Source organism: Mycolicibacterium sp. TUM20985 (assembly GCF_030295745.1).
Taxonomy (GTDB): Bacteria; Actinomycetota; Actinomycetes; order Mycobacteriales; family Mycobacteriaceae; genus Mycobacterium.
The window spans coordinates 3922632-3978628 of the sequence record NZ_AP027291.1; the positions used below are offsets into that span (position 1 = coordinate 3922632).

The following is a 55997-nucleotide window of genomic DNA, read 5'->3' on the forward strand; positions in this document are numbered from 1 at the left end:
CTTCGCGTTCTTCACCGCCGTTCAGGTGCCCGACGCCAACGGCACACCCGTCGACACCCCGGCCCTGGTGCCGTACGTCAACGTCTACGGCCTGCTGGCGCTCATCGGCACCGCGGCGATCCTGCTGGTGCAGGCCATCTGCTCGGCGGCGGTGATCTGGTTCTTCTGGGTCAAGAAGACTCACCGCGGCAACGTGATCACCACGCTGATCTGCCCGCTCATCGGCGGAGTGGCGATGCTGTACGTGGTGTGGCTGCTGTGGGACAACCGCGAGTTCGCGGCTGGTCTGGCGGCGAAGTCCGACGTGTTCAAGGTGGCGCCGTACATGATCCTGGCGGTCTTCCTCATCGGTCTGGCCTACGCGGTGTGGCTGCGCACCACCAAGCCGGAGATGTACGCCGAGATCGGTCGGACGGTCATGGAGGACGCGCACGAGCGCAGCGACGCCTAACCTCCCGTAAGCGATGAAGGTCCCCGCACGTGAGTGCGGGGACCTTCGTGCGTCGAGGCCACTCCCGCAAATATTGACTCGTGCTTTGAACTGATGCATGCACGCACGCCTACTGCTATGGTGACATGAGTCACCACCGGGGGGACTATAGGAAGGCTCCCAACCGCGATCGGCGTTGCGACAACCCATCGGTGTAGACGACATCTCACGTCACAGTTTGCGGTCCCGGCTCCCAGCAGCCGGAAAGCGTGGGTTCGCAAGAGCCACCTAGGGGGTCCCCATGAAGAATTCCATGTATCCATTTGCCACCGGAATAGCAATCGCCGGCGCAGGCGTCGCGCTGGCCTTCGGGCCCGGCACCGCGCAAGCCGCGCCGCTCATCTCGCCCCCGACGGGCCCGCAGTGCCTGATCGTCGCTGCCGGCTGCCCCACCGGCGCCACCACGAGCCTGGTCGGGCCGAGCATGTTCTCGCTCGTTCCGACCCCCAACGCGCTGGCCGCCCAGTTCATCGGACCGGTCGCCTACCAGCCGTTCTATAACGTGATCGGCCTCGTCGGCCTGATCCCGATCGTCAACATCTTCGTGTCCAACGGCGTCGACGGCGCACCGGGCAGCGGTGCCAACGGCGGTAACGCCGGGCTCATCTTCGGCTACGGCGGCGCCGGCGGCTCGGGCGCGGCGGGAGTCGCGGGCGGTAACGGCGGAGCCGGCGCGCTGATCTTCGGCGGAGGCGGTGCCGGTGGAACCGGTGGGGCTGGCGCGATCGGCGGTAACGGCGGTAACGCCGGGCTCCTTGCTCACTTCAGCAATGGTGGAGCCGGTGGCACCGGTGGCACCGGCGCGGCGGGCGGCAACGGCGGCAACGCCGGTTCGCTTGGGTTGTTCAGCAACGGCGGCGCCGGTGGCATGGGTGGCGCAGGCACACCCGGCATCTCGGCGGGTGCGGCGCCGGCAGCGGCCCCCGCTGGCACGACGGGCCCGAACGGCACTCTGATCGGCTCGGCGGGCCTCAACGGTGTCAATCCGCCCGGCAGCGGCATCGCGGGCGTCGACGGCGCGGCCGGTGTTGCCGGTACGGGTCAGAATGGCCTCCCCGGCAGCCCGGGTGACCCGGCGGGCGCTGGCGGTGCCGGCGGCACTGCGGGCGCTTCGGGCGTCGGCGGCAACGGGGCTGCGGGTGGCAGCGGCACCGACAGCGGAAACGGCGGTGCCGGCGGCGCGGGCGGCGCCTCGACACCTGCTACCGGTGTGGCCATCGGCGGCAACGGCGGCAACGGCGGCAACGGGGGGACCGGCGCCACCGACGGCGGTGCGGGCGGCGCAGGCGGCGCGGCGACCGGCGTCGGTGCGGGCGGCGCCGGCGGTAACGGCGGCACCGGCGGCAGCGGCGGGATCGGCGCTCCCGGCGGAACGGGCGGAACCGGCCAGGTCGGCGGTACGGGCGGCACCGGCACCAACGGCACCGTCGTCGGCGTCAACGGCACCAACGGCGGACCGGCAGGCGCTGGCGGCAACGGCGGCACCGGCGGCATCTTCGGCAGCGGCGGTGCAGCCGGTAGCGGCGGCACCGGCGGCACCGGCGGTACCGGCGGCGACGGGCAGGCCGGCGGAGCCGGCGGCACCGGCGGCACGGGAGCGGCAGGTGGCACCGGCGGTAACGGTGCTGCCGGTGGCAACGGTGGCGTAGGCGGCGCGGGTGGCGCTGGCTCGGGTGGCGCTACCGGTGGAACCGGCGGCGCCGGCGGATCCGGCGCAACGGGGGGTGCGGCCGGAACGGGCGGCACCGGCGGCGCGGGCGGCACCGGCGGCACCGGCGGCACCGGCGCGGCGGGCGGCACCGGTGGAACCGGTGGGGCTGGCGGGGCGACGGGCACCGCGGGGAGCGGTGGCCTGTTCGGCGGCACCGGTGGGGCCGGAACGACCGGCAGCACCGGAGCCACCGGCGCGACGGGCGCGACCGGAGCGACCGGGACCACCGGCGCCACCGGTGCGACCGGTGCGACCGGCGGCAGCGGCACCGCGGGGGCCGGCGGCAGCGCCGGCGCGAACGGGGCCAATGGCGCTTCGTCCTAACCAGTAAGACCCAAAGGGCGCCGGGGAAAGTCTCCGGCGCCCTTTGGCGTCTCGATACACCCCGTTGATAGCGCAACTATTCATGGGATGAGGCCGGTGAACCGGTGGACGCCTATCCTTCTCCACCAAGCACATTCAGTGCTGGCCGATCTACTGGTCGCGGTCATCACCGCCTGTGACGGCGTGCTCTCGCGGCTGGCTGCGGCGTTAGAAGTCCCAGTCCTCGTCTTCGGTGTTGATGGCCTTGCCGATCACGTACGACGACCCCGACCCGGAGAAGAAGTCGTGGTTCTCGTCGGCGTTGGGGCTCAGCGCCGACAGGATCGCCGGGTTGACGTCGGTCTCGTCCTTGGGGAACAGCGCCTCGTAGCCGAGGTTCATCAACGCCTTGTTGGCGTTGTAGCGCAGGAACTTCTTGACGTCCTCGGTGAGGCCGACCTCGTCGTAGAGGTCCTGCGTGTACTCGACCTCGTTGTCGTAGAGCTCGAACAGCAACTCGTAGGTGTAGTCCTTCAACTCGGCCTTGCGCGCCTCGTCCGCCTGCGCCAGACCCTTCTGGAACTTGTAGCCGATGTAGTACCCGTGCACGGCCTCGTCGCGGATGATCAGCCGGATCATGTCGGCGGTGTTCGTGAGCTTGGCGCGGCTGCTCCAGTACATCGGAAGGTAGAAGCCCGAGTAGAACAGGAAGCTCTCCAGCAGCGTCGAGGCCACCTTGCGCTTCAGGGGATCGTCACCCTTGTAGAAGTTCATGACGATCTCGGCCTTGCGCTGCAGGTTGGGGTTCTCCTCCGACCAGCGGAACGCCTCGTCGATCTCCACCGTCGAGCACAGGGTGGAGAAGATGTTGCTGTAGCTCTTGGCGTGCACCGACTCCATGAACGCGATGTTGGTGTACACCGCCTCCTCGTGCGGCGTGATCGCGTCGGGGATCAGGCTCACCGCGCCGACCGTGCCCTGGATGGTGTCCAGCAGCGTCAGGCCGGTGAAGACCCGCATGGTCAGCTGCTTCTCGTGAGCGTTCAGCGTGCCCCAGGACGGGATGTCGTTGGACACCGGCACCTTCTCCGGCAACCAGAAGTTACCGGTCAGCCGCTCCCAGACCTCGGCGTCCTTCTCATCGTGAATGCGGTTCCAGTTAATGGCCGAGACCCGGTCGATCAGCTTCATTCCCTCGGACACCTTGGACCCCAATTCGACGCGTGACATGTGACTACCTCGACACTACAACTGGGGTACGACAACGCGCCGGAACACAACAACTTGTGTTGGCGTGTCGGGTCGCCGGCGCCGTCAGCGACCGATGAACTCGTACTCGTCGGCCTCGAATCGGCGGGTCGCCAGCCAGTACTGCCAGGTCATGCCGCCCCACAGCACCCGGTTCACGCCGTGGGAGTCCATGTACCAGCTCCGGCAACCCCCGGTGTTCCACACCGTCTTCGCGAGGTCGTGCTGCAGATCGTCGTTGAAGGCTTCCTGGGCGTCACGGGTCGGCGCCACCGCCTGGGCGCGCGCCTTCCCGACGGCAGCGATGGCCTGCGCCACGTACCGGATCTGCGCCTCGATCATGAACACCACCGAGTTGTGGCCGAGACCGGTGTTCGGGCCGAGCAGGAAGAACAGGTTCGGCATGTTCGCCACGGCGACGCCTCGGTGCGCCTCGACGCCGGTGCGGTTCCAGCGATCGACCAGGTCCTCTCCGCCGGGACCCTTGATGTCGACGTAGGAGTACGAGTCGGTCACGTGGAACCCCGTCGCGAACACCACCACGTCGACCGGATGCTCTACCCCGTCGCCGGTGACGATGCCCCTCTGAGTCATCCTCGTGATGGGCTCGGTGATCACCTGGGTCTTGGGGTTCGCGATACCGCGATAGTAGGTGTCGGAGTTGAGGATTCGCTTGCAACCGGCCCGGTAGTTGGGAGTCAGCTTGCGGCGCAACGCCTTGTCCTTGACGGCGCGCCGGATGTTCCACTTGCCGAGCCACGCGCCGATCCTCAGCAACTCCGGCTGCTTGGTCATACCGAAGCCCACCACCTCGTGCATCCAGTAGATGCCCAGGCGCATCGCGGCCCTGGTGCCGGGCACGTCGGTGAACACCCGCCGGATCCACTGCGGCAGAGCGTTGTTGGGCCGCGGCATCACCCACGGCGGCGTGCGTTGGTACACCTGAAGCTCGGCGACGTCCTTCACGATCTCGGGTACCAGTTGGATGGCACTGGCGCCGGTGCCGATGACGGCGACCCGCTTGCCGGTGATGTCGACGGAGTGATCCCACTGCGCCGAGTGGAAGGCGGCGCCGGCGAAGTCGTCACGGCCCTCGACGTCGGGGATCAACGGAATGTGCAGGGCGCCGGCGCCCGAGATCAGGAACTGGGTGACGTACTCCTCGCCACTACCGGTGAAGACGTGCCACCGCATCTCGGCGTCGTCCCAGTGCGCGCGCTCGACGTGAGCGTTGAAGCGCACGTAGCGACGCAGGCCGTACTTCTCGGTGACACCCTTGAGGTAGTCGAGGATCTCGGGTTGCAGCGACCACATGTGGGTCCAGTCGGGCTTCGGCTCGAAGGAGAACGAATACATGTGCGACGGGATGTCGCAGGCGCAGCCGGGATAGGTGTTGTCCCGCCAGGTGCCGCCGATCTCGGCCGCCTTCTCGAGGATGACGAAGTCGTTGGCGCCAAAGCCCTGCTTCTGCAGTGCGATCGCCATCCCCAGGCCGGAGAATCCGGTGCCGATGATGACGGCGCGGGTGCGGACGGGTTGCTTCTGCGCCGACAGGGCGTCGGCCTCTTCGGCGAGGGTCATGCCGCCCAGGATACCTGGGAACGCGGGTACCGGATATCAGGCGACGGATTCGCGGCGGCGAACGCCTTCGTGCAGGGGAAGCTCGGGGTCGATGTTGATGCCGAGCAGCTCACAGGTGCCGTTGATGGCGCCGAGCATGATCGTCGACATGTGCGCGATGAACTCGTCCGGCGGCATGCGGCGGGGGCTGTCGGTACTGGGGCCGAGCCACCACTCCGTGGCCGCCGCGGCCGAGCCAAAGGTCGTGAAGGCGGCCAGTTCGATCGCCGCACCGTCGAGCTCCATCTCGCGCAGCTCGTCGTTGAACATGGCGGCCATCGCCAGGGTGATGTCACGGCCCTCGTTGAGTGCCCGCATCGTCGACTCGCTCTGCTCGGCGAAGCGGCCTTGAATCAGGAAGCGACACACGTTGGGATGTTGGTCGACCATGTAGACGTATTGCTCGACACTGCGCCGGATCACCTCGCGCGCAGGGTCGGCCGAGATGTTGATGGACGGAATGATGGCCGCCCACAACATGTCTCGCAGCCGCTCACCGATGGCTTGGAAGAGGTCGGCCTTGTCGGTGAAGTGACGGTAGATCTTGGGCTTCGCGGTGCCGGCCTCTTCGGCGATCTCGCGAAGGGAGAGCTCCGGGCCAAGGTTGTCGATGGCGCGGAAGGCGGCGTCGACGATCTCGGCACGGACCTTCTTGCGATGCTCGCGCCAGCGCTCGCTACGCGCATCGACCTTCACGCCGGGTTGGGTCCCCGGATGGGGCCGAGACGGTCTGCGCACGGACTCACTGTACCGGCTGAGCGGCGCTGACCTGCCAAGACCGGGCCGGGAAGCGCGCTCACGGCATGAACGCGCGGGGCCGCGCGGGTACGATCGCTCCCGATATCCCCCCGTTCTACGAGACGAGACACATGACGCAGCGTTACGACCTGGTGATTGCCGGTGGTGGCCCCTCCGGCGCCGCCGCAGCATGGCAGGCCGCGCAGACGGGCGCCAAGGTAGTCGTCCTGGACAAGGCCGAATTCCCCCGCGACAAGCCGTGCGGCGACGGTCTCACCGCCCGCGCGGTCAGCTACCTGCAGAAGATGGGCCTCGCCCACGAGGTCGACAAATTTCACCGGGTCAACCGCGTGACGGTGTACAGCCCCTCGAAGTGGGAGCTGTCCTTCCCCACCCGCCCGGGCATGCCGAACCACGGGTACGTCGCACCCCGGCCGCAGCTCGACACCCTGCTGCTCAAGCACGCCGAGGCCGCAGGCGCCGAGATCCGGCAGTCGTGCGAGGTGACCGGACCCGAACTCGACGCCAGCGGTCGCGTCGTGGGCGTCGTGCTCAAGAGCGGCGAGAAGGTCTACGGCGACGCGGTCATCGCGGCCGACGGTGCCTACTCCCCCATCAAGCGCGCCCTGAAGATCGACTCGGAGTACAACGGCTACTCGGCGATCGCGATCCGCGCGGAGATGCCCGCCAACAAGCCCGACTCCGACTCACTCGACATCTACCTCAACCTGAAGTTCCAGGGCGACCAGCTGCCGGGCTATGCCTGGGTGTTCCCCTTCGGCGGCGGTCGCATCAACATCGGCCTCGGCTATGTCAACAGCTATAAGGACTGGCAGAAGATCAACGCCACCCAGTTCATGGGCGAGTTCATGCAGACGTTGCCCCGCGATTGGGGACTGCCGCCCATCGAGGAATTGAAGAAGGACAAGCTGGTGCGGGCCTGGCGCTTGCCCATGGGCTTCACCGCGTGGCCGCCGTGGCGTCCCGGCGTGCTCTTCACCGGAGATTCACTCGGTGCGGGCAAGCCGGCGTCGGGCGCGGGCATCTCCAAGGCGCTCGAATCGGGCCTCGCCGCCGGTGAGTGCGCGATCGCGGCACTGACCAATGGCGGGCCCGACGACTTCACCAACTACGGGCAGCGCATGGAAGCGGCATGGGGCAAGGAGTACCGGCGCGGCCGCTACTTCCACAAGCTCGCCGGTATCCCCGCGGTGGCGAACAACGGCATCAAGCTCATCGACAACGCGTTCTTCCGCGATCGCATGCTCAAGGCGCTGTACAAGAAGGAACAGGGTCCGCAGCACCAGGTGAAGTAGCCCCACACTCGCCGAACCCGTACTGCACGCACTCTGCGACGGGTCTGAAGCCAAGTCTGCGGTAGATCGCATTCGACACCGGATTGGCCACGTCGGCGAACAACACCACGTCGCGCGCGCCGTGGCGTCGAGCGTGCCGCGCAGCCTCGGCGGTGACCGCTGCGCCGTAGCCACGTCCTCTGTTCGACGGCGGCGTGTAGACGGGGCCGATGCGCGACATCCCCAGCAGACAGCCGTGGATCCGCGCCATCGCGACGGGCGCTCCGTCCACCGTCCACAGCACGACGTGCCCACCGGCGTCGGCGATGTCGCGAAGCAGTGCGCGGCTGGCCGACGGATTCGACTCCGATTCGAAGGCCTCGATGAAGAACGCGTCCAGCCATTCGCCGAGCAACTCGGCATCCTCTGCACCGGCAAGTCGTGGTTCGCCGACGACGCCATCGGGCGCGACCAGATCGCCGAGGCGATACAGCGTCTCCGCGAACGATGCCGAAGCCTCTGCACCGGTGGCCTCGGTCCACGCTTGCCCGAAAGCCTCTGCGGTGGAGAGTGTTCCGCGTGCCGCAGGAAGGTCGGCCCGCGCCGGCGCGAGCGTAGCCGCCGCTTCCTTCGCCAGTGCGGGCGGCAGCCCGTTGACCAGGAGCACGCCGTCGCGCATCTGCAGCGCCGCGCCGAGGACGCCCTCACCGTCGAAGGCCGCCAACAGGAGGTGCTCGGCGGGCCACCGCGAGGTGCGCAAGGTGGTGAGTTCGGTGGTGAACAGCACCGGATCCCGGCGGTAGACCCAGCGTGACACTGGGCCGAAACCATCCGGCGTCGAATACAGCTGCACGTTCACACAGACGAGGGTGAACGACCCCGCTGCCGAATTCCACTGATTTATTGGCCACGCCGAGTGTGTGGGGCGTCGACAACGCCACTCGCACGTTGCATCGAGAAGCCACACACTCGACGAGTCAGTGACGACCGCGCGCATCCCGGCCCGGCTTGCGGGCAGCCTTCCCCGCAGCGGCGCGGGCGGCCTGCTTCGCGAGCGTCTTCTCCCGCGCACTGCGTTTCGGCGGCGGCTCGGCCTGCCCTCGCGACGAACTGGGCTTGCGGCCCCGCACGATTCCGATGAACTCCTCGACCAGTGTGGCCTGCTGCCCCGCGGGGACGGCGAGCGCCACGGGACAGGAGGGCGCTTCCGCGATCGGGCGGTAGGTGAGGTCCCTGCGGTGATGCAGCCGCGCCAGCGACTGCGGAACGATGAGTGCACCGATGCCCGCGGCGACGAGTTCGATTGCATCACTGGTGGTTTCGGGTCGCTGGTCGACCCGCACACCGGGGGTGGCGTCCCATCCGACGACGTCGTCGAGCGGCACCAGGATCGGTTCGCCGTCGAGGTCCGCGACGGTGACCGAGTCGGCGGCGCTCAGCAGGTGATCGGTCGGCACCACGACCACGGTCGTCTCCTCGTACAGGGGGATGACGGCAACTCCCGACGCGTCGCCCGACGGCCGGAGCAGCGCCACGTCGACGGCGCCGGCCCGCAACGCGTCCGCTGCGTCGGCGGCGGCGACGGCCTGCAACCGCAGCGGAACCTCGGGGTGGCGCTGCGCCCAGGTCCGAGCCCACTTCGCGGGCGTCACACCGGGGACGTACCCCACTGTGAGCGAGGGCAGCGAGGATGAAGCCACCGCCTCAGGCTACCGACAGGCTCACGGATAGGCTTTGGGCCATGAGCAGGCCGAATGCACAGTCCATGAAGCCCGCCACGGCGGCGAAGAAGCTAGACGTGTACTTGCCCGCGACGCCTCCGGAATTCCAGGACAACGCGATCACCCGCGCCGAGCTCACCGCCTTGCAGGAGGATCCGCCGCAGTGGCTCCAGGACCTCCGCAAGAACGGGCCGCATCCGAAGAATCTGGTGGCAGCCAAGCTGGGCGTCTCGATCGCCGGTCTCGCACGCGGTGGCATCACCGAGGCGATCACCACTGAGCAGATCAACGAGTTGCTCGAGGAGAAGCCCGAGTGGCTCGTCGCCGAACGCGAGAACTACCAGAGCGTGCTGCGCGAGGAGCGACGCATCAAGGCGTTGCACGCAGACCAGGCCCGCGACAGCTGATCCCCGATCGAACCTGTCGCCGACGCGACCGAAGCGGCGTTCGAGGCGCGACTCAAGGCGAGAGTCTCTTCCGCATTTCTCTCACACGTGGATCAAGCAGGCTTTCGCGACACAATGACGACCTCAGCGGTCGCCCCCGTCGGAAAACACTTGTGCGCCATGTCTCCGACGACTCAACCGGCGTCTTCGATGCAGTACTTGCACGTGTCCTTCTTGATCCCACGATTCGTGTGGTGGCGGGTATGCGCGCTACGTCGACTCGATGGCATTGATCGTCCTTTTCGCACTGCCGACATCTTGGCGCGTGTCTCATCGCTCGCACGACGGCCGTAGTTCGGATTGGCGACACCTCTTCTCTGCTCGGACAATTTCTCGCGAGCTTCTTCCGACATCACGTGGCCGAAACTCGGGTGGTCCCGTCCGAACTTTCCGTAGTTCGGATTGTCGGGTCCCACGTTCTGTCCCATTCGGAGCTCCGACCATTTCGCGCGCTGCTCCGCCGCGTGAGTACGCCCATAGAACGGGTTGGCGTCAGCAAATCGGCTTATGCATTTCCGCCCGGTCGACTTAATCCTGGCGGCTTCCCGCATTTCGGCCGTCCATTCGATGCCCATGGGACCCAAACCGCCCTGAGACAAATTTAGTAGAGGATGCCCATGCCGCCGAAGCGACTCGATCCAGACGATTTCCGCCTGCCCTAGTTCTTGGAGGCCTTCTACACGCTCGAGTTGGTCAGCGACGATGCCAGCGCCATCGTGCTTTCGCAGCCAATCGTAGAACGGAGTCTTTCTCCCCGACCGGGCGAGCGTGACATGTTGCCGGAGGCGGACTTTGACCGATTTGGTCGTGAGACCTACATAACGATAGACGACTTCCGACCGGAGCCTGACCCCGTAGATCACGCCTCCGGTCGGAAGTTCTGCCGCCAACAGAGTTCAGCTGTCAGTGACCAGGTGTCACAACATGCAGCTGACGCAATTTTCAACCTCAGTCCCCGCCAGAGCCATTTGGCGCAGGCGGATGTAGTACAGCGTCTTGATGCCCTTGCGCCAGGCGTAGATCTGCGCCTTGTTGACGTCGCGCGTGCTGGCGGTGTCCTTGAAGAACAGCGTCAGGCTCAAGCCCTGATCCACGTGCTGGGTGGCCGCGGCGTAGGTGTCGATGATCTTCTCGTAGCCGATCTCGTACGCGTCCTCGTAGAACTCGAGGTTGTCGTTGGTCAGATACGGCGCCGGGTAGTACGCGCGACCGATCTTGCCTTCCTTGCGGATCTCGATCCGCGACGCCACCGGGTGGATCGACGACGTCGAGTAGTTGATGTAGGAGATCGACCCCGTCGGCGGGACGGCCTGCAGGTTCTGGTTGTAGATGCCGTGCTGCTGCACCGACTCCTTGAGCCGCTTCCAGTCCTCCTGCGTCGGAATGCGAATGTCCGCTTCGGCGAACAACTCCCGCACGCGTTCGGTGGCCGGCTCCCACACCTGATCGGTGTACTTGTCGAAGAACTCCCCCGACGCGTACTTCGACTTCTCGAAACCGCCGAAGCGCGTGCCGCGTTCGATCGCGATGCGATTGCTTGCCCGCAGCGCGTGGTAGAGCACCGCGTAGAAGTAGATGTTGGTGAAGTCGATGCCCTCTTCGGACCCGTACATGATGCGCTCGCGCGCCAGGTAGCCGTGCAGGTTCATCTGCCCGAGCCCGATCGCGTGAGAGTCGTTGTTGCCCTGCTCGATCGACGGCACCGACCAGATGTGGGTCTGATCGCTGACCGCGGTCAGACCGCGAATCGCGACCTCGATGGTCTGCGCGAAGTCCGGCGAGTCCATCGTCTTGGCGATGTTGAGCGACCCCAGGTTGCACGAGATGTCCTTGCCCACCTCGGCGTAGCTCAGGTCCTCGTTGAACCGCGACGGCGTCGAGACCTGCAGGATCTCCGAGCACAGATTGCTGTGGGTGATCCGGCCCTCGATGGGGTTGGCCCGGTTCACCGTGTCCTCGTACATGATGTACGGGTAGCCGGACTCGAACTGCAATTCGGCGAGCGTCTGGAAGAACTCGCGCGCCTTGATCTTCGTCTTGCGGATGCGCGCGTCGTCGACCATCTCGTAGTACTTCTCGGTGATGGAGATGTCGGCGAACGGCATCCCGTAGACGCGCTCGACGTCGTACGGCGAGAAGAGGTACATGTCCTCGTTCTTCTTCGCCAGCTCGAACGTGATGTCCGGGATGACCACACCGAGGGACAGCGTCTTGATGCGGATCTTCTCATCGGCGTTCTCGCGCTTGGTGTCGAGGAACCGGTAGATGTCGGGGTGATGCGCCTGCAGGTAGACCGCGCCGGCACCTTGGCGGGCACCCAGCTGGTTGGCGTAGGAGAACGAATCCTCAAGCAGCTTCATGATCGGGATGACGCCCGAGCTCTGGTTCTCGATGTTCTTGATCGGTGCGCCGTGCTCGCGAATGTTGCTCAGCAGCAACGCCACTCCGCCACCGCGCTTGGACAGCTGCAGCGCCGAGTTGATGGACCGCCCGATGGACTCCATGTTGTCCTCGATGCGCAGCAGGAAGCAGCTGACCGGCTCGCCGCGCTGCTTCTTGCCCGAGTTGAGGAACGTCGGGGTGGCCGGCTGGAACCGGCCGTCGATGATCTCGTCGACGAGCTTCTCGGCCAGCATCGTGTCACCGGCGGCGAGCGTCAGCGACACCATGACGACGCGGTCCTCGAAGCGTTCGAGGTAGCGCTTCCCGTCGAACGTCTTCAACGTGTAGGACGTGTAGTACTTGAACGCACCCAGGAACGTCGGAAAGCGGAACTTCTTGGCGTATGCGCGATCCAGCAGGGTCTTGACGAAGTTGCGCGAGTACTGGTCGAGCACCTCGCGCTCGTAGTAGTTCTCCTTGACCAGGTAGTCGAGCTTCTCGTCCTGGTTGTGGAAGAACACCGTGTTCTGGTTGACGTGCTGCAGGAAGTACTGGTTGGCGGCTTCCCGGTCCTTGTCGAACTGGATCTTGCCGTCCTTGTCGTACAGGTTGAGCATCGCGTTGAGGGCGTGATAGTCGGTCTCGCCCGGGAGTGCGTGAACTCCGGTGGTTACAGGTTCTGCAGTGACGGTTGGTGACACGTCTGGTCCTTCCAGAAGTCGGCAAGCCCCTCGCGGACGGCGAAGACGTCGTCCGTGGTGCCCATCAGTTCGAAGCGGTAGAGGTAGGGAACGCCGCACTTGCGGGAGACGACGTCGCCGGCGTAGCCGTACTCGGCGCCGAAGTTGGTGTTGCCCGCCGCGATCACGCCGCGGATCAACGCCCGGTTGTGTTCATTGTTGAGGAAGCCGATCACTTGCTTGGGGACGTAGCCCCCACGTTCGATGTCGGGACCGTTGGCGTGCCCGCCGCCGTAGGTCGGAAGCACCAGCACATAGGGCTCGTCCACCTCGATGCGTTCGCGCAGTGGAATCCTGATGGCGGGCATCTCGAGCTTCTCGACGAAGCGGTGGGTGTTCTCCGAGACGCTGGAGAAGTAGACGAGATTGCTCATCACGTTCCCCTCGTACCCGCCCGATACTCCCTAGGCCGTGACGGCTACTGCGCCGGACAGCGACTTGATGCGGTCGGGCCGGAAGCCCGACCAGTGATCGTTACCCGCGACGACGACGGGCGCCTGCAGATAACCCAGCGCCATCACGTAGTCCCGCGCTTCGTCGTCGAGGCTGATGTCGACCTTCTCGTAGGCGATGCCCTGCTTGTCGAGCGCCTTGTACGTGGCGTTGCACTGCACGCACGCGGGCTTGGTGTAGACGGTGATCGAGGCTTGGGTCACTTCGGCTCCTCTGCGAGAACTGGTCTGACTGGCTACTGCTATCCCCTGAAGTTCAGCAGCCCGGAGACCCGTGAAATTCCCGTCGTCCGGAGCTGTCCGACCAGCGTTCGGTTGACCCGACCAGCTGGTTTCGAGAGCTCCGGCCGACCCTTGCTCAGTAAGGAAATCTGGGGCCTGTCGGTCTGCAAGACACTACACCTAGTGTCCGACATTCAGAAGAGATACAAGATGTTCTGAACGACATTGATGGAATTCCCTGGTCGTAAGCCCTCGCCCCCATTTCGGATCGGCGTGTCGCACGTCACAGTGCACCCGTGTCGCACTGTCGGTACCGGTCTACCACCGCCCACCGACACGCCTCTCGGGACGACTCCTAATAGCAAAGCCGCCGACGAACCCGGCCCGGGGCGCGTCGGCGGCTTTGCGATGGGTGAGGTCAGCCAACCTCGGCGACCAGCTTCCCGACCACGTCGCGAACCTGCCGAACCACGTCGGCGTTCTCCCGTGGGTGCTTGCCGTCGAACACCGCGGCGGGCACCGAGAGCTTCAGGTCCTCGACCACCCGCGGGCCGGCGATGCCGAATGACTTGCGCGTCTCGTCGTGCGCCCACACGCCGCCGAACTGGCCGAGTGCCGACCCGATGACCGCCAGCGGCTTGTCCTTGAGCGCCCCGTTGCCGTACGGCCGCGACAGCCAGTCGATCGCGTTCTTCAACACGCCCGGGATGCTGCCGTTGTATTCGGGCGTGACGACCAGCGCCGCATCCGCCTCCGCCGCGGCCAGGCGCAGCGTCTGCACGGACTCGGCCACTCCCTCCCCGTCGATGTCCTCGTTGTAGAACGGCAGTTCACCCAGTCGGTCGAAGAGTTGCAACGACACGTCCGCCGGGGCCGACTCCTCGGCCACCTCGGCCAGCTGTCGGTTCACCGATGCCGCGCGCAGACTGCCCACCAGTACCAATACCTTCACGTCAGCCATGTTCGGTCGACCTTCCCGTCAGTTGATTCCGATCCTCGCACAGGATAACCGGACCATAGTCCGATTCATTCCGGCTGGGCTAAAGTGCAGGCATGACCATTGGTGATGGGCTCACCGGGCTGCCGGTCATCGACTCCGCGCCCATCGAACGGGGTGACGCCGCCCGCAACCGCGCCCTGCTGCTGGCCGCCGCCCGCCGCCTGGTCGACGAACACGGCGCGGACGCCGTGACGATGGACGACGTCGCCGCCGCCGCCGGAGTCGGCAAGGGCACGCTCTTCCGACGCTTCGGTAGCCGGGCCGGTCTCATGATCGTGCTCCTCGACGAAGACGAGAAGACCGAACAGCAGGCGTTCATGTTCGGCCCCCCGCCGTTGGGGCCCGGCGCACCGCCGCTGACGCGACTTCTCGCCTACGGCCGCGGGCGCCTCCGCTTCACCTGGGATCACCGCGTGTTGCTCTCCGACGCCAACAGCGATCCGCAGACGCGGTTCAACGCGCCCGCCACGCTGCATCGCCGCCACGTCCGGGTGCTGCTCGAGGCCGCGGAAACGACGGGTGACCTCGACGCGCAGACCGATGCCCTCCTGGCCCTGCTCGACGCCGACCACGTCGTTCACGAGGTCAACGACATGGGCCGCAGCCTCGAGCAGCAGGGCGATGCCTGGGAAAGCGTGGCGCGCAAGCTGTGTGGGCGGTGAGACCATGTGGGTGTTGCACGTCGACCTGGACCAGTTCCTCGCATCGGTCGAACTCCGGCGGCGCCCCGAACTCGTCGGCCTGCCCCTGATCGTCGGCGGGAACGGCGACCCTGCCGAACCCCGCAAGGTGGTGACGTGCGCGTCATACGAAGCGCGCGAGTACGGCGTCCGTGCGGGCATGCCGCTGCGCGCGGCCGCCCGCAAGTGCCCGGACGCGACGTTCCTGCCGTCCGACCCGGCAGCCTACGACGAGGCATCAGAGCAGGTGATGGCGTTGCTGCGGGATCTCGGCCATCCCCTCGAGGTATGGGGCTGGGACGAGGCGTACCTCGGCGCCGACGTCACCGATCCCTACGCGCTGGCCGAACACGTTCGCCGGGTCGTGGAAGCCGAGACGGGACTGTCGTGTTCGGTGGGCATCAGTGACAACAAGCAGCGGGCGAAGGTGGCGACCGGCTTCGGCAAACCGGCCGGCGTCTTCCGTCTGACCGACGACAACTGGATGACGGTGATGGGCGACCGTGGCGTCGACGCGCTCTGGGGAGTCGGCCCCAAGACCGCCAAAAGACTTGCCGCCCTGGGTATCACGACCGTCGCCAACCTCGCCGCCACCGACTCCGAGGTGCTCGTCTCGGCGTTCGGACCGACGACGGGTTTGTGGCTTCTGTTGCTGGCCAAGGGCGGTGGCGACGACACCGTCAGCGCCGAACCGTGGGTACCCCGATCGCGGAGTCACGTCGTCACCTTCCCCGAGGATCTGACCGAACGAGCCACGATGGACGACGCGATCGCCGACCTGGCGCGCCAGACACTCGACGAGGTCGTCGCGCAGGGCCGCACGGTGACCCGTGTCGCCGTCACGGTTCGCACCAGCACGTTCTTCACCAGGACCAAGATCCGCAAGCTCGGCGAGGCGGGCATCGACGAGTCGGTCATCGTCGACACCGCGCTGTCCGTCTTCCATCGGTTCGAATTGGATCGCCCGGTAAGACTGCTCGGCGTCCGCCTCGAACTGGCCATGCCATCGGCGGCTGCTCCTGCTGTCACCGGGGGGACCTAGCCTCGACTCCATGTTGCACACCGTCGCGATCCGCGGCTACCGATCGATGCGCGACGTCGTCATCCCGCTGACGCGTCTCACCGTGGTCACCGGTGCCAACGGGACGGGCAAGTCGTCGGTGTACCGGGCGCTGCGCCTGCTCGCGGACTGCGGCCGCGGCGAGGTGATCGGTTCGCTGGCGCGTGAGGGCGGCCTGGAGTCGGTGCTGTGGGCAGGACCGGAGAACGTCGGCGGTGCCCGGCGCACCGGACGAAGCGAGGGCACCACGCGCACGCGACCGATCTCGCTCGAACTCGGTTACGCCTCAGATGATTTCGGCTATCTAATCGATCTTGGCCTGCCGCAGGACACCGGGCTCCGCTCGCTGTTCGCCCGTGACCCGGAGATCAAACGGGAGGCGGTGTTCGCAGGTCCCCGATTGCGGCCGAGCTCGACGTTGGTCAGCCGAGTGCGTGACTACGCCGAGGTCGCGTCCGAATCCGGCCGCGGATTCGACGAGCTCACCCGCTCCCTGCCCGCCTACCGCAGCGTGCTGGCCGAATACGCCCATCCCGGCGCGCTGCCCGAAGTGGCCTCCGTTCGGAATCGGTTGCGCGACTGGCGTTTCTACGACGGGTTCCGAGTCGACCCCGACGCACCGGCGCGGCGGCCTCGCATCGGCACCCGCACGCCGGTGCTGTCCGACGACGGCGGCGACCTGGCCGCTGCCGTCCAGACGATCGTCGAGGCCGGGTTCGACGACCTGCCGCGGGCCGTCGCCGACGCCTTCGACGGAGCCGAGGTGTCGGTCGCGGTTCATGACGGCCTCTTCGAGCTGCGACTGCACCAACGCGGCATGTTGCGACCCCTGCGCGCCGCCGAGTTGTCCGACGGCACTTTGCGATTCCTCCTATGGGCCGCCGCGCTGCTCGGGCCGAAACCGCCCTCGCTGATGGTGCTCAACGAACCCGAGACGTCCCTGCACCCCGACCTGGTGGCACCGCTGGCGACGATGATCCGCACGGCGGCGGCCACCACCCAAGTCGTCGTCGTCACCCATTCGCTGGCCATGCGCGAGCATCTGACCACTGAGGACTCCAGCGAGATCGAGCTCCACAAGGAGTGGGGTGAGACCCGCATCGAGGGTCAGACGAGGCTCGACGCGCCCCAGTGGGACTGGGGCAAGCGCTGACCGACGCGTTGGCCTGAACCGGTCCTAGCTCGCCGGTCTCGACTCATCCGGCTTGGAGGGTCGCAGGGCGCGCGTGAAGATCACGTTCACCCGTCGCATCGCGAAGCTGTACGGCAACCACGCGAAGCGCTTGAAGGCGTAGAGCGCGCGGATGTCGTGCGAGGTGTAGATGAGGAACCGATTGCGGGCCATTCCGCGAAGCATCTTGTCCGCCACCAACTCCGGGGTGACGGCGTGGCCACTGAACCGGTCCACCCACTTGCGCACCTGCGGGTGATCCCTGTCCACGCCGGCGATCTCCACCGAGTCGACCAGCGGTGTGCGCACGGCGCCCGGCACGACCACCGAAACTCCGATGCCGTGTCGGGCCAGGTCGAAGCGCAGCACCTCGCTGACGCCCAGCAGGCCGTACTTGCTCGCGCTGTACGCGGCGTGCCACGGCAGCGCCACCAGGCCGGCCGCCGACGCGACGTTGACGAGACTGCCGCCCCGGCCCGCGGCCACCATCGGCGGCACGAACGCCTCGATGACGTGGATGGGACCCATCAGGTTGATGGCGACCATCGATTCCCAGTGTCGGTGGCTCAAGTGGCTCACCGTGCCCCACGCCGACACGCCGGCGATGTTCATCACCACGTCCATGCTCGGGTGTGCGCTGTGGATGTCGGCGGCGAACGCCGCCACCTCGTCGTAGCTGGAGACGTCGAGGGTGCGGTGCGCCGAGACCACCGCGCCGAGCGCCCGGGCATCGGCGACCGTCTGGGCCAAGCCTTCGGCATTGCGGTCGGTGAGGAACAGTTCAGCGCCCTCGGCAGCCAGCTTCAGCGCCGTCGATCGCCCGATTCCGCTGGCGGCCCCCGTGAGGAAGCACCGCTTGCCCGCAAATCCCTGCGCCATGTTCGCGACCTTAGTACCGCTCAACTCGGGGCCAAGCTCCCGCCACCCCACAGCGCGTTCAGCCAGAGCCGCTCGAGCACCTCGAGGGCCCGGCCGGGGTCGGAGCCCCGTCCGACGAAACCGGAGTCGTGCGACAGGGTCATCGCCGACGTCGCCGTCAGCATGCGCACGAGTGCCGTCAGGTCGTCGGTGATGGGTCGCGCCCCCGCGTCCTGCTTGATGAGGCCGACGATCTTCTCGATGACGCCGTCCTCGAAGTCGTTCATGATCTCGCGGATCTGGGCGTCGGTGTTCTGAGCGAGCGTGCAGGCCCGCATGATGGGGTCATTGCTCGCGAAGACCGCCGCCGCGCTGCCCACCATGCGCTTGGCGAACTCCGAGGGCGTCTCGTCCGGCTCACGCGGCGCGAAGTCGTGGGTGAGCTTGTCGAGTTCCTCCATCACGTCCGCGACGATCACTGCGAGCACCGCGTATTTCGAGTCGAAGTAGAAGTAGAAGCCCGAACGCGCGACTCCCGCGCGCTCGCTGATACTGCTGACCGACAGGTCCGAGAAGGCCTTGAACTCGAGCAACTCGCGAACGGCGCCCAGGATCGCCTCACGCTGGAGGTCACCGCGGCTGCGGCGGACCTCGCGGGGAACCGATTCGGCGCTCATGACGGACAACCTTCGCACTGCCGCCATGCCAGAGCAAAACTTGACATGCGTCAAGTGTGACCTACAGGATGGGCGCATCGAGTGAGATCGACCACACCCGTCCTCGGCCCAGGAGCTTGTCATGGCGACCATCAGTACCCCGGACTATTTGCTCGACCAAGCGAAGCGGCGGTTTACGCCGTCCATCAACAACTTCCCTTGCTTGGGCACCCTGGAGCGCAAACTGCTGCGCACCGAGTTCAAGCGGACCCTCCTGGCCGAACCGCCCGCGGGCAGCGGCCTCAAACCGGTGATGGGTGACGCTGGCCTGCCGGTCCTCGGCCACATGGTCGAGATGTTCCGCGGCGGCCCGGATTACCTCATGCACCTGTACCGCACCAAGGGCCAGGTCTACTACGCCGACTCCCCCGTGCTGCCCGCGGTGACGGCACTGGGACCCGATGCCGCACAAGCGATCTACTCCAACCGCAACAAGGACTTCTCGCAGGAGGGGTGGATTCCCGTCATCGGGCCATTCTTCCACCGCGGCCTGATGCTCCTGGACTTCGACGAACACATGTTCCACCGCCGGATCATGCAGGAGGCGTTCGTTCGCACGCGCCTGGTCGGCTATACCGAGCAGGTCGACACGGTGGTCTCGAAGGTGATTGCGAGCGACTGGGTCGCCGACGATCCGCGCTTCCTGCTGTACCCAGCGATGAAGCAGATGACCCTCGACATTGCCTCGATGGTGTTCATGGGCCATGAACCGGGCACCGACCACGAACTGGTGACCAAGGTCAACAACGCCTTCACCACGACGGTCCGCGCCGGGAACGCGATCATTCGCAACGGCGTGCCGCCCTTCACGTGGTGGCGTGGTCTGCAGGCCAGGAAGCTGCTGGAGACCTACTTCGAGGCACGCGTGCAGGAGCGTCGCGGAGCGGAGGGTTCGGACCTGCTGACGGTGCTCTGCCAGACCGAGGACGACGACGGCAACAAGTTCTCCGACGCCGACATCGTGAACCACATGATCTTCCTGATGATGGCGGCGCATGACACGTCCACGTCGACGGCCACCACGATGGCGTACTTCCTGGCCCAGAACCCCGAGTGGCAGGACCGCTGCCGCGATGAATCTGACCGTCTCGGTGACGGGCCCGTCGACATCGAGTCGTTGGAGAAGCTCGAATCCCTCGACCTCGTCATGAACGAGTCGCTCCGACTGGTCACTCCCGTCCAATGGGCGATGCGGCGCGCCGTCCGCGACACCGATCTGTTGGGGTATCACATTCCCAAGGGCACCAACGTGATTGCCTACCCCGGCCTCAATCACCGGTTGCCCGAGTTCTGGACCGATCCGATGAAGTTCGACCCCGACCGGTTCGCCGAACCGCGCAGCGAGCACAAGAAGCACCGCTACGCCTTCACACCCTTCGGCGGCGGTTCGCACAAGTGCATCGGCATGATGTTCGGCCAGCTCGAGGTGAAGGTGATCATGCACCGGCTGCTCCGCAAGTACCGGCTGGAACTCGCCCATCCCGGCCGTGAGCAGAAGTGGGACTACGGCGGCATGCCCGTGCCGATGGACGGAATGCCAATCATCCTGCGCCCGCTGCGCTGATCGCCTGGGTCAGGCGGTTCGCACAGGCCACCACCGCCTGCAACGCAGACTGCACCGGGTCCGTCGAGAGGCCCATCGCCCACTCGTCGTACACACCGTCGGTGCCCCGGATGAACGTCGCCGTGCCGCCGTCGGCGGTGCGCTGGTGGAACGCCCGTATCTCGACGGCGATGCCGAGCTCGTGAAGCATCGAGGTCAGGGCGGCGACCGGTCCGCTCGCCGCGACCCTGGACGTGCCGATGCGGTCACCGACGGCGACCGTGGCCTGGTAGTTCCGCGCCTGGGGTCCCCATCGGGTAGCGGGCCGCTCGGCATCCAAGCATTGCCAGTGCCGAACGCGCAGTGGTCCAGACGTCGGCGCATACCGGTCTATGAAGGCGTCGTCGGACATCGTCGCGGCATCGTCACGAAGAGCGCGCGGGAGAGGCCTATCGAACCGCGCTGCAAAGGACGTGAAGTAGGGGTCCGCGCTGATGGCGGGGGGTGTCGAAGTGGAGGAGAGCACGTGTCGGTCTTCTCGTGTCGAGGGAATCGACCGACGGCGCAACGCCCACAGCGAGGGGTCGGTCTGGGTCAGACCCCGCTGTGGGTCGTTACTACGAGACGCTTCGGCACGACGGTCACAGTAGTCGCTTGTCGAATGCACGTGCAAGAAGGATTCGATCATGAAATCGTCGATCGTGTTAGGGTGAATAGATTGGAATGCAGTTTCGGTCAATCCATCAAGCGAGGTGTCCCATGGCCCACCCCACCCCCTACAAAGCCGGGGAGCCGCTGTATGAGATCAAGGCCAATCTGTTCAAGGCGCTAGCGCATCCGGCGCGGATCAGGACGCTGGAGATCCTGTCTGCCAGTCAGGGCCGTCCGACGCCGGTCAGCGAGATCCTGGTGGCCACGGCCATCGAGCCGACCCTGCTGTCGCAGCATCTGGCCGTGCTCAAACGCCACCACGTGGTGCGCAGTCAGCGGGTGGCCAACGCCGTGTACTACGAGCTCGCCCACCCCAAGATCTCTGAACTGCTGTCGATCGCGCGCACCTTCCTGGCCGACAACCTTCAGGTCAGGAGCGAACAGTACGATGCCCTCAATGCGCTTCCGCCCCTTGGGCGTTCCGATGATGGATAGCTCCTGATGATGTCGGGTGTTCCGTGATCGTTGGCGCCGCCCGCGCGCTGACACGACTTCTTCCACACCGTTCGGACTATGCCGAGCTCCCCCGCTCGTGGCGCCGCGACGTCATCGCAGGCGCCACCGTCGGCGTGGTTGCGCTGCCACTGGCGCTGGCGTTCGGCATCAGCTCGGGGGTAGGTGCCGCCGCCGGCCTCATCACAGCCGTGGTAGCCGGGTTGGTGGCCGCAGTCTTCGGGGGTTCGAACGTCCAGGTGTCGGGTCCGACGGGAGCGATGGCGGTGGTGCTGGCGCCCATCGTCGGCCAGTACGGCCTCGGCAGCATCGCCTTGGTCACCGTGCTGGCCGGGTTGTTGGTCATCGCCGCGGGAATTACCGGACTCGGACGGGCGGTGACCTTCATCCCGTGGCCGGTGATCGAGGGCTTTACTCTCGGCATCGCCGTCATCATCTTCCTGCAGCAGGTGCCGTCGGCGTTGGGAAGCGTTGCGCCGCAAGGGCGCAACGCTCCTTCCGGGGCCTGGTACGTCATCAACCACGTCGACTGGGCCACCGCGGGCACCACCCTGGCGGTGGCAGCAATGGTCGCCGCCCTGATGATCGGCCTGCCCCGGTTGCACCGCGCGATTCCGGAGTCGTTGGCCGGCGTCCTCGCCGCCACCATGCTGGTGGTTCTGGCGCACCTGCCCGTCGCCCGGATCGGCGAGCTGCCGTCCCACTTGCCGACACCGGTGTTGCCTGCTGCCGATCTGGGCGCCTCGAAGGCCCTCCTGGGTGCGGCCCTGGCGATCGCCGCACTTGCGGGCATCGAGTCCTTGCTGTCGGCGCGCGTCGCCGCCACCATGGCGCCCACCGGCCCATACGACCCCAACCGCGAACTCGTCGGTCAGGGCTTGGCCTCTGTGGCGTCGGGGGTGTTCGGCGGCATGCCCGCGACGGGTGCGATCGCCCGTACCGCGGTGAATACCCGGTCCGGGGCGCGCACCAGGGTCTCCGCCATCGTGCACTCGATCCTGCTGCTCGGCATCGTGTACTTCGCGACGGGCCCAGTGTCGGCGATCCCGCTGTGCGCATTGTCGGCCGTACTCATGGTGACGTCGCTGCGGATGATCTCGCCGAAGACGGTGTCGAGGATCTTGCGCTCCACCCGGTCGGACGCCTTGACCTTCGTGCTCACCGCCGTGGTGACGGTGTGCTTCGACCTCATCGATGCGGTCCAGATCGGCATCGTGGTCGCCGCGCTGTTCACGTTGCGTTCGGTGGCTCGCCGCAGCAGCGTCACCCGGGAGGAGCTACCCGGTCCGCGTCAGGACGGCGACGAGCGGATCGCGCTCCTTCGCCTCGACGGAGCGATGTTCTTCGCCGTGGCGGAACGGATCTCGAACACGATCACCGATGCCGACCGGCCCGAGGTGTCGGTGGTCATCATCCGCATGTCCGCCCTGGGGATGCTGGACGCCACCGGTGCGCACACCCTGGGGCAGATCGCCGGGGAGCTCGAGTCGCGCGGGATCACCGTCATCATCAAGGGCGTCCGGGCCGAGCACATGGACTTGCTGACCAACGTCGGCGTCCTCGATTCCCTCCGGCACGAGAACCACCTCATCGACGACCTCGACGAGGCGATCGCGCATGCGCGCCTGCACGCCCGTCAGCGCGTCCAGTCGGCACCGCGGGACGAGGGTCTCGGCGTCCCCTAGGCTTCCTGCCGACATGGATTGGTGGGATGCGGCGCTGCTATTCCTCGCCGGAATCGGCGGCGGCCTGGTGGGCAGCATCGCCGGACTGGCCTCCCTCACCACCTACCCCGCGCTGCTGCTGATCGGGCTGCCGCCGGTGGCGGCCAACGTGACGAACACCGTGGCACTGGTGTTCAACGGCATCGGATCGGTCTCGGCGTCGCTGCCCGAATTACGGGGCCAGCGCGCCGTTCTGACGCGCTTGGTACCGGCGGCCGTGGTGGGCGGCGCTGCGGGCGCAGCATTGTTGTTGTCGATCCCCGCCGAGGGATTCGAGAATGCCGTGCCGGTGCTCTTGGCGGTCGCGGCCGTGCTGATCGCCGTGCCCCGTGGACAGCGAGAGGTCGACGTTCCGCGTCGCAGAGGCTCGACAGTGCTGCAGGCCACCGCGATCCTCGCGATCTGCATATACGGCGGCTTCTTCGGAGCTGCGGCCGGGGTGATGATGCTGGCCCTGTTCCTCCGCACGGGCAACGACTCCCTGGCCGACGCCAACGCCACCAAGAACGTGGTGCTCGGCGTGGCCAACGGCGTTGCGGCCGTGATCTTCATCGCCTTCGCGCCGATCCATTGGCCGGCCGTGGTCCCGCTTGGCATCGGTTGCCTACTGGGCTCGCGAATCGGCCCGGCGATCGTTCGGCGCGCGCCCGCCACCCCGCTGCGACTGATGATCGCCGCAGCGGGGTTGGCACTGGCCGTCAAACTCGGCGTCGACACCTACCTGTAGCCGCCCCGCTACACGAACGGGTCGTCGCCCACGGTCACCCTCGTCCCCAGTTCGATGAGCGACATCGCCGACGCGTGCAGACGTTGACCCGCGTCCCAGCTCGCCTGCCCGGCCAGGTAACGCGACCAGGTGCCTTCGATGACGATGCCGAGCTTGAAGCAGGCCAGCGCCTTGAACCACTCCAACCGGGAGGTACGACGACCGCCCGCGGCCGTGTAGGCATCGAGCAGCTCACGGCGATCCGCGAGGCCGCCGAGAGCTGCGAGCTCCGAGCCGGCGTCGATGGTGTTGGGCTCGGTCGGCCAGCAGACCAACATCCAGCCCAGGTCCAGCAGCGGGTCACCGACGGTACACATCTCCCAGTCGATGAGAGCCGCCAGTTCGGGTCGGTCGCGGCGCAGCAGCACGTTGTTGAGATGCGCGTCGCCGTGCATGATGCCGGGCTCCCCGTCGTCGGGTCGATTGTCCTCGAGCCACGTCGCCAGTCGGCTCACCCCGGGCAGCGATCCCGGGTCGTAGGCCGGGTGCCGATAGCTCTCGAGCAGACCGATGAACTGCGGAACTTGGCGTCCGAGAAAGGATCCGGGCCGCCTGATCGCGGCGAGCGGACTTCCCTCCCACGCCACGTTCCCGAGCTGGGCCAGCCCGGCCGCGTAGGCAAGGCCGACGTCGTGCCTGGCACCCGCGTCGTCGACGTAGGCCTGCGCCATCTCGTTGCCGGGGTTGAAACCGTCGACCTCTTCCATCAGGTAGAACACCACGCCGAGCACGTCGGGGTCCGCACATCCCGCGATGAATCCGGGATGCGGGACGGGTGTGTCGGCAAGTGTCCTCAAGACCGCGATCTCGCGCAGCATCGTCTTGTCACTCGTCGGCCGCGGATGCTCGGGTGGGCGGCGCAGCACCATCGGCCGGCCGTCGACGCGAAACCGCACCACGATGTTCTGGCTGCCGCCGGTCAGCGGCTCCACGTCGGTCACCTGCGAACCCAGACCGCTCTGCTGCAACCACTTTGCGAGAGCCCGCTGATCATCATCGGTCAGGGTGGGGCTGGCGGGCACGTCATCGGGCATGGCTGTCATCGTCGCGTCCGCCACCGACCACCGCGTCGTGTTCAGCGTAAGTCGTTGCCGTTCAGTCGGTTCCAGGACCCATCGAGGCGGCACTGGCGGCCATCATGAGCCGGACCGCGTCGTTGCGAGGCAGCGATGTCAACATCTGCATGCCCGCCCGCATGGCCTCCCCAACCAGGCGCGTCGGCCCGTTGGCCAGGTTCTCGAACGCATCCGCGACCACTTCTCCGGCCGGGACGGCGTCCGCTGGTGGCACATCGTCGGTCGCGGTGCCGAGGTCGCGCTCCAAGCGCCGCAGGGCGGGGGTATCGGTCTTTCCGAGAATCAAGCCCAGAACGTCGACGCCCTTGTCGTGGAGTTCACCCCAGAGAGCTTCGGCGAAGACCATGTCGAACGCCTTGGTGGCGCCGTAGACGACCATGTTCGGCGCACCGACGAAGCCTGCGCCCGAGCCGAACACGACGATGCCACCGCGGCCCCGCTCCACCATCGGCGCACAGAAGTGGTGACACAGTTGCACCGGCGTGGTGCAGTTCCGTTGAATCATCGACTCCGCCGCCGCGACTGAGTTCGCCAGGAAGGGTCGGAAATCGGGGTCCGCGCCGGCACAGTAGACGAGCATCCCGACGTCGAGGTCGGCCGTGCCGTCGGCAATCGTCGCCGCGGCTCCGTCATCTGCGAGATCGACTGCCAGCGTTCGTGTTTCAACACCATGCCGGCCTTCGATACCCGCCGCGACCTCGTCGAGAAGGACTTGGCGACGGGCCACCAACACCACGTTGACGCCCCGTTCGGCCAGCCCTTCGGCGAAGGCGGACCCCACCCCGTCGGACGCGCCTGCCACGATCGCCCACGGTCCGTACTTCTCGGGGAAGTTCATGACGGGGCCCCTACCGCGGTGACGCGCACCGGCGTGAAGCGGCGGCGGGCGATCCGCCATCCGGCTTCGGTGCGGACGATCTCGTCGTCGTAGAAGCCGACGGCATTGACGCCGGAGTCCCCGTCGCCGAACATGATCAGGCCGTCGACGTAGGAGCGGGCCTCGGCGGAGTCGCCGGCTACCGCGACGACCTGATTGGTCAGCCGGTGCATGGTGTGACCGGCCATCGCGTGCGAGGTCTCCATGAACTCGGTGACGGCGTCGACGCCGTGCCACGTGCCGATCTCGCCGTAGTCCAGCTCGCAGTCGTCGGTGAAGGCCGTACGGAACAGCCCCCAGTCGCGGCGGTCGATTCCGGTGGCGTAGCGGAGCAGGACGTCCGAGATGTCCTGGCGATCCTCGCGTTCGGTCACGACAAGTCTCCTCTGCGTCCCGGCGCCCCGTCGACACCGGCGTTCGGGTGGACGATGATCCGCGGTGGGCCCTCGGATCGTCGAGCTCGTTCGATTGCGTCGGGCACGGCGTCGAGGGTGATCACCTGCCCGACGCTGGGCATCGGATCAAGGCGGCCCGCGACGATCGCGTCGAGCGTGCCGTACCAGTCTTGGGGCATGGGTCCTCCGCCAAACTGAATGGTCACCCCCTGTCGCGTCGCAGTGGTGATCTCGAGGGTGTCACCGGTGTACCAGCCACCGGCACAATAGATTCTGGTCGCCATGTCGGCGGAGGAGACGATGTGCTGAATCAGCCCTGCGGCGCCGACGCATTCGAAGATGACGCAGGCGCCCCAGAGGTTGCGCTCGGCACGGACGTCGCGCCAGACGTCGATGGGAGACCTCTCGGCGGGATCGACCACGATGTGTGCGCCGAAGCCACGGGCGAGTTCGCGGCGTTCGGCTTGGTAGTCCGAGACGATGATCGGTTCGATACCCCGACTGGCCAGGGCGGCCACCGCCGAGAGCCCGATCGCGCCCGCCCCGAAGACGATCGGGATCTCGCCAATGGCGATGTCGGCGGAACGGACGTAGAACTCGCCGACCGCGAAGGCGTCCACCAGAGCCACGGCGTCACTGGAGACGCCGCTCCCCACGGCCCTGGCAAGCACCTCGGCCACCACCACCAATTCGCCGAAGCTGCCCTGGCATTCGGGATGTTGTCCGATGATCCGCGAGCCGTCTGCCCCACCGTTGACCAAGCGGATGGGAATGGACGTCGCGCGGCTACCGAGCGCGATTTGCTGCATGCAGCCAGGCCCGTAGCCGACGACCTCGCCGACGAACTCGTGCCCGAGCACGATGTCGCGATCCGGGTCGTACAGCGAGCGGCCGGTGGGATCGTCGATCGCGAGTTCGGGGTGGTCCATGAAGTGCACGTCCGACGCACAGATCGCGGTGCTGAGCGTCTTCAACAGCAACTCGCCGTGACCGGGCACCGGATCGTCCGTCTCCCGGACCGTCAATTCGCCATTTCGCAGCACCACCGCACGCATTCGAGCCGGCCCTTCTCTTGCACTTATCGAATATTCGAGAAAGACTGTCGAACTGTCGAGACCGATCGACGGTAAGCCCGGAAAGTCCTAGGAGTCAAGCATTCGCGGTTCGACGTCGGCGCCCACCGAGAGGGTTCTCGACGTCCTAGAACTGCTCGGCCGTCCTGGGCGAGACCCCCTCCGATTCTCGGACGTCGCACGCGAACTGCATCTGACTCAAGCGACCGCACACGCCATCCTCAAGACGATGTCCGATCGAGGCTGGATCAGTCGCGATCCCGTCGACAAGACCTTCGCACTGGGTCCGGCTCTGGCGGTCGTTGCACATCGGGCCGACGTCACGCGCTCGCTGGCCCACACGGCGCGGGCAGCCGCCAAGGAACTGTCGGCCGAGTTCGGCTTTCGCGCGTCCGTACTGGAGCGGCATGGCGAGTCGCTGATCATCACCGCCCACGAAGGCGGACATCCGTCCGACCCCGGCGGCCGTCTGGGAGAACGCATTCCCTACGCGCCACCGTTCGGCGTGGCCTTCGCCGCGTGGGACAGTCCGGAGGGTCAGCTGGCGTGGATTCACCGCACCGCCGAGTCGAACCCCCCTCTCGCCAGGAACCTCTCACTGTCCTTGGCCCGCACTCGCGAGCGCGGTTACGACGTCGATCTGACCACACCGGCCCTGGCCCAAACCGCCCAGTTGGTCGGTGCTCTACTCAGCGACGGGATGCCTGCCCACGTTCGTCGGATAATGGATCAGCTTCTGGTCGAGACGATGGTCGGCTTCACCGGTGACGACCGCGAGCTCGCCGAACGCCCGGTCGCGACGATCGCTGGACCCGTTCTCAATCAACACGGCTGTGTCGCAATGATTCTCGCCGTCCACCCCCTGCGGCCCCAAACGTCCGCGGAAATCGCCATCATTGGACGGCGAGTGACCGCGGCGGCCGCCGCCATCGCCGACTAGACGGCTGAGGCTGGGTTCGCCTTGACCTGGTCGGCGGCGAATGTCGCTGCCTGCGCGGTCAATCCGGCCTCGACGTACTGACTGTGCGCGGCGCGGTCGTCACCCGGCGAGCACACGGGGTCGGCGCCGTTGCACAGGTCGATGGTCTTGGCGCCGTACAGCGGGCTCAACGCGTTCAGCGAGCCACCGAAGCGATTCAAGGGGTTGCCGAATACGGCCACCGCGGCCACGTGATTGGCCACTTCGGGGGGCATCGGCTGACCCAAGCCGAACAGCGAGGCCGGGTCCCCCGTGATGCCGTCGATCACGGCCGCACCCTGCGAGTAACCACCGAGCACGATCTTCGTGCTGGGGCAGGACGCCACCGTGGCCTGGACGTGCGCGCCGGCATCCTTGGCACCGGCCGTAGCCTGCATGAAGTCGTAGGACGCCGGGTAGTCGACGGCATAGGCACTGACGGTCTTGCCCTTCAGGTCACCCTTGAGGGAGTCGATGAACGCCTGGCCTTCATGGCCGAATCCCGTCGGTTCGGCGGTGCCGCGGGCGAACACGACCTCGACGTCCGAACAACCCGCTACGGCCGATGCGGCCGGTGTGCCGAGGCCGATCACGCCGGCGGCGATCAGACCGCCGGTGGCCATGCCAGCCAACAGCGCATGTGTCTTCAACTGAACGGACATGGGGTAGCTCCTCGGTTCTGCGGGTGGTGCGGTTACCTAGACGAACTCCGTAACCGCCGAATCAATTCCACACCACCGAAGGTCCGAGGGACATGGACACTAGCCCCCAGATCGATGCTCAACGCTTGGTCGCGAGCACGACGAGATACTCCCAATCCATGGCCGACGATCCCGCGAGTGCCTCGTCGGCGAGGCGGGCGAGGTCGGCGTCCAGGGCCGCGATCCGCGCCTCGTCGCCATCGAGTCCGCGGTAGGCCGCGATCGTCGGACCGTAGTTCGCCTTGAAGTAGTCGCGGAACGTCGCACCGTCGGCGAACATACCGACCGGCAAGCGGTGGCGTTCTGTCACGATGTCGGTGACGCGATCGCCCAGCAGCTCCCGAACGTGATCTTCGTTGCCCCACAGGGGTGGTGATGACACCCCGGCCGGTGGCGGAGCGACGTAGGGCTTCATCGCGGCGAACAGCTTGCCGATGAATCCCTCTGGCGTCCAACTCAGCAGCCCTATCGCACCACCGGGTCGGCACACCCGGGTCAACTCCTCGGCCGCCTGCTGGTGATGCGGCGCGAACATCACCCCGATGCACGACAGCACCCCGTCGAATTCCCCGTCGCGGAAGGGCAGCGCCTCGGCATTGGCCTCGCGCCACTCGAGCTCGACTCCCTTCTGGGCGGCGGTGGCGCGCCCCTGCTCCAGCAGCCGCGGACACAGATCGCTCGCGATGACCGTTGCCCCGACCTTCGCCGCGGCGATCGCGGCGTTGCCCGTTCCCGCCGCCACGTCGAGTACCCGGTCCCCGCGGCCCACGCCCACCGCCGCGACCAATGTCGGCCCCAGCGGGGCAACTAGCCCTTCCGCAATCGCGCGATAGTCACCCAGCGCCCACAGCGCACGGTGTTTGGCTTCCAGTTCTCGATCCTGGACTACGGCAGTCATCATCGATCCTTCCCTTCTGGTGAGGGACATGGTCGCTTGGAAGGATCTGCTCGAACTAGTGACGGATCTGTACCACCCTGGTTCGATGGTCCTCACGGCTTCTGCGTCGCCGATCGAGAGGCAGAGGAGAAACGACGTGTCCGGATACGGCCAGTTCTGCCCCATGTCGAAGGCAATGGAACTGCTCGACGAACGGTGGACCCTGCTCGTCGTGCGTGAATTGCTTCTCGGCAGTTGCCATTTCAACGAGCTGCGGCGTGGCGTGCCGCGAATGTCACCTGCTCTGTTGTCCAAACGCCTCAAGTCGCTCACCCGCGCCGGAGTCGTCGAGCGCGTCGAGATCGATGGTCGCACCTCCTATTCGCTGACCCCGTGCGGCCGGGAACTCGGCGAGGTCGTCGATGCGCTGGGGCGCTGGGGTGTGCGCTGGATCAGCGAACTCGGCGAAGCCGACCTCGACCCTCACCTGTTGATGTGGGACATCCACCGCACCGTGCCCGCCGGCGAGTGGCCCCTCACGAGAACCACGGTCGCCTTTCACTTCGACGGAACGGCAATCAGGGCGTCGCGCTGGTGGCTGGTGGTAGCCGACGGTCAGGCCGACGTCTGCAACTCCGACCCCGGTTACGAGGTGAGCGGCACGGTGGAGACCACTCTGCTGACGCTGACCCGGATCTGGCGCGGCGACCTCGGTTGGTCACACGCGCTACTCGACGGCAGCGTGTCCGTGTCCGGGCCGGCTGAGGTGCGCCGCGCCATCCCCACGTGGATCGGCCAGGGCAGCAAGGCGGCGGTGCCGCGACCGGCGGCCCCGTCGGGCCGCTAGGCCTGGTACTCCTTGCACGCGGCAGCTCCCTCGATCACTCCCTCGCGGAACGCCCGGACTCTGGCGAAGCCGGCACCCTGTCGATCCACGTCTCCCGAACCGCGGAACACCAGCAACGCCTTGATGCCCTCGTCGAGGTCACCGGGCGAGATGTGGAACGTGCTGGTCTGCGGGCGGTTGTAGAGCAGGACACTGGCCGTGTAGGAACCGGCGAAGCAGTCTCCCCGCAGGGTCGAGGTCTTCTCATCGGAGTCGTCGCCCAACCGGGTCAGCGCCGCCAGGCCGTACTGGGTGGCGAGCAACGTGGCGACGGCGTAGTCACCACCCTGCCGGTACACCGTCGGCATGGTGTCGACGTTGTCCCAGCCGATGTAATCGGCTGGGATGCAATAGAACAGCACGTAACCTTCGGCCGACTGGTCACCGCAATTGGGCGGGCTCGACGGGTCGAACGGCTCGAGCCCCCGCACCGGCTGCCACTGCCGACCCTCGGTGATCTCCGGGTAGACCTGCGTCCAGTAGTCCTCGAGGTCGTACGGCACGCCATTGACGATGGAGTCGTAGGGCGCGTCGCCACCGCTGGCGGCGTCCTCCTCGTCGTTGAACGGAAGCTCGAGGACCATCGGGTCGTCGTCGCGATAGTCCTTGCACCTGCCTATGCCGTTGTCGAAGCCGTCCTGGAAGGCGCCCACGCGGTCGAAGCCGCTGCCGTGGGCCGACGGGTCGATGTTGCTGGTGCCTGGCGTGTCCCGCAACTCGAGGATGCCGGCGAGGGCCGAGTCGAGGTTGGCACTGTTCACGTCGAAGACCTGGTCGTCCTGCGCGTGCTTGGACCACGCCCCGGCGAAGCAGTCCGCCTGCAGCTCCTTGGTCACGGTGCGGGCGGTGAAGTTGGAACGGGCTTGAACGGCATGCCCCCACTCGTGGGCGAGGACGACCGGAATGACGAAGTCGCCGAAACGCTTTCGAAGATCGGGCAGCAGACCCTCGGCGTCCCACGCCACGACATCCTCGGTGGAGCAGTAGAACGCATTGCCGGAGATCTCGCTCGCGTCCGTCGCGCACGGCGGAAGATCGCCCGATGACGGGGTCACCGCGTAGAACCCACCCGCGACGGGTTCGTAGTCCTTGCCGTAGAGGTCGGGGAACTGCTTGCCCCAGAACTCCTGTAGGTTGGCGATGGCCTTTACGGCCAGGTCGTTGACCTCCCCCGACGCGTCACCCCGCACCTCGATCTTGCTGGTGTCGGGCCCGTACGCCGCGCTGCTGGGGGCCGTCGGCGTACCGCCGCCGCCACACCCGGCGACCAGGAGGACCGCAGCAAAGATCCCAACCGTTTTGATCATGAAAAAACATTAGCGGGAGGCGGTCGATGGGGGAACCCCAGCGCTCATCAGTCCAGCAGTCGCCGCGACACGTTGGTGGTGACGAGATCGAGCAACTCATCCGCACGCCCCGCCATGATCGTTCGGATCGCGTACAACGAGAAGCCCTTGGCCTGCTCGGCACTGATGGCCGGCGGGATCGACAACTCCTGTCGGGCCGTCACCACGTCGACGATCGCCGGCCCGTCATGGGCGAAGGCGTCGGTCAGCGCCTGCTCCAGTTCGCCAGGGTGCTCGACGCGTCGACCGAACGCACCGAGCGCACGGCCGACGGCGGCGAAATCTGGATTGACGAGCTCGGTGCCGAAGTTCACGATGCCGGCGGCCTTCATCTCCAGCTCCACGAAGTTCAGCGACGAGTTGTTGAAGACGATCACCTTGACCGGCAACCCGTTCTGCAGCAGCGTGATCAGCTCGCCGAACAGCATGGTCAGGCCGCCGTCGCCGGCGAGGGCGACTACCTGCCGGCCGGGGAAGGCCGTCTGCGCGCCGATCGCATGGGGCAACGCGCATGCCATGGTGCCGTGGTTGAACGAACCGATCAGCCTGCGCCTGCCGTTCATGCGCAGGTACCTGGCCGCCCATACCACCGGGGAGCCGACGTCGACGGTGAACACCGCGTCGTCGGAGGCCAGTCGGTCAGCAAGTCCCGCAACGTATTCCGGGCGAATGGGAGTGCGGTCGCGGTCGTTGACGGCCAAGCCGTCCATCGTCTTACGGGTCTTGGCGTAGTGGCGCAGCGAGCGGTCGAGGTGGTCGCGCGACGACTTTTGCGTCAGCAGGGGTTGCAGCGCGGCCAGGGTGTCTGCGACGGTGCCCACCAGCCCGAGGTCGATTGGCGTGCGACGACCCAGGTTTCGGCCGCGGACGTCCACCTGGATGATGCGGGCCTGCTCCGGATAGAACTGCTGATAGGGAAAGTCGGTGCCCAGCATCAGCAGGGTGTCCGATTCCTTGATGGCCTTGTAGCCGGAGCTGAATCCGAGCAAACCGGTCATGCCGACGTCGTACGGGTTGTCGTACTCGATGAACTCCTTGCCGCGCAACGCGTGCACGACGGGCGCGTTGAGCGTGCCCGCCAGGCGGATCAGCTCGTCGTGCGCGCCCTCGACCCCGGCGCCGCCGAGGATGGTGACGCGCTCACCGGCGTTGAGGATCTCGGCCGCCTGGCGCAGGCTCACGTCGTCGGGCCGGACGACGGACCGCGTAGGCAGCATCGGCTTGGTGAGCCAACCGGACTCCACCGCGTGCGAAGGAAGATCTCGCCAGGCACGACGACCACGGCGACGCCGCGCTCCTCGATCGCGGCTCGCATCGCCATCTCGATGATGCGCGGCGCCATCTCCGGGGTGCTGACCAGTTCGCAGTAGACGCTGCATTCGGCGAAGAGGTCCTGCGGGTGGGTCTCCTGAAAGTATTCCGAGCCGATTTCACTTCGCGGGATGTGCGCGGCGATGGCCAGCACCGGCACGCGGGAGCGCTGGGCGTCGAAGAGCCCGTTGATCAGATGCAGGTTGCCGGGCCCGCAGCTGCCCGCGCAGACGGCCAGCTGTCCAGTGAGCGCAGCATCGGCGGCCGCGGCGAACGCCGCCGTCTCCTCGTGCCGGACGTGTTCCCACGTGACCTCGTCCGAGCGGCGGATGGCGTCGGTGAAACCGTTGAGGCTGTCACCGGGCAGCCCATAGACGCGGCGCACCCCGCTGCGCGTCAGCGCGGCGATGATCTGCGTTGCGATGGTAGCCATTGGGCGACCCCTCCCTCTTCGTGATTTCGGCGCGCAAACGTTCGCGTGGCGACTGTTTCCGCGCCGAAATCACCCTATCGGGAGGCTACTTCGGGGCGAAGCGCTGACCGGCGTCGAGGCGGATGCACTGGCCGTTGAGCATCGGGTTGTCCACGATCGCCAGCGCCAACTTGGCGTACTCCTCCGGCTTGCCGAGTCGCTTCGGGAACGCCGCGTCCTTGGTCAGCGCGCTGGCGAACTCGTCGGGGATGCCCTTGGTGAGGCCGGTGGCGAACAGGCTCGGGGCGATGGCCAGCACCCGGATGCCGAGGCTGCCGAGATCGCGCGCCATGGTCAGGCACATCCCGGCGATCGCCGCCTTGGACGCGGTGTAGGCCACCTGCCCGATCTGACCCTCGAACGCGGCGATCGACGCGGTGTTGATGATGACACCGCGCTCCTCGGCCTCGTCATCGACCGGTTCCTGCTTGCTCATCTGCCACGCGGCCAGGCGGCTGATGTTGAACGTGCCGATCAGGTTCAGGTCGACGCTCGCGCGGAACGACTCGAGAGGATGCGGGCCGTTCTTGCTGATCGTGCGCTCGCCGATGCCGCCGCCCGCGGTGGTGACGATGACGTGCAGCCCACCGAGCCCGTCGATCGCCTGCTGCAGGACGCTCTCGGTGCCCGCGAAGTCGGTGACGTCGACTTCGTGAAAGGTCGCACCGATCCCGGCGGCGACGTCCCTGCCCTCGGATTGCGGCCGGTCGAGGATCGCCACGCTTGCCCCGCGTGCGGCGAGCGCCTCCGCGGTGGCTCGTCCGAATCCGGATGCACCACCCACGATGATCGCCTTCTTGCCCGAGATCTCCATTAGCTCCCTTTCCAGATCGAGGTCGAACTGTAAAGCAACCTAACCGACGTCATCGTCCCGTAAGCCCTTCGGGTGGCGAAGTGGGTACCGTGGCGTCATGGCCGATACGGCTACCCGCCCCGATGTGCCCAGCGACCTTCGTCCCAGCGGTCTGACCGGCATCGCGGCTGCGGCCGTTGCGCTGGGCGTGGCCCAACTGACCGCGGTGCCCTTCGGCCCGCAGGCCGATTCCCGAACCGCGATCGGCTCGGCCGTCATCGACCTGACGCCCGGCCCGGTCAAGGAGTGGGCCATCCAACTCTTCGGCACGTCCGACAAGCTGGCGCTCTCCATCGTCGTGCTGGTCGTGATCGCCGTAATCGCCTCGCTCGCCGGGCAATACGAAACCCGACGCCGACCCATCGGCGGTATCGCGATCGTCATCGCCGGCGGACTCGGCTGCGCGGCCGTCATCAGCCGGGCCGGTGCCACGCCGCTCGACGTGATACCCACCGTGATCGGGACGGTCTGCGGCGTGCTGGTGCTGCGATTCCTCGTCACCCGCCGTGCGGCGGAGTCGTCGGCACCGGTGGACGCACCCGACCGGGGCCGACGGCTGTCCCTGGTGACCCTCGGCTTCATCGGCGTGGGTGCCGTTGCAGGTGTTGCGGGCGCGGTCCTCAACCGGCTCAACTCGTCGGTGGCTGGCGACCGCACCGCGTTCACCCTCCCGACTCCCGCGCAGGACGTACCCGTCGCGCCGCCTCCGTCGGTCCAGCCGCCCGGAGTGGCGCTGCCCCCGTTCATCACTCCGAACGCCGACTTCTACCGCATCGACACCGCGTTGAGCGTGCCGCAGCTCACCCGCGCCGACTGGCGCCTGAGGATCCACGGCATGGTCGACCGCGAGGTCACGCTCACCTTCGACGACCTGCAACGGTTCCAGCCGATCCAACGCATCGTGACGCTGACCTGCGTGTCCAACCCGATCGGCGGCGACCTCATCTCCAATGCCAAGTGGACGGGGTACCGGGTCCGAGACCTGTTGGCCGGAGCCGGTATTCACTCCGATGCCGACATGGTGCTGTCGACGTCGATCGACGGGTTCACCGCAGGCACCCCGGTCGAGGCGCTCACCGACGAGCGTGACGCCCTGCTGGCGATCGGCATGAACGACGCTCCACTGCCCTCCGAGCACGGCTATCCAGCGCGACTCGTCGTGCCCGGCCTCTACGGCTACGTCTCCGCGACCAAATGGGTGACCGATCTGGAGCTCACCCGTTTCGATCGCGCCGAGGCGTACTGGACCCGACTCGGGTGGTCGGCGCGCGGACCCATCAAGACCGCGTCGAAGATCGAGGTCCCCAAGTCCGGACAGGTCGTGCCCAAGGGGCCGGTGACGTTCGGCGGCGTGGCCTGGGCGCAGCAGCGGGGCATCAAGGCCGTCGAGGTGCGCATCGACGAAGGACCTTGGGAGCAGGCGCAACTCGGGGCCAGCTATTCCAAGGACACCTGGCGGCTGTGGAGTTTCCCGTGGCAGGCCAACGACTCTGGTTCACACCTCATGTCCGTGCGCGCCACCGATGGCACCGGTGCCGTACAGACCTCGGACACCGCCGACGTGGTCCCCGACGGCGCGACCGGGTGGCACTCGGTGAGCTTCGACGTCGCCTGATCGTGCTGCTCGTCTCCGTCGCCTCTGCATCCGTCGAAGTTGGAGCCACCTCGGCGCGGCTGGCCAAGACCAGTCGCCTCGCGGACCTGCTGGCCGCGGCCGCCGAGGAATCCGATCCCGATCTGGTCGCCGTCGTCGTCGCCTGGCTCTCAGGCGAGTTGCCCCAGCGGCAGATCGGCGTGGGCTGGGCTGCTCTGCGCGCCATGCCGCCCGCCGCCACGGAGCCCTCGCTGACCGTCGCCGGCGTCCACGCCACGTTCAGCGAGATCGGGCTCGTCGCGGGCACGGGCTCACAACAGCGCCGGTCTGCGTTGCTGACCGAGTTGTTCTCGGCGGCGACCGACATCGAGCAGACGTTCCTGCGCCGTCTGCTCAGCGGGGAGCTGCGCCAAGGCGCCCTCGTCGGCGTGATGGCGGACGCGGTGGCCAAGGCCGCCGGCGTTCCCGCGGCCGAGGTGCGACGGGCAGCGATGCTGAACGGCGACCTGCCCGCCGTCGCGTCGGCTGCGCTGACCCACGGCAGGGCGGCGCTGGCCGAGTTCACCCTGCGGGTCGGGCGCCCGGTGGGGCCCATGCTCGCGCAGACGGCGACTGGCGTCCGGGATGCGCTTGAAAAGCTGGGCGGGACAGCAATATTCGAAGCCAAGCTCGACGGCGCTCGGGTTCAGATCCACCGGGCCGGTGACAGTGTGTCGATCTACACCCGCAGCCTCGACGACGTGACGGCGCGGCTTCCCGAGGTGGTCGACGCCGCCCTCGCCCTCCCGGTCGGCGAGTTCATCGCCGACGCCGAGGCGATCGCGCTGCGTCCCGACGGTCGACCGCAACGCTTCCAGGTGACGGCCTCGCGGTTCGGGCGCGGCGGAGGCCGGGGCGCCCGTGACCGCACCGCCGACGTCGAGGCGGCGCGCGCCGCCCAACCCCTGTCGGTGTTCTTCTTCGACCTGTTGCATCTCGCTGGGACCGATCTGCTCGACCTGCCGACCACGGAGCGCCTCGCCGCCCTCGATGCGCTCGTGCCCGCCGCGCAGCGCGTCGACCGAGTCGACACCTCCGACGGCGAGTTCGCGGCCGCGTTCCTCGCGGCGACCCTGCAGGCCGGGCACGAGGGAGTCATGGCGAAGTCGCCGACGGCGGCCTACGAGGCGGGCCGACGGGGAGCCGGCTGGCTCAAGGTCAAACCGGTGCACACCCTCGACCTCGTCGTGCTGGCAGTCGAGTGGGGCTCCGGCCGGCGCACCGGCAAGCTCTCCAACATCCACCTCGGCGCCCGCGACCCGGCGACGGGCGGATTCGTCATGCTGGGCAAGACGTTCAAGGGCATGACCGACACGATGCTGGAGTGGCAGACCAGCCGGTTCCTCGAACTCGCCGACGGTCCAACCAATGGCTATGTGGTGAACCTGCGACCGGAACAGGTCGTCGAAATCGCCCTCGACGGCGTGCAGACGTCGACGCGCTACCCCGGCGGCATGGCCCTGCGCTTCGCGCGCGTGCTGCGCTACCGCGACGACAAGGGCCCTGCCGAGGCGGACACCATCGATACCGTCCGGACTCTGTACGAGACCTGAACGAATGGGCGCGTTTCGCCAAACCGCAATGCCCGCGGTGAAAGGATCGGACCCATGGCCACCCCCACCACGTCCGGTTTCACCGAGGAGATCGACGGCGACATCACCTTCGTCCGCACGGATGCCGACCTACCGCCGGTAGCGATCATCGACCGGTCGCCGATCACCGCCAAACACAAGGCCATCTTCGCCGCCATCGCCGTCGTGGGCGCGGTGGCGTGGGCGATGATCGCGTTCTTCCGCGGCGAGACCGTCAACGCGGTCTGGTTCGTCGTGGCGGCGGTGTGCACGTACGTCATCGGATACCGCTTCTACGCCCGTCTCATCGAGATGAAGATCGTCAAGCCCCGCGATGGTGACGCCACGCCGGCCGAGGTGCTCGAGAACGCCACCGACTACATGCCCACCGACCGGCGAGTGCTGTTCGGCCACCACTTCGCGGCGATCGCCGGCGCAGGCCCACTGGTCGGTCCGGTGCTGGCCATGCAAATGGGTTACCTGCCGGGCACCATCTGGATCATCGTTGGCGCGGTCTTCGCCGGATGCGTGCAGGACTACCTGGTGCTGTCCATCTCGGTCCGGCGGCGCGGACGCTCGCTGGGCCAAATGGCCCGCGACGAACTGGGCGTCGTCGGTGGCGTGGCCGCGATCGTCGGCGTGCTGGTGATCATGGTGATCCTGCTCGCGGTCTTGGCGCTGGTGGTCGTCGGCGCGCTCGCCGAGAGCCCGTGGGGCGTGTTCTCGATCGCCATGACCATCCCGATCGCCATCTTCATGGGTCTGTACCTCCGGTTCCTGCGGCCGGGCCGGGTGTCCGAGGTCTCGGTGATCGGTGTCGTGCTGCTGCTGCTCGCGGTGGTCTCCGGCGGCTGGGTGGCCGGAACCGCTTGGGGCGTGGACTGGTTCACGCTCTCGAAGGTGACGTTGTCGTGGTGCATCATCATCTACGGCTTGGCCGCGTCGGTGTTGCCGGTGTGGCTGCTGCTGGCGCCTCGGGACTACCTGTCCACGTTCATGAAGGTCGGGACCATCGTCCTACTGGCCATCGGCATCGTGGTCGCCCGGCCGGTCATGGAGGCCCCCGCGGTCTCGACGTTCGCCTCCAGTGGCACCGGGCCGGTGTTCGCCGGTTCGTTGTTCCCGTTCCTGTTCATCACGATCGCCTGCGGCGCGCTGTCCGGCTTCCACTCGCTGATCTCCTCGGGCACCACCCCGAAGTTGTTGGAGAAGGAAAGCCAGATGCGGCTGATCGGCTACGGCGGCATGCTGACCGAGTCGTTCGTCGCGATCATGGCGCTCATCACCGCGGCCATCATCAACCAGCATCTGTACTTCACGATGAACGCGCCCACCGCGTCCACCGGTACCACTGCGCAGACGGCGGCCGAGTACGTCAACGGACTGGGTCTGTCCGGCCAGGACATCACCGCGGACGAGATCACCGCCGCGGCCCAGAGCGTCGGCGAGGAGACGATCGTGTCGCGCACGGGGGGCGCGCCCACCCTGGCATTCGGCATGTCCGAGGTGCTGCACCAGGTCTTCGGCGGGACGGGCCTCAAGGCGTTCTGGTACCACTTCGCGATCATGTTCGAGGCCCTGTTCATCCTGACCACGGTCGACGCGGGCACCCGAGTCGCGCGGTTCATGCTGTCCGACGGCCTGGCCAATTTCGGTGGGCCGCTGAAGAAGTTGCGCAATCCGAGCTGGCGCATCGGTGCGTGGATCTGCAGCATCATCGTGGTGGCCGCGTGGGGCAGCATTCTGTTGATGGGCGTCACCGATCCCCTGGGTGGGATCAATACGCTGTTTCCGTTGTTCGGCATCGCCAACCAGCTGCTGGCCGCCATCGCGCTGACGCTCGTCACGGTCGTGGTGATCAAACGCGGGCTCCTGAAATGGGCCTGGATTCCAGGTATTCCGCTCGCCTGGGACCTGATCGTGACGATGACCGCCTCATGGCAGAAGATCTTCTCCGGCGATCCGAAGGTCGGCTACTGGACCCAGCACTTCCAGTACCGCGACGCCAAGGATGCGGGCAAGACGGCGTTCGGCGCGGCCAAGGATGCCGGTCAGCTCGACGCCGTCATTCGCAACACGTTCATCCAGGGCACCCTGTCGATACTGTTCGCCATCCTGGTGTGCGTCGTGGTGGCGGCCGGAGTCGCGGTGGCACTCAAGGCGATTCGGGGCGGCGGTCGTCCCCTCAGCGAGGAGGAGCCCGTACCGTCGCAGATCTTCGCACCGTCGGGCTTGATCCCGACCGCCGCAGAGAAGGAGGTGCAGAAGCAATGGGACGCGTTACCGCAATCGGCCGCCAGATCGGTTGGTACTGGAGCTCACTGATGGGTGACAACCACTATCGGCGCTACGTCGCGCACCGTACGCGCACCCATCCCGGCGAACCCGTGATGTCCGAACGGGACTATTGGCGGATGCGCTACCGCACGTCCGAGGTCCAACCACGCTGCTGCTGACGCCTACGCCCGGTACGCCGCGACGATCGGCTCCAACTCGTCGGGCGTGGCGCCGTGCATGATGACCGAGTCCGCGCCGTAGTCGAATTCCTTGCGGATGCGCTCGACGCACTGTTGCGCCGATCCGGTTGCAGACGGTTCGAGCCACTCGTCGGGGATCAGCGTCGCGATGTGCTGGATCTGCTCGGCCGTCGCCTTGTGGTCGATACCGCCGGGCACGGACGTCACCACGGGATCCTCCCGAAAGCGTTGCAGCACCGCCGGATCCCAGCCGTTGGTGGACACCAGCAGGTCGCCGTACCCCTGCAGATAGGTGGCGAGTCGCGCGACCGTCTTCTTCAGCCGCAACTCCTCGGGCAGGTGATCGCCGACGGTGGCGAAGCAGGACCACACCTTGACGCTGGCAGGATCTCGGTCCGCCTGCTCGGCGGCGTCCTTGACGATCTTGACGCTGCGCTGCACGGTCTCCGGGGTGAAGTAGGTGTGCAGGATGACGTCGTCGAACTCACGTCCACCCAAGGCCAGCGTCTGCGGGCCGAAGGCGACGAGACCCAATCTGATGTCCTCATCGAAGTCGGGATCGAGGAACAGCACCTGATACTTGCCGATCGGCCCGTCGTGGCCGATCACCACCTCGCCGTGCCAGAGCTTGCGCATGATCTGCGCGAAGTCCTCCATCTGGGCCGTGGTGACCGCGGGCACCCCGAACGCGTCGTACATCGCCGCGATTCCCCGACCGATGCCGAGCGTGAAGCGGCCACCGGACAACCGGTGCATGGTGGTGGCCCACGATCCGGTGATCAGGGGATGCCGGGTGTTGTGATTGGTTGCAGCGGTGGCGATCTGCATGCGGTTGGTCACCGCGCAGGCCGCACCGACCAACGACGAGGCCTCCTTGACGTTCCATCTCTCCGAGATGAAGGCGGTTCCGAAGCCGAGCTCCTCGCCACGCCGAGCTTCGTCCATCAGCGATGCCGGGCCCTCACCGCCGGCGCCGGCCAGTAGGTAGTACCCCAATTCGTCCAACACGCGCGTCATGCCCAAACCCCTTGCTTGTAGCCACAATTCCAGACTTCGATGATTCGACCGTCCACGACCCTGAAGATCTCCATACTTGCGATGTCGGCCTTGGTGCCATCCTTGAGCTCCATCGGGGACTGATAGACGACTGCGACGTGCTCGCCGTCATCGCCTGCCACGACGAGGTTGAGATCGAAGCGGATCGCCGTGAACATGTCCCAGTGGTCCACGATGCGGGCGACGGCCTGCGCGTGCGTGAGCACCGTTGCCTCGCCGACGTCGTGCCTCGTCACGGTCTCACCCATCAGTTCCTCGGCAAGTGCGAAGTCCCGCTCGTTCCACACCACCAAGTTGTACGCCTCGACCACCTCGCGGGCGGTCCGTGCCGGGCTGGTCATCGAACCACCTTCGTCGTTTCCGTCTCGCCGTACCTGGCGTTCGTGGCGAACCCCCGAGTCGGGCGACCATCAAGTTAATTGTCGAGCGTCTAATATGCAAGGGTGCCCTCCCCTGCCCGCGGCCTCACCCAGCCCCAGCGCGTCGAGGCGTCCGCTCATAGGTTGGTTCAGGCCACGGCGCAGCTGATCACCGAAAAGGGCTGGGAGGCAACCACAGCCGCGGAGATCGGGCGTCGCGCCGGCTACAGCCGGGCCATGGTGCACGCCCGCTACGGCGGCAAGGACGCGATCCTCGACGTCCTGTTCAGGAGTACCTACGACGCCAGGTTCGATGGGGACGTGGATGGGGACGGGCTCCGCCGAGCCGTGGCGCACTTCGACCGCAGCCTCGCCCTCTACGCCGAGGACCGTGAGTTCCTGCGCGCCATGTTCATGCTGACGTTCGAGGCGGTGAAGTCGGCCTCGCCGGTGCGCGGCAGGCTTCAGGAGTGGCTGAGCGGCAGCGTCGAGACCGTCACCATGGGCATCCGGGCCGGGATTGCCGACGGTTCGGTCCGTGCAGACGTCGACGTGGAGTCCGCCACGATCGACATCAGCACCGCCGGCCTCGGTGTCGCCCACCAATGGATGGTCTTCGGCGACGACCATCCATTCGACGATGACCTTAGGGCCGTGCGCGACAGGATCATTCGAGACTACGGATCCTCGGGAACACGGGGGGTCGACGGTTGACCCGGTCCATCCCCCGCCGTGTTACCGTCACGCTTACAGTAATCGCTTCAAGCCGGGAGGACTCCGCCGTGAAGATTGCGCACGATCGCCACACCGGCGAACTCCTCGCCGGATGGTGCACACCGTGACGGAGACGCGCGGCTTCCCCGAGCTGAAACCCGTCGAGGCTCCACCGGAACTGGGCCGCTTCGCCGACGCGGTCCGGCGTCTGCAGGATCTCGCGGTGTCGACCAACCCGGACGCCGGAGTGTGGACCACCACGGCCGAACAGATCGAACGGGTCTGCGCCCAACTCGAGGGCTTCCAAGTCCCGGACGGGCAAGCCCCGGCGGGCAGGGCGATCAAACTCCCCGGGCTCGGGCATCCCCTCATGCCCCCATGGACGATTGCGGAGTTCGGTGAGGACGGCGTCACCATGAAGGGGCACTTCAGCCGTTTCCACGTGGGCGGCAACATGGCGGTTCACGGCGGGGTGATACCCCTGTTCTACGACGGGCACTTCGGCATGATCGTCTCGGCGGCGGGCCGACCGATCAGCCGCACCGCCTATCTGCACGTCGACTACCGCGCTGTCACCCCGATCGACACCCCGCTGATCAGTCGGGGCCGCATCGACCGGATCGACGGTCGGAAGGCCTTCATCACCGCGACCATGACCGATCCCGACGGCACCGTATTGAGCGAGGCCAACGGTCTGATGATCAAACTGCTCGCGCACCAGCCGTGAGGAATCGCGAGCGGTCACGGCGATCGCGGGTACCTCAGCGCTGGGCGGGCCCCACCTGGACTGGCACTCCGGTGAGCCACGACATACCCGCCAGCGCCTCCATCTCGGAAGGATCGCTGGACATCAGCTGATTGACGTTCACCCCCGCCGTCTGATTGGCCAATTGCCAACCACCGCTTCCCTTGTGGCCCCACCCGTGAGGAATCGCGACCGTGCCGCGGACGATGCCCTCCGTGAGCGAGACCGGTAGCGCGATCCGGCCGTGTGCCGAACTGACGGCGATCGTGTCGCCATCGGCGATCAGCCGGTCCGCGGCGTCATCGACGTGCATGACCGCCCGCTGCGTTCTGCCCCACGCATCAGCAGCGGCGTGTTGTGCATCCACGAATTCTCCGAACGGGGCTCGCGCATGCCGATCATCCGCATCGGGTACTCCGGGGACTGGCCGCGGCCGACCATGGCGGTGATTTCGGCCGCGATGTCGTCGTGGGCGAGTCGGGCCCGGCCATGGCGGTACACCACCACTTCGCCAAGAACCGGAGTCTTGATGTGTTCCGCGACGACGACACCGTGTGGATGCCAGCGACTGAGACGTCGAAAGGTCAGGCCGCCGCGCCGCAGGCCATACCGGTTGCCACCGTCCGACAGCCGGATCATCCCGTCCACAACCACACGGGGATCCAGCCGATACCCGAAAGCTCCGAGCGTCTTTCGGGCCGCCCCGAGGATCGCGAATACGGGCGTGCGCCGGGCCATCCTCGCCATCACGTCGGCAACGATGTCCCACTCGGTGCGAACCTCTCCCGGAGGATCGACGACCGCGTCGGTGACCTGACGGAACGGTGTCGCCTGAAACTGCTGGAACGTCAACGCGAAGTCGTCGCGCTCGTACATCGTCGTCACCGGTAGCACGTAGTCGCAGTGCGCGGTGGTCTCGTTGACGTACAGATCGAGTCCGACCGCGAGTTCGACTCCCTCTAGGGCAGTCTCCAACTCGTCACCGTTGGGCACGGACAGGACGGGGTTGCCCGCGCCGATGAACATCGCCTTGATCTGCCGATCGCCCGGGGTCGACATCTCCTTGGCCATCAATGCCGCCGGCTCCGCGCCGATGACCGCTCGGAATCCCCCGACGCGGGTGCGCTTGCGTCGATAACCCCGGCGAAGGACCGCACCCATAGCGACGAGTCCCCAACGCTGACCGGGTATCCCGAGTGTGCTGAACACACTTCCGCCGGGCCGGTCAAGGTTGCCCGCCACCAGGTTGACCGCGTCGATGAGATAGGACGTCAACGTGCCCTGGCGCCCGACGCAGGTACCGAGTCGCCCGTACACCGCCGCCCTCGGCGTCTGCGCCAGGTCGGTGGCCAATGCTCGGACCACCTGCGGCTCGATGCCGGTGTGACGCTCGGCCTCCTCGGGCGTGAAGGGGCCGGATCGTGCTTCGAGCCAGGCCAATCCGTCCGCTTGGGCCGCCGCCGCCACCCGGTCCACCAGTCCATCGGCGAACATCACCTGCAGCAGGGACAGTAGAAGGTAGGCGTCTCCGTCGGGCACGATGCCCAGCCACTCGAACTGAGCGGCCGTCTCCGAACGTCGGGGATCGACGATCACGACCCGCCCGCCGCGCTTCACGACGTCGTGCATGCGGTCCTTGATGCGCGGCGCGGTCAGGAAACTCCCATGGGACACCACCGGATTGGCGCCCATCATGACGAGCAGATCGGTACGCATCAGATCCGGAATGGGCACCGACATCGGCCAGCCGTACAGAAGCTGGCTGGCGAGCAGGCGGCTGCTGGTGTCCTGCGAGGACGACGTGAAGAAGTGACTCCTGCGTCCCACTCCCTTGATGAACGTCAACGCGCCGAGCACGTGCGAATAGCTGAACGCCGCGGGATTGCCCATGTACCAACCGAACGCACCCGAGCCATGCCGCTGATGAATATCGTTGCACCGCAGAGCGATATCACGCATGGCAGCTTCCCACGAGACGGGCTCGAACGATCCGTCTTCGCTCCGCCGCAGGGGTGTGGTGACGCGGTCGGGATCGTTCACCACTTCGGTGAAGGCGATGCCCTTCTGACAGGCGAAACCGGCCGACAGCGGATGGTCCCGGTCGGGACGCAGCTCGATCAGCTTGCCATCCTCGACGGTGGCGACCATGCCGCATAGGGGCTCGCAGATCCGGCAGAAGGTCGGCTTGTGATCGATCACCGGTCACCCGTCATGCGTCGACCAATCCGAATCGCTGGTAGGCACTGCGTATCTGGACCTTCGCCGCATCGGGGAGGACCGCCTGCGGGGGCCGGGAATGTGGGTAGTCGCCGATCGGTAGGCCGAGCAGCGACGCCGCGTACTTGAACGCGCCGGCCCAATGCGTGAAGTAGTCCGGACGCCCGGGGTAGCAGGTGTACCAGGACCCCCGGTCGAGCTCGAACTGGTCCATCCCCGTCACCCGCGCGTAGTCCATGGCTTCGATCAGCTTGTCGTCCCACACCAGATTCCAGTACTCGCGCAGGATCCGGCGCTGCGGTGTCTCCATCAGATAGCCCACGGTGCCGAGTTGGGCGGGACCCACGATGCCCTCGCGCAGCCACCCGGCGCGGTAGACGGTGGTGTCGCACTCCCAGATCTGCAGGTCGGGAGCCAGCTCGTGCAGCCGACGACTGTTGGCGGGCCGGAACGCGCCCTCCTTGGTGGCGCACACCGCGGGGATCTCGTCGGCGATGCGAGCACTCTCCGCGGCCGTCAGCACGTATCCCGAGGACGGCGAGTTGAACATGCCGAGCGCGATGTCGGTGCGGTCGGCGATGTAACGGAAGAAGGCGAGCACCCCTTCGCCGCCGTGCGTCTCCATCATGGGCGTCTGCACGTACACGATGTCGGCGCCCGCCTCCTGCGCATGCAGGGTCAGCTCGAGGCAGTCCTTCGCCGCGGTGGCCGTGGTGCAGGACTGGATCACCACATCGGGATTCGCCGCACGGGCCTCGGCGATCGCCACGTCGAGCAGTCGTTTGCGCTCGTCGAGCGTCAGCGCCCAGAACTCTGCCAATCCGCTGGTGCACCAAAGCATTTCGTGGCCGAGCTCACCAACGCAATAACGAATCAGCGTGCGGTAGGCATCCCAGTCGATGTCATCGCCGTCGGTTCCGCAGAACGGTGTGTAGAGCGAGTCGCCGATGCCCCGCAACCCGTGCCGCGCCCACTCGCGGGCTTCCTTCGCCGTCGCCATCTTTCGGCTCCCTCGTGATGATCGGCGCGTCAGGAACCCGTCCAGTTCGGCGCCCGCTTCTCCGCGAACGCCGTCGCACCCTCCATGGCGTCCTTCGAAGCGAACACCGGCATGATGAGTTCCTGCTGCTTGCGCCACATCTCGTCTTCGCTCCACCCGGCGGACTTGACGATGACCTCCTTCGTCACCGCCACTGCCAGCGGACCGTTGGCCGAAATGCGCTCGGCGAGAGCCAATGCCCCCGCGAGCGCTTCACCGGGTTCGGTCAGGACGTTGACGAATCCCCACTGGGCGGCCTGTTCAGCGGTGAAGCTCTCACCGGTCAACGCGAGCTCGAGCGCCTTCTGGTAGGGAATCCGGTGCGGCAGTCGCAGTAATCCGCCACCGGCCGCCACCAGGCCCCGCTTGACCTCGGGGATGCCGAACTTGGCGACCTTCGACGCCACCACCAGGTCGGTCGCCAACACGATCTCGGTGCCTCCGGCGAGGGCATAACCCTCCACGGCGGCGATCACCGGCTTGCGTGGCGGGCGCTCGGTGAAACCGATGCCACGACCCGGAATCGAGGGCACCTCACCAGCCATGAACGCCTTGAGATCCATGCCGGCGCAGAAGTTGCCACCGGCCCCCGTGACGATCGCGACCGATAACTCAGGCGTGTCGTCGAGTTCGTCCATCGCGTCCGCGAGTCCCTGCGCGACGGCCAGATTGAAGGCGTTGCGCGCCTCCGGCCGGTTGATGGTGATGACGATCGTGCGCCCCTGGCGCTCGGTCAGAACTTCGTCGGCCACGTTGCCTCTCTCGTCCTTCGAATGCGCCAGACGGCGCCGGTGCAACCTACTGGAGGAGGTTCGATGGCCAGGTTATCGGATGGCTACCGGTAAGGTTCACGGTATCGTTCCCCGACTCGCCCGGTAGGGAGGCTCAGGTGTCCAAGCCCGCGTCCACCGAGAAGCGCGTCCGCCGGGTGCGTGGCTCCATCAATCCCGGCGACATCATCGAGGGCGCTTTCGAACTCGCCGAGACGGTCGGGATCGACAACCTCAGCATGCCATTGCTGGGCAGGCATCTCGGCGTGGGCGTGACGAGCATCTACTGGTACTTCCGCAAGAAGGACGATCTGCTCAACGCCATGACCGACCGCGCACTCAGGGAATACGTGTTCGCGACCCCCTACGTCGAGGCCGAGAACTGGCGCGAGACGCTCGGCAACCATGCCCGCGTGATGCGAAAGACGTTCCTGGCCAACCCCATTCTGTGCGATCTGATCCTCATCCGCTCGGCCCTCAGCCCGCGGGCCGCCAAGGTCGGCGCCGCCGCCGTCGAGAAGGCGATCGAGAACCTGGTCGAAGCGGGGCTGTCCGCACGGGACGCCTTCGACACCTACTCGGCCGTCTCGGTGCACGTCCGCGGATCCGTGGTCCTGCAACCCCTCTCCGACAAGAACCGATCCACCGAGGAGGCGTTCGACGAAGCTCGGATCATCGACGCCGAGACCGCGCCGCTGCTGGCCGAGATCACCGCGGCGGGCCACCGGATCGGTGCCTCCGACGAGAAGAACTTCGAGTTCGGCCTCTCCTGCCTGCTGGACAACGCCGAACGCCTGATCGAGGCGCCGCCGACAGCCCTGGGATCTCCAGCCCTTAGACCTCGACGATGACCGCGCCGCCCTGACCGCCACCGGCACACATCGCGGCCATGCCGATACCGCCACCGCGACGCTGCAGTTCATAGATCAGCGTGGTGACCATGCGCGCACCGGACGCGGCGATCGGATGACCGAGGCTGCACCCGCTACCGGAGAAGTTCACCAGCTCCTCGTCGAGCCAGTACTCCTTGCACGCCGCGATGGGGACCGAGGCGAAGGCCTCGTTGATCTCCCACAGTGAGATGTCCGACGGCTTCAGCCCCGCCCGGTCGAGCACCTTGCCGATCGCCTTCACCGCGCCCAGCCCCGTATCGCGCGGCGGTACTCCGGCGGCGCCCCACGCCTTCACGGTGGCCATCACCGACAGGCCCTTGGCCAGCGCGTAGTCGCGGTCGACGACGGCCACGGCCGCACATGCGTCGTTCGTGCCGCTCGCGTTGCCCGCCGTGATCGAGAAGCCCTCGATCTCCGGGTGCAGCACCTTGAGCCCGGCGAGCTTCTCGACGGTGGTGTCGCGACGGGGATGCTCGTCGACGCTGAAATCGATCACCGAGCCGTCCGGCAGCTCGATCTTCAGCGGGAGGATCTCGTCGAGGAACTTGCCCGCGTCCATTGCGGCGATGGCGCGGTGGTGCGAACGGGCCGCCCAGGCGTCCATCTCCTCACGGGTGATGCCCATGGCCTGTGCCGTGTTCCATCCCACCGTGATCGACATGTCCTTGGCTGGCGCATCGGGCGTCTCGACGTGGGTCGGCGGCATCCACCGCTCCTCGAACTTGAGCTCAGGGCCGGGGATGCGCCAGTTCGTCAGCGGCGTCATCGACAGTGACTGCACGCCGCCCGCGATCAGCACGCGTTCCATCCCGGAACCGATCTGTGCGGAGGCGTTGCCGATGGCCGTGAGGCTGCCCGCACAGTGCCGGTTGACCGACTGTCCGGGTACGTGCGACATCCCGGTCGCGTCGGCGGCGTAGCGAGCGAGGTCACCGCCGCCGTAGTGCGATTCGGCGAAGATGATGTCGTCGATGTCCGCAGGGTCGATGCCGGACCTGCGGACGACCTCGGGCAGGACCGCGGTGATGAGGGTCTCGGGGGGTGTGTTGACCAGGGCGCCCTTGAACGAGCGGCCGATCGCGGTCCGGACCGCTCCGACGATGACAGGTGTTGACATATCTCACGACCTCGGTGTTGGGCGTTCACTACGTTACAAAACTAACAGAGAGTGTATCGCGATGGGTAGGCGGTGCCGCACCCCGTGATGCCGCACCCCGCTAGACGATGACGCCGCGCGCGACGAGGTGCTCGGTCAGCGGCGCCACCCCGACGGTGAAGTGCTCCGCCATGGCCGACCGCGCGCCGTCGGCGTCGCGCCGCTCGAATGCGGCGAGCACGCGACGGTGGTCCCTCGTCGACTGTTTCGGCCACCCGGACAGCGTCGGGAAGACCGACTCGGGCGCGTAGCGCGTGATGCCCGACATGAACTGGGTGAGCTTCGGCGAGTCCGCCACCACGTTGATCAGCCGGTGGAACTCGTGGTTCAGCCGAACCGTGCGATCGAGATCTCCGCCGCCATAGGCCTCTTCGAGCTCATCCTGAATGGCGCGCAGGTTCGAGAGCTGTTCGTCGGAGATCGTCTGGGCGGCTCGCGCAGCGAGTTCACCACCGATGAAGGCCTGCACGTTGGCGACGTCGGCCATGTCTTGGGCCGTGAGCTCTTGGACGATGAAACCGCGCCGCGGCTGCTGTACCAGAAGCCCCTCCGCACAAAGGTTCAGCAGCGCCTCGCGCACGGGCGTCACGCTGATACCGAGCTCTACTGCGAGTTGGTCGAGCCGCAGATACTCAGCCGCACGGTAGGTGCCGTCGAAGATGCGCCGCCGGACGAAACGGGCGACGTCGTCAGCGAGTTGCGGGCGGGCCGCGAAACCCGGGTCAGAGCTGGTACTCACGCAGCAGGCTCTTGCTGATGATCGTCTTCTGAATCTCGCTGGTGCCCTCACCGATCAACAGGAACGGCGCATCGCGCATCAGCCGCTCGATCTCGTACTCCTTCGAGTAGCCATACCCACCGTGAATGCGGAAGCTCTGCTCGGTGACCTCCGAGCAATATTCGCTCGCAAGGTATTTCGCCATTCCGGCCGCCACGTCGTTGCGCTCGCCCGAATCCTTCAGCCGGGCCGCGTGCACCATCATCAAGTGGGCGGCCTCCACCTTGGTCGCCATCTCGGCGAGCTGGAACGCGATGGCCTGGTGCTCCGCGATGGGCTTGCCGAACGTGCTGCGCTGCTGTGCGTACCGGATGGCCAGCTCGAAGGCCCGGATGCTGACCCCGCAGGCGCGGGCCGAGACGTTCACCCGGCCGACCTCGACGCCGTCCATCATCTGGAAGAAACCCTGCCCCGGCTGCTCGCCCAGCACGTCGGCGGCGTCGGCCCGGTAGCCGTCGAAGAGCAGCTCGGTCGTGTCGATGCCCTTGTACCCCAGTTTGTCGAGTTTGCCGGGGATCACCAGCCCGGGCAGCACCTCGCCGAAACCAGCCGGCTTCTCGATCAGGAACGCGGTGAGGTTGCGGTGCGGTTTGTCGGCCCCCTCATCGGTCTTCACCAGTGCGGCAACGAGTGTGGAGCTGCCCCCGTTGGTGAGCCACATCTTCTGGCCGTTGATCGTGTAGTCACCCTCGGCGTCGCGCACGGCCCTGGTGCGGATGGCCGCCACGTCGGATCCCAGCTCCGGCTCGGACATCGAGAAGGCGCCACGGACTTCACCGGTCGCCATCCGGGGCAGGAAGCGCTGCTTCTGCTCATCGGTGCCGTGCTGGCGGATCATGTACGCAACGATGAAGTGCGTGTTGATCACACCGGACACACTCATCCAGCCGCGGGCCAACTCCTCGACGCACAGCGCATAGGTGAGCAGCGACTCCCCCAGCCCCCCGTACTCCTCGGGGATCATCAGCCCGAACAGGCCCATCTCGCACATCTTGTCGACGATCGCCTGCGGATAGGCGTCGGCGTGCTCGAGTTCCTGGGCGTGCGGAATGACCTCCCTGTCGACGAACTGACGCACGGTGGCGACGATCTCGGTCTGCACCTCGGTGAGGCCGGCCGTCTGGGCGAGCTTGCTCATTCCGCAACCCTCTCGAACACGGCTGCGAGCCCCTGGCCCCCGCCGAACCACATGGTCTCCAGCCCGTAGCGGGCGTCGCGCCTTCGCATCTCGCGCGCGAGCGTCGCGAGCATCCGGCCGCCGGTCGCTCCCACGGGGTGACCGAGCGAGATGCCCGAGCCCTGCACGTTGGTGCGATCGAGGTCGGCTGGCGTGAACTTCCACTCCCGTATCACCGCCAGCGCCTGCGCGGCGAATGCCTCGTTGAGTTCGATCAGATCGATGTCGGCGAGGCGCAGTCCAGCGTTGCCCAACGCCACCTCAGTCGCCGGCACCGGGCCGATGCCCATCACGTTGGGCGGCACCCCCGCGACACCCCAGGACACCAGCCGCACGAGGGGCTTCAGGCCCAACTCGGTAGCCTTCGCACGCGTGGCCACCAGGCACATCGACGCCGCGTCGTTCTGCCCGCTCGCGTTACCCGCCGTCACGGTGGCTTCCGAATCCTGCTTGCCAAGAAGCGGTTTCAGCTTTCCCAGTGACTCCACCGAGGTGTCCGCACGCGGATGTTCGTCGGTGTCGATCACCTCGTCCCCGGCGCGGCTGCTCACGGTGACGGGAATGATCTGGTCGGCCAGCAGGCCGTCCCGCTGCGCGGCCACGGCTCGGCGATGCGAGGTGACGGCCAGTTCGTCCTGCTCCTCGCGCCCAATCCCGTACTGGCGCCTCAGATTCTCAGCGGTCTCGATCATGCCGCCGGGCACCGGGTAATCCCTACCCCCCGCCGTCGTCCGGCCACGATTGAGAGCGTCGTGGACCTTCACCCCGCCCCTGGCCCCACCCCAGCGCATGTCCGTCGAATGGAATACGGCGTTGGTCATGGATTCCGCGCCGCCGGCGACGACGAGCTCGTTCTGCCCGGTGCTCACCTGCATGCACGCCTGAATCACGGCCTGCAGCCCAGAACCGCAACGACGATCGAGCTGCATGCCGGGCACGGTCACCGGCAGTCCCGCATCGAGTGCCACGACCCGGCCGATCGCCGGCGCCTCCATACTCGGATAACAGTGCCCGAGAATGACGTCCTCGACGGCGTCGGATGCGACACCCGTGCGGTCCAGCAACCCGCGCAGGGCCGCGACGCCGAGTTCCACGGCGGTCAGGGACGTGAACATGCCTCCGTACCGCCCGATGGGCGTGCGGACGGGCTCGCAGATCAGGGCGTCCACCATCAGATGTGTCTGCCGCCGGTCACTTCGAGCACCGTGCCGGTCATGTACGACGAGAGGTCGGAGGCCAGGAAGAGCGCGACGTTCGCCACTTCGGCGGGCTCGCCGGCCCGGGCCATCGGAATCTCGGCCAGCTTGGCGTCCCAGATGCGTTGCGGCATGGCCTCCGTCATGGCCGATCGAATCAGACCCGGCTGGATCGCGTTGATCCGCACGCCGAGATGGGCGACCTCCTTGGCCGCCGCCTTGGTCAGCCCGACGATGCCTGCCTTCGCCGCGGAGTAATTGGTCTGGCCGATGAGGCCCACCTTCCCCGAGATCGACGAGATGTTGACGATCGCGCCACTCTTGTTCTCCCGCATGATGTTTGCAGCCTTGCGGGTGCCGTTCCAGGTCCCCTTGAGGTGCACCGAGATGACCTGGTCGAACTGCTCCTCGGTCATCTTGCGCATGGTGGCGTCGCGCGTGATGCCGGCGTTGTTGACCATCACGTCGAGGCTCCCGAACCTCTCCACCGCGGCCGCGACGAGTGCCTCCACGTCGTCGGCCCTCGTCACGTCGCAGCGCACGGCCGTCGCGACCTCGTGTCCACCCAACTTCTCGACCGCGGCTTCGGTGGCGGGCAGGTCGAGATCGCCGAGCACCACGCGGGCGCCCTCGGCGACATAGCGTTCGGCGATGGCGAACCCGATTCCCTGCGCCCCGCCGGTGACCACTGCGGTCCGTCCCTCGAGCAATGCCACGTCGTACCCGTCCTTCCTGCGTCCCAGCTCCAACATAAAATATGATATTTCCGCATCAAACCATCTCGCCCCGGTCAGGAGAAACCCGCGCATGTCAGAGCCCGCCGTCGGCAGTCAGGTCAGCGATCAGGACTTTCGGGACATCCGAGACGCGACGCGCGACTTCGTCCGGTCGGTGGTGATGCCCCGCGGGTTGGAGATCGCCAACGGGAACGCCGTGCCAGACGACATTCGCGAACAGACGAAGAAGATGGGACTCTTCGGCTACGCGATCCCTCAGGAGTGGGGCGGGCTCGGGCTGGACATCACCCAGGACGTCGAACTGGCGCTGGAATTCGGCTACACGACCCTGGCGCTGCGCTCGATGTTCGGGACCAACAACGGCATCGCGGGTCAGGTTCTGGTCGGCTTCGGCACCGATGAGCAGAAGGCCCGCTGGCTCGAGGGGATCGCCTCGGGCGACGTCGTCGCATCCTTCGCCTTGACCGAGCCCGGAGCCGGGTCGAACCCAGCTGGGTTGCGCACCAAGGCCATTCGCGATGGTGACCAGTGGGTGATCACCGGACGCAAGCAGTACATCACCAACGCGCCGACCGCCGACCTGTTCGTGGTCTTCGCGCGCACCCGTCCCGCGGACGCCGACGGCCCAGGGATCGCGGTGTTCCTGGTGCCCGCCGACGCCGCAGGGGTCGAGGTCGGCGCCAAGGACGCCAAGATGGGCCAGGAGGGCGCATGGACCTCCGACGTCAACCTCGACGCCGTGCGCGTCGGCGACGATGCACTGATCGGCGGTGCCGTCGACGTGGGCTACCGGGCTGCCATGACCTCCTTGGCCAGGGGGCGCATCCACATCGCCGCGCTGTCGGTCGGGGCGGCTCAGCGCGCGCTCGACGAGTCGGTGGCCTATGCCGCGACGGCGACCCAGGGCGGCACGGCGATCGGCGAATTCCAACTCGTCCAGGCCATGATCGCGGACATGCAGACGGGTGTGATGGCCGGCCGGGCACTGGTCCGCGACGCCGCCAGAATGTGGCTCACCGGCGAGGATCGTCGCATCGCCCCGTCGACGGCGAAGTTGTTCTGCACCGAAATGGTGGGCCGCGTGGCCGATCTCGCGGTCCAAGTCCACGGCGGCGCCGGGTACATGCGCGACGTTCCCGTCGAGAGGATCTACCGGGACGTACGACTCTTGCGACTCTACGAAGGCACCAGTGAGATCCAGCGTCTCATCATCGGCGGTGGTCTCGTCAAGGCGGCGCAGCGCAAGTCCTGACCGAGCCGACGCTCACGCGATGTAGCGAACGATCGACTCCGCGACCGCGGCCGGCTTGGCGGAGTCCTCGATCTCGACCGTGATCGTCGTCGTTGCCTGAACCGCCCCGTCGAGCTGTTTGATCGCCGTGATCTCGCCGCGAGCGCGAATCTTCGCGCCCACCTTGACGGGGGTGATGAACCGCACCTTGTCGTAGCCGTAATTCACCGCCAGCGCGATGTTGTCCACCCGGTAGAGCTGATGAGAGAAATGCGGCAGCAGCGAGAGCGTGAGCAGACCGTGGGCAATGGTCCCACCGAACGGCCCACTGGCCGCCCGCTGGGGGTCGACGTGGATCCACTGATGGTCGTCGGTGGCGTCGGCGAAGAGGTCGACGCGATCTTGTCCAATTTCCATCCAGTCCGTCGGTCCGAGTTGGCTACCGAGTGCCGTCGCAAACTCGTCGAGATCCTTGAAAACCTTCACGCTTACTCCTTCTCCTGCAAGAGATGATGATGAATTCGGTCGGTATCGCACCCGTGAAACCGGTATCTCGCCCGTGAACAACGTCCGGATTAAAACAATGGCATGCATACGCAGAAATTTGCCGGTAAACCATCAGCTATTGGTCACCTAAGGCCGTCGATGTCGTCGACCTGCGTGGATGACAACAAGCCATTTCGCCGTAATTGAGGCTTGATTAGCCAACCATCCTTGCTGCTCCGGGGGTGACGACTGGACTTCGGAAAACTTCGGAAGCCTAGCTGGGATGAAGCGATCGTGGGACTGATACTTATTTCGCGAGACATATCACCCTCCCATGGGAATGCCCGCGGCCGACGAGGACTCAACCCTCGTCGGCCGCCTTACGAACGAGGTCCCGATGCACCCTCAACCGATCGAATTAGGATTCCCGGCCGACAGCGGTCCCCACGACAACATCAGCTGGTGGGACGCCGAGGCCGACTGCACGATGGTGCTGTCGCGACCCGACGTCGACCGCGACCTTTGGAACGAATACCTCCGCGGGGCGGAGCAGAGTTACCGCCGTCACGGGGTCGAACGAGCCGTCGACGTTGCCGAGGTCAGCAAGGGCACCGACACCGCGATGTTCTGGGCGACGCTCGACACGGCGGGACGGGTGATCGGTGGTCTGCGCGCCAAGGGCCCGCTGCTGTCGGCCGACGACTCGCATGCCACCGTCGAATGGGCGGGACAACCGGGTCTCGACTCCGTGCGCAAGATGATCGACGACCGCGTCCCCTTCGGCGTCCTCGAGATGAAGACGGCGTGGACCACCGACGACCGTGACCGCGCCCGGCGATTGTCCACGGCATTGGCACGCACACCGTTTCACGCAATGGCATTGTTGG

General features: G+C 66.8%; 53 protein-coding genes and 2 pseudogenes (2 of these 55 cut by a window edge). 22 read left to right on the top strand and 33 right to left on the bottom strand.

Going from position 1 to position 55997, the window contains the following annotated elements; genetic code table 11:
* On the top strand, nucleotides 1–451 hold the end of the coding sequence (locus QUE68_RS19205) for an APC family permease (RefSeq protein ID WP_284227794.1). It extends 1148 nt beyond the left edge of the window; only the last 451 of its 1599 coding nucleotides appear in the window; its start codon lies off the left edge, out of view; the stop codon is at nucleotides 449–451.
* 280 nt (nucleotides 452–731) lie between these two features.
* Complete coding sequence (locus tag QUE68_RS19210; RefSeq protein ID WP_286274261.1) at nucleotides 732–2525, top strand: PGRS repeat-containing protein; 1794 nt, start codon at nucleotides 732–734, stop codon at nucleotides 2523–2525.
* A gap of 207 nt (nucleotides 2526–2732) precedes the next feature.
* On the opposite strand, the gene nrdF is transcribed toward QUE68_RS19210, so the two are convergent.
* The 3 genes from nrdF to QUE68_RS19225 form a co-directional block, all read right to left on the bottom strand.
* Complete coding sequence (nrdF, locus tag QUE68_RS19215) at nucleotides 2733–3695, bottom strand: class 1b ribonucleoside-diphosphate reductase subunit beta (RefSeq protein WP_454786374.1); 963 nt, start codon at nucleotides 3693–3695, stop codon at nucleotides 2733–2735.
* Between the two features lie 123 nt (nucleotides 3696–3818).
* A complete protein-coding gene (locus QUE68_RS19220; RefSeq protein WP_284227798.1) occupies nucleotides 3819–5333 on the bottom strand; it encodes a flavin-containing monooxygenase in 1515 nt (504 codons plus the stop codon).
* A 36-nt stretch (nucleotides 5334–5369) separates the two neighbouring features.
* Nucleotides 5370–6110 (bottom strand): TetR/AcrR family transcriptional regulator, encoded by a 741-nt coding sequence (locus QUE68_RS19225; RefSeq protein WP_284227800.1) that lies wholly within the window; start codon nucleotides 6108–6110, stop codon nucleotides 5370–5372.
* 131 nt (nucleotides 6111–6241) lie between these two features.
* Between QUE68_RS19225 and QUE68_RS19230 the strand changes: the two genes are divergently transcribed.
* Nucleotides 6242–7426 (top strand): NAD(P)/FAD-dependent oxidoreductase, encoded by a 1185-nt coding sequence (locus QUE68_RS19230; protein WP_286274262.1) that lies wholly within the window; start codon nucleotides 6242–6244, stop codon nucleotides 7424–7426.
* Here QUE68_RS19230 and QUE68_RS19235 read toward each other — a convergent pair.
* Together QUE68_RS19235 and QUE68_RS19240 are read right to left on the bottom strand one after the other, a co-directional pair.
* A complete protein-coding gene (locus tag QUE68_RS19235) occupies nucleotides 7377–8264 on the bottom strand; it encodes a GNAT family N-acetyltransferase (protein WP_286274263.1) in 888 nt (295 codons plus the stop codon). The two genes, QUE68_RS19230 and QUE68_RS19235, sit on opposite strands and share 50 nt — an antisense overlap.
* Before the next feature lie 118 nt (nucleotides 8265–8382).
* A complete protein-coding gene (locus QUE68_RS19240; protein ID WP_284227806.1) occupies nucleotides 8383–9105 on the bottom strand; it encodes a LysR family substrate-binding domain-containing protein in 723 nt (240 codons plus the stop codon).
* A 41-nt stretch (nucleotides 9106–9146) separates the two neighbouring features.
* On the opposite strand from QUE68_RS19240, the gene QUE68_RS19245 reads away from it, so the two are divergent.
* The gene (locus QUE68_RS19245) at nucleotides 9147–9533 is read left to right on the top strand and encodes a DUF5997 family protein (protein WP_284227807.1); all 387 of its coding nucleotides are present in this window, start codon (nucleotides 9147–9149) and stop codon (nucleotides 9531–9533) included.
* 173 nt (nucleotides 9534–9706) lie between these two features.
* On the opposite strand, the gene QUE68_RS19250 is transcribed toward QUE68_RS19245, so the two are convergent.
* From QUE68_RS19250 to QUE68_RS19270, 5 genes are all read right to left on the bottom strand, one after another.
* A complete protein-coding gene (locus tag QUE68_RS19250; protein ID WP_286274264.1) occupies nucleotides 9707–10462 on the bottom strand; it encodes an NUMOD3 domain-containing DNA-binding protein in 756 nt (251 codons plus the stop codon).
* A 27-nt stretch (nucleotides 10463–10489) separates the two neighbouring features.
* Nucleotides 10490–12655: a class 1b ribonucleoside-diphosphate reductase subunit alpha gene (nrdE, locus tag QUE68_RS19255; protein WP_284227811.1), complete on the bottom strand. Its 2166-nt coding sequence runs from the start codon at nucleotides 12653–12655 to the stop codon at nucleotides 10490–10492.
* The gene (nrdI, locus tag QUE68_RS19260; protein ID WP_284227813.1) at nucleotides 12625–13068 is read right to left on the bottom strand and encodes a class Ib ribonucleoside-diphosphate reductase assembly flavoprotein NrdI; all 444 of its coding nucleotides are present in this window, start codon (nucleotides 13066–13068) and stop codon (nucleotides 12625–12627) included. The genes nrdE and nrdI overlap by 31 nt, the downstream gene beginning before the upstream one ends.
* Before the next feature lie 30 nt (nucleotides 13069–13098).
* Nucleotides 13099–13350, bottom strand: a complete 252-nt coding sequence (locus tag QUE68_RS19265) for a redoxin NrdH (RefSeq protein ID WP_286274265.1) — start codon at nucleotides 13348–13350, stop codon at nucleotides 13099–13101.
* Between the two features lie 436 nt (nucleotides 13351–13786).
* Nucleotides 13787–14329: an NAD(P)H-dependent oxidoreductase gene (locus tag QUE68_RS19270; RefSeq protein ID WP_284227817.1), complete on the bottom strand. Its 543-nt coding sequence runs from the start codon at nucleotides 14327–14329 to the stop codon at nucleotides 13787–13789.
* A 92-nt stretch (nucleotides 14330–14421) separates the two neighbouring features.
* Between QUE68_RS19270 and QUE68_RS19275 the strand changes: the two genes are divergently transcribed.
* The 3 genes from QUE68_RS19275 to QUE68_RS19285 are packed head-to-tail and all read left to right on the top strand — an operon-like array spanning nucleotide 14422 to nucleotide 17261.
* A complete protein-coding gene (locus QUE68_RS19275; RefSeq protein ID WP_284227819.1) occupies nucleotides 14422–15030 on the top strand; it encodes a TetR/AcrR family transcriptional regulator in 609 nt (202 codons plus the stop codon).
* A gap of 4 nt (nucleotides 15031–15034) precedes the next feature.
* On the top strand, nucleotides 15035–16090 hold the full coding sequence (locus QUE68_RS19280; protein WP_284227821.1) for a DNA polymerase IV: 1056 nt from the start codon (nucleotides 15035–15037) through the stop codon (nucleotides 16088–16090).
* 10 nt (nucleotides 16091–16100) lie between these two features.
* Nucleotides 16101–17261: an AAA family ATPase gene (locus tag QUE68_RS19285; protein WP_284227823.1), complete on the top strand. Its 1161-nt coding sequence runs from the start codon at nucleotides 16101–16103 to the stop codon at nucleotides 17259–17261.
* Between the two features lie 24 nt (nucleotides 17262–17285).
* On the opposite strand, the gene QUE68_RS19290 is transcribed toward QUE68_RS19285, so the two are convergent.
* Together QUE68_RS19290 and QUE68_RS19295 are read right to left on the bottom strand one after the other, a co-directional pair.
* A complete protein-coding gene (locus QUE68_RS19290; RefSeq protein WP_284227825.1) occupies nucleotides 17286–18158 on the bottom strand; it encodes an SDR family oxidoreductase in 873 nt (290 codons plus the stop codon).
* Between the two features lie 20 nt (nucleotides 18159–18178).
* Complete coding sequence (locus tag QUE68_RS19295) at nucleotides 18179–18814, bottom strand: TetR/AcrR family transcriptional regulator (protein WP_284227828.1); 636 nt, start codon at nucleotides 18812–18814, stop codon at nucleotides 18179–18181.
* 121 nt (nucleotides 18815–18935) lie between these two features.
* Between QUE68_RS19295 and QUE68_RS19300 the strand changes: the two genes are divergently transcribed.
* Nucleotides 18936–20417: a cytochrome P450 gene (locus tag QUE68_RS19300; protein WP_284227830.1), complete on the top strand. Its 1482-nt coding sequence runs from the start codon at nucleotides 18936–18938 to the stop codon at nucleotides 20415–20417.
* On the opposite strand, the gene QUE68_RS19305 is transcribed toward QUE68_RS19300, so the two are convergent.
* Nucleotides 20395–20808 carry a 2-isopropylmalate synthase gene (locus QUE68_RS19305; RefSeq protein WP_284227831.1) on the bottom strand — a complete coding sequence of 138 codons (414 nt, stop codon included), beginning with the start codon at nucleotides 20806–20808 and terminating at the stop codon, nucleotides 20395–20397. The genes QUE68_RS19300 and QUE68_RS19305 overlap by 23 nt on opposite strands.
* A gap of 347 nt (nucleotides 20809–21155) precedes the next feature.
* On the opposite strand from QUE68_RS19305, the gene QUE68_RS19310 reads away from it, so the two are divergent.
* From QUE68_RS19310 to QUE68_RS19320, 3 genes are read left to right on the top strand one after another with little or no spacing between them, the layout of a single operon-like run.
* A complete protein-coding gene (locus tag QUE68_RS19310) occupies nucleotides 21156–21542 on the top strand; it encodes an ArsR/SmtB family transcription factor (RefSeq protein WP_284227833.1) in 387 nt (128 codons plus the stop codon).
* 23 nt (nucleotides 21543–21565) lie between these two features.
* Entirely contained in the window at nucleotides 21566–23245 is a 1680-nt protein-coding gene (locus QUE68_RS19315) for a SulP family inorganic anion transporter (RefSeq protein WP_284227835.1), read from the top strand.
* 13 nt (nucleotides 23246–23258) lie between these two features.
* Entirely contained in the window at nucleotides 23259–24011 is a 753-nt protein-coding gene (locus tag QUE68_RS19320) for a sulfite exporter TauE/SafE family protein (protein WP_284227837.1), read from the top strand.
* Nucleotides 24012–24019: 8 nt separating this feature from the next.
* On the opposite strand, the gene QUE68_RS19325 is transcribed toward QUE68_RS19320, so the two are convergent.
* From QUE68_RS19325 to QUE68_RS19340, 4 genes are all read right to left on the bottom strand, one after another.
* Nucleotides 24020–25084 carry a phosphotransferase family protein gene (locus QUE68_RS19325; RefSeq protein WP_284227838.1) on the bottom strand — a complete coding sequence of 355 codons (1065 nt, stop codon included), beginning with the start codon at nucleotides 25082–25084 and terminating at the stop codon, nucleotides 24020–24022.
* 61 nt (nucleotides 25085–25145) lie between these two features.
* Nucleotides 25146–25964, bottom strand: coding sequence for an SDR family NAD(P)-dependent oxidoreductase (locus QUE68_RS19330; RefSeq protein WP_284227841.1), 819 nt, complete (start codon nucleotides 25962–25964; stop codon nucleotides 25146–25148).
* Entirely contained in the window at nucleotides 25961–26377 is a 417-nt protein-coding gene (locus tag QUE68_RS19335) for a nuclear transport factor 2 family protein (RefSeq protein ID WP_284227842.1), read from the bottom strand. Before QUE68_RS19335 ends, QUE68_RS19330 begins: the two co-directional genes overlap by 4 nt.
* Complete coding sequence (locus QUE68_RS19340) at nucleotides 26374–27444, bottom strand: zinc-binding dehydrogenase (RefSeq protein WP_349816699.1); 1071 nt, start codon at nucleotides 27442–27444, stop codon at nucleotides 26374–26376. The genes QUE68_RS19335 and QUE68_RS19340 overlap by 4 nt, the downstream gene beginning before the upstream one ends.
* 109 nt (nucleotides 27445–27553) lie before the next feature.
* Here QUE68_RS19340 and QUE68_RS19345 point away from each other — a divergent pair, with 109 nt between their 5' ends.
* Nucleotides 27554–28411: a helix-turn-helix domain-containing protein gene (locus QUE68_RS19345; RefSeq protein WP_284231137.1), complete on the top strand. Its 858-nt coding sequence runs from the start codon at nucleotides 27554–27556 to the stop codon at nucleotides 28409–28411.
* Here QUE68_RS19345 and QUE68_RS19350 read toward each other — a convergent pair.
* Together QUE68_RS19350 and QUE68_RS19355 are read right to left on the bottom strand one after the other, a co-directional pair.
* A complete protein-coding gene (locus QUE68_RS19350) occupies nucleotides 28408–29091 on the bottom strand; it encodes a cutinase family protein (RefSeq protein WP_284227845.1) in 684 nt (227 codons plus the stop codon). The genes QUE68_RS19345 and QUE68_RS19350 overlap by 4 nt on opposite strands.
* A 118-nt stretch (nucleotides 29092–29209) precedes the next feature.
* Nucleotides 29210–30028, bottom strand: coding sequence for a class I SAM-dependent methyltransferase (locus QUE68_RS19355; RefSeq protein WP_284235627.1), 819 nt, complete (start codon nucleotides 30026–30028; stop codon nucleotides 29210–29212).
* A gap of 136 nt (nucleotides 30029–30164) precedes the next feature.
* Here QUE68_RS19355 and QUE68_RS19360 point away from each other — a divergent pair, with 136 nt between their 5' ends.
* Nucleotides 30165–30854: a winged helix-turn-helix transcriptional regulator gene (locus QUE68_RS19360; protein ID WP_286274266.1), complete on the top strand. Its 690-nt coding sequence runs from the start codon at nucleotides 30165–30167 to the stop codon at nucleotides 30852–30854.
* Here the strand turns inward: QUE68_RS19360 and QUE68_RS19365 are convergent.
* From QUE68_RS19365 to QUE68_RS19375, 3 genes and pseudogenes are all read right to left on the bottom strand, one after another.
* Entirely contained in the window at nucleotides 30851–32200 is a 1350-nt protein-coding gene (locus QUE68_RS19365) for a neutral zinc metallopeptidase (RefSeq protein ID WP_284227848.1), read from the bottom strand. The two genes, QUE68_RS19360 and QUE68_RS19365, sit on opposite strands and share 4 nt — an antisense overlap.
* A 47-nt stretch (nucleotides 32201–32247) precedes the next feature.
* A pseudogene (poxB, locus tag QUE68_RS19370) lies at nucleotides 32248–33983 on the bottom strand (ubiquinone-dependent pyruvate dehydrogenase).
* 85 nt (nucleotides 33984–34068) lie between these two features.
* Entirely contained in the window at nucleotides 34069–34836 is a 768-nt protein-coding gene (locus tag QUE68_RS19375; RefSeq protein ID WP_284235623.1) for an SDR family NAD(P)-dependent oxidoreductase, read from the bottom strand.
* 97 nt (nucleotides 34837–34933) lie between these two features.
* On the opposite strand from QUE68_RS19375, the gene QUE68_RS19380 reads away from it, so the two are divergent.
* From QUE68_RS19380 to QUE68_RS19395, 4 genes are read left to right on the top strand one after another with little or no spacing between them, the layout of a single operon-like run.
* Nucleotides 34934–36490 carry a molybdopterin-dependent oxidoreductase gene (locus QUE68_RS19380; protein ID WP_284235622.1) on the top strand — a complete coding sequence of 519 codons (1557 nt, stop codon included), beginning with the start codon at nucleotides 34934–34936 and terminating at the stop codon, nucleotides 36488–36490.
* Nucleotides 36491–36492: 2 nt separating this feature from the next.
* The gene (locus tag QUE68_RS19385; RefSeq protein WP_286275874.1) at nucleotides 36493–38061 is read left to right on the top strand and encodes an ATP-dependent DNA ligase; all 1569 of its coding nucleotides are present in this window, start codon (nucleotides 36493–36495) and stop codon (nucleotides 38059–38061) included.
* A gap of 54 nt (nucleotides 38062–38115) precedes the next feature.
* On the top strand, nucleotides 38116–40404 hold the full coding sequence (locus tag QUE68_RS19390; RefSeq protein WP_286274267.1) for a carbon starvation CstA family protein: 2289 nt from the start codon (nucleotides 38116–38118) through the stop codon (nucleotides 40402–40404).
* Nucleotides 40404–40535: a CstA-like transporter-associated (seleno)protein gene (locus QUE68_RS19395; RefSeq protein WP_455012289.1), complete on the top strand. Its 132-nt coding sequence runs from the start codon at nucleotides 40404–40406 to the stop codon at nucleotides 40533–40535. The genes QUE68_RS19390 and QUE68_RS19395 overlap by 1 nt, the downstream gene beginning before the upstream one ends.
* A gap of 3 nt (nucleotides 40536–40538) precedes the next feature.
* Here the strand turns inward: QUE68_RS19395 and QUE68_RS19400 are convergent, their stop codons facing one another.
* Nucleotides 40539–41573, bottom strand: coding sequence for a TIGR03857 family LLM class F420-dependent oxidoreductase (locus tag QUE68_RS19400; RefSeq protein WP_286274269.1), 1035 nt, complete (start codon nucleotides 41571–41573; stop codon nucleotides 40539–40541).
* Nucleotides 41570–41953 (bottom strand): nuclear transport factor 2 family protein, encoded by a 384-nt coding sequence (locus QUE68_RS19405; RefSeq protein WP_286274270.1) that lies wholly within the window; start codon nucleotides 41951–41953, stop codon nucleotides 41570–41572. Before QUE68_RS19405 ends, QUE68_RS19400 begins: the two co-directional genes overlap by 4 nt.
* 102 nt (nucleotides 41954–42055) lie before the next feature.
* Here QUE68_RS19405 and QUE68_RS19410 point away from each other — a divergent pair, with 102 nt between their 5' ends.
* Both QUE68_RS19410 and QUE68_RS19415 read left to right on the top strand, forming a co-directional pair.
* Nucleotides 42056–42685: a TetR/AcrR family transcriptional regulator gene (locus QUE68_RS19410; protein ID WP_286274271.1), complete on the top strand. Its 630-nt coding sequence runs from the start codon at nucleotides 42056–42058 to the stop codon at nucleotides 42683–42685.
* 112 nt (nucleotides 42686–42797) lie between these two features.
* Nucleotides 42798–43412 (top strand): PaaI family thioesterase, encoded by a 615-nt coding sequence (locus tag QUE68_RS19415; RefSeq protein WP_286274272.1) that lies wholly within the window; start codon nucleotides 42798–42800, stop codon nucleotides 43410–43412.
* 34 nt (nucleotides 43413–43446) lie between these two features.
* Here QUE68_RS19415 and QUE68_RS19420 read toward each other — a convergent pair.
* The 3 genes and pseudogenes from QUE68_RS19420 to QUE68_RS19430 form a co-directional block, all read right to left on the bottom strand.
* Nucleotides 43447–45578: pseudogene (locus QUE68_RS19420) on the bottom strand (molybdopterin-dependent oxidoreductase).
* 61 nt (nucleotides 45579–45639) lie between these two features.
* On the bottom strand, nucleotides 45640–46647 hold the full coding sequence (locus QUE68_RS19425; protein WP_286274273.1) for a dihydrodipicolinate synthase family protein: 1008 nt from the start codon (nucleotides 46645–46647) through the stop codon (nucleotides 45640–45642).
* 29 nt (nucleotides 46648–46676) lie between these two features.
* A complete protein-coding gene (locus QUE68_RS19430; RefSeq protein WP_286274274.1) occupies nucleotides 46677–47438 on the bottom strand; it encodes a crotonase/enoyl-CoA hydratase family protein in 762 nt (253 codons plus the stop codon).
* Between the two features lie 137 nt (nucleotides 47439–47575).
* On the opposite strand from QUE68_RS19430, the gene QUE68_RS19435 reads away from it, so the two are divergent.
* Nucleotides 47576–48307 carry a TetR/AcrR family transcriptional regulator gene (locus QUE68_RS19435; RefSeq protein WP_286274275.1) on the top strand — a complete coding sequence of 244 codons (732 nt, stop codon included), beginning with the start codon at nucleotides 47576–47578 and terminating at the stop codon, nucleotides 48305–48307.
* On the opposite strand, the gene QUE68_RS19440 is transcribed toward QUE68_RS19435, so the two are convergent.
* The 5 genes from QUE68_RS19440 to fabG form a co-directional block, all read right to left on the bottom strand.
* Complete coding sequence (locus tag QUE68_RS19440) at nucleotides 48291–49466, bottom strand: thiolase family protein (protein ID WP_286274276.1); 1176 nt, start codon at nucleotides 49464–49466, stop codon at nucleotides 48291–48293. The two genes, QUE68_RS19435 and QUE68_RS19440, sit on opposite strands and share 17 nt — an antisense overlap.
* 100 nt (nucleotides 49467–49566) lie before the next feature.
* Nucleotides 49567–50244: a GntR family transcriptional regulator gene (locus QUE68_RS19445; protein WP_286274277.1), complete on the bottom strand. Its 678-nt coding sequence runs from the start codon at nucleotides 50242–50244 to the stop codon at nucleotides 49567–49569.
* Nucleotides 50228–51421 (bottom strand): acyl-CoA dehydrogenase family protein, encoded by a 1194-nt coding sequence (locus tag QUE68_RS19450; protein WP_286274278.1) that lies wholly within the window; start codon nucleotides 51419–51421, stop codon nucleotides 50228–50230. The genes QUE68_RS19445 and QUE68_RS19450 overlap by 17 nt, the downstream gene beginning before the upstream one ends.
* Nucleotides 51418–52632, bottom strand: coding sequence for an acetyl-CoA C-acetyltransferase (locus QUE68_RS19455; protein ID WP_286274279.1), 1215 nt, complete (start codon nucleotides 52630–52632; stop codon nucleotides 51418–51420). Before QUE68_RS19455 ends, QUE68_RS19450 begins: the two co-directional genes overlap by 4 nt.
* A complete protein-coding gene (fabG, locus tag QUE68_RS19460; RefSeq protein ID WP_286274280.1) occupies nucleotides 52632–53408 on the bottom strand; it encodes a 3-oxoacyl-ACP reductase FabG in 777 nt (258 codons plus the stop codon). The genes QUE68_RS19455 and fabG overlap by 1 nt, the downstream gene beginning before the upstream one ends.
* Before the next feature lie 55 nt (nucleotides 53409–53463).
* Here fabG and QUE68_RS19465 point away from each other — a divergent pair, with 55 nt between their 5' ends.
* A complete protein-coding gene (locus tag QUE68_RS19465) occupies nucleotides 53464–54645 on the top strand; it encodes an acyl-CoA dehydrogenase family protein (protein WP_286274281.1) in 1182 nt (393 codons plus the stop codon).
* A gap of 12 nt (nucleotides 54646–54657) precedes the next feature.
* On the opposite strand, the gene QUE68_RS19470 is transcribed toward QUE68_RS19465, so the two are convergent.
* On the bottom strand, nucleotides 54658–55110 hold the full coding sequence (locus tag QUE68_RS19470) for a MaoC family dehydratase (RefSeq protein WP_286274282.1): 453 nt from the start codon (nucleotides 55108–55110) through the stop codon (nucleotides 54658–54660).
* Between the two features lie 397 nt (nucleotides 55111–55507).
* Between QUE68_RS19470 and QUE68_RS19475 the strand changes: the two genes are divergently transcribed.
* On the top strand, nucleotides 55508–55997 hold the 5' portion of the coding sequence (locus tag QUE68_RS19475; protein WP_286275875.1) for a hypothetical protein. 251 nt of this gene lie beyond the right edge of the window; 490 of the gene's 741 nt are visible here — the first part of the coding sequence; its start codon is at nucleotides 55508–55510; its stop codon lies off the right edge, out of view.

What these genes read in the sequence shown, in the direction of transcription:
- QUE68_RS19210 (WP_286274261.1), top strand. Translation starts at nt 732, where the DNA reads ATGAAGAATTCCATGTATCCATTTGCCACCGGAATAGCAATCGCCGGC.
- nrdF (WP_454786374.1), bottom strand. Translation starts at nt 3,695, where the DNA reads ATGAAGCTGATCGACCGGGTCTCGGCCATTAACTGGAACCGCATTCAC.
- QUE68_RS19220 (WP_284227798.1), bottom strand. Translation starts at nt 5,333, where the DNA reads ATGACCCTCGCCGAAGAGGCCGACGCCCTGTCGGCGCAGAAGCAACCC.
- QUE68_RS19230 (WP_286274262.1), top strand. Translation starts at nt 6,242, where the DNA reads ATGACGCAGCGTTACGACCTGGTGATTGCCGGTGGTGGCCCCTCCGGC.
- QUE68_RS19245 (WP_284227807.1), top strand. Translation starts at nt 9,147, where the DNA reads ATGAGCAGGCCGAATGCACAGTCCATGAAGCCCGCCACGGCGGCGAAG.
- nrdI (WP_284227813.1), bottom strand. Translation starts at nt 13,068, where the DNA reads ATGAGCAATCTCGTCTACTTCTCCAGCGTCTCGGAGAACACCCACCGC.
- QUE68_RS19270 (WP_284227817.1), bottom strand. Translation starts at nt 14,329, where the DNA reads ATGGCTGACGTGAAGGTATTGGTACTGGTGGGCAGTCTGCGCGCGGCA.
- QUE68_RS19275 (WP_284227819.1), top strand. Translation starts at nt 14,422, where the DNA reads ATGACCATTGGTGATGGGCTCACCGGGCTGCCGGTCATCGACTCCGCG.
- QUE68_RS19280 (WP_284227821.1), top strand. Translation starts at nt 15,035, where the DNA reads ATGTGGGTGTTGCACGTCGACCTGGACCAGTTCCTCGCATCGGTCGAA.
- QUE68_RS19285 (WP_284227823.1), top strand. Translation starts at nt 16,101, where the DNA reads ATGTTGCACACCGTCGCGATCCGCGGCTACCGATCGATGCGCGACGTC.
- QUE68_RS19290 (WP_284227825.1), bottom strand. Translation starts at nt 18,158, where the DNA reads ATGGCGCAGGGATTTGCGGGCAAGCGGTGCTTCCTCACGGGGGCCGCC.
- QUE68_RS19295 (WP_284227828.1), bottom strand. Translation starts at nt 18,814, where the DNA reads ATGAGCGCCGAATCGGTTCCCCGCGAGGTCCGCCGCAGCCGCGGTGAC.
- QUE68_RS19300 (WP_284227830.1), top strand. Translation starts at nt 18,936, where the DNA reads ATGGCGACCATCAGTACCCCGGACTATTTGCTCGACCAAGCGAAGCGG.
- QUE68_RS19305 (WP_284227831.1), bottom strand. Translation starts at nt 20,808, where the DNA reads ATGTCCGACGACGCCTTCATAGACCGGTATGCGCCGACGTCTGGACCA.
- QUE68_RS19310 (WP_284227833.1), top strand. Translation starts at nt 21,156, where the DNA reads ATGGCCCACCCCACCCCCTACAAAGCCGGGGAGCCGCTGTATGAGATC.
- QUE68_RS19320 (WP_284227837.1), top strand. Translation starts at nt 23,259, where the DNA reads ATGGATTGGTGGGATGCGGCGCTGCTATTCCTCGCCGGAATCGGCGGC.
- QUE68_RS19325 (WP_284227838.1), bottom strand. Translation starts at nt 25,084, where the DNA reads ATGCCCGATGACGTGCCCGCCAGCCCCACCCTGACCGATGATGATCAG.
- QUE68_RS19330 (WP_284227841.1), bottom strand. Translation starts at nt 25,964, where the DNA reads ATGAACTTCCCCGAGAAGTACGGACCGTGGGCGATCGTGGCAGGCGCG.
- QUE68_RS19350 (WP_284227845.1), bottom strand. Translation starts at nt 29,091, where the DNA reads ATGTCCGTTCAGTTGAAGACACATGCGCTGTTGGCTGGCATGGCCACC.
- QUE68_RS19355 (WP_284235627.1), bottom strand. Translation starts at nt 30,028, where the DNA reads ATGACTGCCGTAGTCCAGGATCGAGAACTGGAAGCCAAACACCGTGCG.
- QUE68_RS19365 (WP_284227848.1), bottom strand. Translation starts at nt 32,200, where the DNA reads ATGATCAAAACGGTTGGGATCTTTGCTGCGGTCCTCCTGGTCGCCGGG.
- QUE68_RS19375 (WP_284235623.1), bottom strand. Translation starts at nt 34,836, where the DNA reads ATGGAGATCTCGGGCAAGAAGGCGATCATCGTGGGTGGTGCATCCGGA.
- QUE68_RS19380 (WP_284235622.1), top strand. Translation starts at nt 34,934, where the DNA reads ATGGCCGATACGGCTACCCGCCCCGATGTGCCCAGCGACCTTCGTCCC.
- QUE68_RS19390 (WP_286274267.1), top strand. Translation starts at nt 38,116, where the DNA reads ATGGCCACCCCCACCACGTCCGGTTTCACCGAGGAGATCGACGGCGAC.
- QUE68_RS19395 (WP_455012289.1), top strand. Translation starts at nt 40,404, where the DNA reads ATGGGTGACAACCACTATCGGCGCTACGTCGCGCACCGTACGCGCACC.
- QUE68_RS19400 (WP_286274269.1), bottom strand. Translation starts at nt 41,573, where the DNA reads ATGACGCGCGTGTTGGACGAATTGGGGTACTACCTACTGGCCGGCGCC.
- QUE68_RS19405 (WP_286274270.1), bottom strand. Translation starts at nt 41,953, where the DNA reads ATGACCAGCCCGGCACGGACCGCCCGCGAGGTGGTCGAGGCGTACAAC.
- QUE68_RS19415 (WP_286274272.1), top strand. Translation starts at nt 42,798, where the DNA reads ATGGTGCACACCGTGACGGAGACGCGCGGCTTCCCCGAGCTGAAACCC.
- QUE68_RS19425 (WP_286274273.1), bottom strand. Translation starts at nt 46,647, where the DNA reads ATGGCGACGGCGAAGGAAGCCCGCGAGTGGGCGCGGCACGGGTTGCGG.
- QUE68_RS19440 (WP_286274276.1), bottom strand. Translation starts at nt 49,466, where the DNA reads ATGTCAACACCTGTCATCGTCGGAGCGGTCCGGACCGCGATCGGCCGC.
- QUE68_RS19450 (WP_286274278.1), bottom strand. Translation starts at nt 51,421, where the DNA reads ATGAGCAAGCTCGCCCAGACGGCCGGCCTCACCGAGGTGCAGACCGAG.
- QUE68_RS19455 (WP_286274279.1), bottom strand. Translation starts at nt 52,632, where the DNA reads ATGGTGGACGCCCTGATCTGCGAGCCCGTCCGCACGCCCATCGGGCGG.
- fabG (WP_286274280.1), bottom strand. Translation starts at nt 53,408, where the DNA reads ATGTTGGAGCTGGGACGCAGGAAGGACGGGTACGACGTGGCATTGCTC.
- QUE68_RS19465 (WP_286274281.1), top strand. Translation starts at nt 53,464, where the DNA reads ATGTCAGAGCCCGCCGTCGGCAGTCAGGTCAGCGATCAGGACTTTCGG.